Genomic DNA, 57,671 nt, shown 5'->3' with positions numbered 1-57,671 from the left:
GGTGCAGGACTGCGCCGTCATCGGTGTGCCAGATGAGCAATGGGGCGAGGGCGTGAAGGCCGTGGTCGAGTTGAGCGCCGGGCATACCGTCACTGCTGAGGAGTTGATCGAGCTGTGCAAGACCCGGCTCGGTTCGGTCAAGTCGCCGAAAACCGTGGATTTCATTGATGCATTGCCACGCAGCCCGGTCGGCAAAGTACTGAAAAAAGATCTGCGTGCCCATTACTGGCAAAACGTTGAGCGGCGTATCTGAGGGAAATGATCTGATGGAACCTATTTACATCGCCGGCATTGCCATGACCGAGTTCGGTCGCCACTTGGACCGAAGCCTTCAGGATCTGGCGCTGGAGGCCTTGCAAGGCGCACTCGCCGATTCCGGTGCCCTGCGCGCCGATATCGGTGCGGTGTTCTACGCCGGGATCACCAACGGTCATCTGCAAGGGCAACTGTCGATTCCCGGGCAGGTGCTGTGCAGCAAGATCGGCCTCGAAGGGGTGCCGGTGTACAACGTCGAAAACGCCTGCGCCTCGGGCAGTACCGCGGTTCATCTGGCAGTGCAGAGCTTGCGCTCGGGGGCTACCGACGTAGCCCTGGCGTTGGGCGCGGAGAAAATGAACGTGCCGGACAAGGCGCGGGCGCTGGCCCTGTTCGAAACCGGCTGGGACGTTTCCACCGCCGAGGAAAACTACGCGACGCTGGTGAAAATGGGCGAGGGCATCGTGGTGCCGCCGGGCTCGGAATCCGATCGTCCATACAGCAAGTTCATGGCCATCTATGCCGCCATGTGTCGCTGGCACATGAAGACCTACGGCACCACTCAGCGACAGATTGCAGCGGTGTGCGCCAAGAATCATCAACACTCGGTGCACAACCCGTATTCGCAATTTCGCAAGACCTTCACCATTGAAGAAGTGCTCGCCGCGCCGCCGATCACTTATCCGATCACGCTGCCGATGTGTGCGCCGTTATCCGACGGCGCGGCCGCCGCGATTCTCTGTACCGAGGCGGGATTGAAACGCATTGGTGCCGACCCGAAACGTTGTGTGCGGATCGCCGCCAGCGTGATCCGCAGCTTCACCCTGCGTGGGCTCGACGAGCCGCACAAGCACGTCAGCCTGTTGGCAGCGCGTGAAGCCTACGAAATCGCCGGCCTTGGCCCGCAGGACATGCACGTGGCCGAAGTGCACGACGCCTCGGCCATGGGCGAAATCATCCAGGCGGAAAACCTCGGGCTTGCGCCGCTGGGGGAGGGTGGGGTGTGTGCCGAACGCGGCGATTTCACCCTGGGTGGTCGCCTGCCGATCAATCCCTCTGGCGGCCTGGAATCCAAGGGCCATCCGCTGGGTGCGACAGGGATCGGTCAGTTGTACGAGCTGACCACCCAGTTGCGCGGGGAGGCCGGTGCACGCCAGGTACCCGGTGCGCGGCATGCCATCCAGGAAAACGGTGGCGGTCTGCAAGGTGTAGAGGAAGCAGCCGTCGCTATTCACATCCTGAGTCGATAGGAGCACATCACATGTCCATGACCTACCAATCACGAGAGCTGGAAAGCCACTTCGCCGGCGGGCATTTCCGTCGGCTGGGTGGCTGGGTCGAAACTCCGGCTGATCTGCAACCCGAGCTTGAGGGCGATGTCAGCGCGGACGTCATCGTGATCGGTGGCGGTTTCGCCGGGCTGTCCACCGCCCTGGAACTGACGGCGTTGGGGGCCAAGGTTGTGGTGCTGGAGCAGGCGTTTGCCGGTTTCGGCGCCAGCGGGCGGAATGCCGGCTATCTGGGCGGCAGCGTCGGCATTGAGTTCGAGTTATTCTTGAAACGTGTTGGCAAGGAAAAAGCGCAAAAAATCGTCAAATTCTATGACGAAGCTGTCGCCTACGTCGAAGGTCGCTTACGCGAATTGGAGATCGACTGCGACTACAACGCATCGGGCATCATCAGGGCGGGCATCCATCCGTCGCAGGAGAAAAGGCTGCGCAAAAGCATGGCCGTGGGCCACGAATTGGGTTCGCAAACCGAGTTTCTGGATCAGGCACAAATGCGCGCGCGGGGCATTCCACCGGCCTTTCTGTTTGGCTGCCTGCAACGCCACGGCGGTACGCTGGACCCTGGCAAATATGTGATGGGCCTGCGCCGCGCTGCACTTCAGGCGGGAGTGAGGCTGTATGAAAACACCAAGCTTGAGTCGTACTCCGACGGGTCGACGATCACCTGCCGGACGCCACGCGGGCAGGCGAGCGCGCCGATAGTGGTGCTGGCCACCAATGCCTATACGCCGCAACTCGGTCTTCTGCGCGACAAAGTCGTTCCATTTCGAGTGTCGGCGGTCGAAACCGAGCCATTGACACCACAGCAGTTGGCATCGCTGGGCTGGGCAGGGCGGGAAGGGTTAACCACGCCGCACCTGGTGATGGAAAGCCATCGCCTGACCGCACGCAATACGCTGCTGATGACCACTAAACGGCTGGGTTATGCCTACGGCTCGAAAACCCCGAACATTCCCGATGAGGTGACCTACCGCGCGTTGCAAGACAACCTTGGCGTGCGTTTCCCGACGTTACGCGGTGTCGGCATTCAAGCGTGCTGGAGTGGTTACGTCAGCATGGCCTACGACGCGTTGCCGGTGGTGGGCGAAACCGGGTCGCACCACAACATTCTCTATACCGCGGGTTGCTCCGGACACGGCGTCGCATCGCAGTCGCTGATCGGTCACCTGCTGGCGGAAAGAATCGGCGGTATCGAGCATCCGCTGCTCGCCGCGTTGCGGCATAAAACCCCGAAAACCCTGCCCGAACCGCTGCAGTGGTGCGCCGTGAATGTGGCGCTGGGAGGGGCACATCTGCTGGACGAATACACCAACCGCAAAGTTGCGCGCCCTCATGCCTGACGGCTGAGGCTTATAGAACCAACACGCTGAGTTTGCATGATGACGCTGACCTTGAAGTCCTGGGGCCGGTAGGCGTTCGCCTGGAGAAAGACAAACGAATGTTTGCGTTTTCGTCACCCCTTTTTTACTGCCGCACCCACGCTCGGCCACGGGCGTTCAATTCAACAATAACGTGATGTGAGGCAACGAACATGAGCACTGACGCCCCTCCTGATTTGAAGCGCAGGCAACTACTTAAACTGGCCGGTGCCACTGCCGCCGTGGGATCGATCGGTTTGAACATTGGCCTGGCCACTGCCGCCGATGCGCTGCTCAAAGACAACCCGGACGATGTGTTTGATGTGGTGATCATCGGTGCCGGCCTGGCTGGTTTGACCGCCGCTCGTGATCTGCATCTGGCGGGTTGCGAGTCGCTGCTGGTGCTTGAAGCGCGTGATCGTGTCGGTGGCCGCACGCTCAATCATGACTTGGGTTCCGGCTATATCTCCGAGGCCGGAGGCCAGTGGATCGGCCCCGGACAAACCGCCGTAGCGGACCTGGCCCGTGAGCTTGAGGTCGGCACCTTTCCCAGTTTCTATGAGGGGGAAACCGTGATCCTCGGTGGCGATGGACGTGTCGCCGTCGATTTGAAAGGCACCTTCGGTACCGACGAAAGCGTCTCGGCAAAACTCAGCGAGCTGTCGCGTGATGTGCCGTGCGGCGCGCCATGGAAATCCCCCCGACTGGCCGAACTGGACAAGCTCTCGGCAGGCGACTGGCTGGCTCAGCAAAACATCAAACCGGAAGACCGCGCAGGGTGGAATGCCAGCTTTCTCCTGACCTGCGGCGTCACACCAGCGAAGATGGGCTTTCTGCATTTTCTGTCGATGATCAATTCGGCCGGCAGCGAATACATGCGGCTCGACTCGATCAAGGACAGCGCGCAAGGGACGCGGGTCGTCGGCGGTTCACAGGTTCTCAGCAGCAAAATGGCGCAATTGCTGGGTGACAAGGTTCGCTTGTCGTGCCCGGTGCGCAAAATTGCTGACTGGAACGGCGACATCGTCAGACTGCAAACGGATCAGGGCGAGATCCGCGCCCGGCGCGTGATCATGGCGATTCATCCAGCACTGTGCCAACGCCTGCAGTACGATCCACCGCTGCCCGAAACCCGCGCCGCCCTGCAGCGAGCCTGGCCGGCGCACTCGCCGGCACGCAAGACCACAATGGTCTACCCGCGGCCTTTCTGGCGCGACAAAGGCTTGAACGGCCATATCATTCAGGTCGGTGGGCCGGTCATCTGGGCATACGACAACTCGCCGCCAAACGGCGAAATCGGTGTGATCAATGCGTTCATTTTGAATGCCGCAGCCCCCACCGACCTAGAGGCCGCGAAGCGTATGCAGACCGAAATCTATGCACGTGCCCTGGGGGACGCAGCGCTCGAGCCGGTTTCCTATCACGATCATGACTGGGCGCATGCCGACCCGTGGACCATTACGTGCGTGTCGCCGATTCCCCCCGGTTTCTGGTCGACACATGGCGAGGCACTGCGTCCGCCCTGCGGCAATCTGTTCTGGTCGGGCACCGAAACCGCTGACATCTGGGCAGGTTACATGGACGGTGCCGTGCGCGCCGGACGCCACAGCGCCTTACAGGTGCTCAACGCATTACGTAGGGTGTAGGAGGCGGCAATGAAAAAAATCATAGCGCTTGGCGTCATCGTGGTCATTGCGGTGCTATTGGCGATTTTTGGCCGCGATCTGCTCGATCTGTATCGGCTGCAGAGTTACATCACCACCTCCACTGAGGCCTACCAGGCCGAACGCGGAAACTGGCCCCATCTGACCGATGCCTGCACCGGTTGCCATGGCAGCCACGGTAACTCGATGAACTCGAGGTATCCGAGCCTGGCCGGGCAACCCGCCGCGTATCTGTCTGCCCAGTTGCGCAATTTTGCGAGCGGACAACGGCTTGCGCCCAACATGGGGCCGTTGGCGATGACCCTCAGCCCGGATGATATTGATCTACTGGCGAATTTTTATGCCCGGCAATCGGTCGTTGCCCATGCGGCTGTCAGTCCTGACGAGGGGCTGAGGGATCAGGGCAAACAACTGGTGCAAACCCGAGGCTGCACCGCCTGCCATGGTGCCCAACTGATGGGCCAAGACGCCTTCCCACGCCTGGCTGCACAAGGGCAGGACTACCTTTTGGCCCAGCTCAACGCTTTTGCCAGCGCCGAGCGCATTGAGCCCAGTGGTGCCATGCAAGCCATGGCCGCAGCGCTGTCAGCGCAGGAGCGCCAAGCGATTGCGGCTTATCTGGCCGCACTCGTTCCTCAACCCCGCTAATCCATCAAATTATCTGTCAGCTGTACCGAGGCTATCGTTATGGAACCGAGAAATATTGTGCTGTGCCTTGCCTGTTTCTTGCTGCTTGCCAATGGGCTGACCTTCGGCATCAGGTTTCTGAAGAAAAGAAACCTGCTACTGGCTCTGGAGTGGTTTGTGGTTGCCTTTTCCGCAACAAACTTCCTGGTTTTTTTCCTGACGGGATCGGAGCATGCGTACCTGATTTCATACTTTTGCGACGCGTTCTCCAGAGCCTTTGGGATTCCGCTGATTACCGCGCTCGGGCTGATGGCGGTGACGCATGCCTACAAGCCGTCTGTGGGCAAGGAACTCATGATGTTTGCCGGCGCTCTGCTGGGCACACTCGCGTTGATCTCGGCCAAGGTTCTGGTCCCGCTCCTACCGTATTTCTACGTGCTGATGTGGATGATATTTTCGGTCTACCTGGTGTATTTCGCAGTACGCCTGGCAACCGTTGGAGAGTCACTGCACGCGATCGGAGTGATGTTTGGCATGCTCGCCTCACTGACCATTGCGTGCATCTACGACTTCTACAAGATCCCCGGCGACGATAGCAATGTACTGCTGAACTTCTACGTGCTTGCACTGACGACCTGGGCTTATCTGCTGGTGCACCTGTATTACGCGTATTGCGCGCTGGAGCGCGCGAAGGGCGCAATGGCAGCTCTGCAAACGCGCTGAGGGGTAGTTGAAGTGTTCGAAGCCGCCGTTCTGGCGGCTTTTTTGCGTGATGCAGAGGAGGACGGGGGGCATCCTTGCCCGTGCAGGATCAAGGGTTCAGCTTGGCCAGATAATGCGCCACGGCCTTGATGTCTTCATCGGACAGGGTGCCCGCCATGGCATTCATGGCCTGCGTCGGATCGGTGCGTTGGCCACACTTGAAAGCGCTCAATTGATCGCTCAGATAAAGCTGCCCTTGTCCGGCGATACGCGGAGCCAGGGGGCCGCCAGAGAGTTTTTCGCCGTGGCAGGCTGCACACCCGTTGGCGGCGACCACACGCTGACCGCGCTGGTCCAGCGCATCATCCTTCGTCGGGACTTCAGTCACACCAGGTTTCTGTTCGGAAAAATAGGCGGCCAGACGTTTGATCTGCTCGTCCGTCAGATTGGCCGCCAGTGGCTCCATCTGTGCGCTGTGGCGACGTCCTTCGGCAAACGCGTGCAACTGGTTTTCGATGTACGCTGCGGTCTGCCCTGCAAGCGCTGCGTATTGAGCGTCGCGCGGTTGACCGTTAGCGCCATGGCAAAGCGCGCAGGTGTCCTGTAACTGTGGCCACGCACCGCCATTGGCCTGGTATGCAGCGTCGTGCTGATCCACGGCCTGCATGAAACGATAGCCCGCCCACAGTTCCGGTCCATACATCGCAATTGATCCGGCCAACGCTGCGCTCACGACGATGGCTCCAACCATCATAATCCGCTTCATCAGGCGTTCCTCCGAGGTTGAAGTAACGCCTGGAGCGCTTCCATTGCCGCGCGATGTCCGGCGCGGACTGCACCGTCCATTGCCCCGGCCCAGATCTGCGCAGTCTCGGTACCCGACCAGATCATGCGGCCGACCGCCGGCGTCAGATACTCGCCCCATTGCGTCCAGAAACCGGGAGGCATGGGGGAAATACAACTCAAACTCCACGGGTCGATCTTGCCCCAGTCCAGATCATGAAACTGAATCGGGTGCAGGGCTTGTTCGCCCATGGCGCTGGCGTAGATCGCCGACAAGGTGTCCTGCGCGGTTTTGGGGTCATGGGGTAATTGGCCAGTTCTGACGAAGCCGCTGAGCACACCCAGGCTGGCGTCCTCCGGCGAATTGTCAAAGGCCCAGATCAGCGGACCTTCCACTTGCACGATCTGGCCGTTGAGGCCTTGGTCGCGCCAGAACGGGCGCTCATAGACGTGCACGGTCTTGCGCATCGGTGCATGGGCCGGCCAATGCCGATGCAGCTCGGCACGCCCGGAGGGCAGGGGTGGATCGAAGACGATCTGATTGCACAGCGCCGGGCTCAGCGCGGCAATCACCTGCCGCGTGCGCATGATGCCCTGATCGGTATGCAACTCGACGACATCACGATCCCAACCGACAATCTTGCGCACTGGGCACGCCAATCGGACTTTTTCTCCGAGAGCTTGCGCCATCTTCAAGCTGAGGATTTGCGAGCCGCCTACCAAACGTGATTCCTGTGCACCCCCTTGGACACCTTCGAGCTTTTCGAGACGGCAGTCAGAGGAGTTGATCATCGCCAGGTAATGCAGGAGCCCCATGCCGGCCGGCGTGGTACCGAAGGTGAGGCTCACGGACATGTTGAAGCCGATCTTGTCGACATTGCTGATGCCTTGCCCGGCCAGCCATTGGCCAATCGAGAGTTTGTCCAGCTCACCCGCATCCTTGGCTTTCCACGGCGCTTTGCTGGGGACGCCTTCGGCGAGTTTGTTCAGTTTTGCGACGATGTCAGTATTGGAATTCGGACCATCGCTGACGTCCTCTTGGACTGTTACCTCGTCTATCAGATAGACCGCCTTGCCCTTGTAGTACGTAGGGAAGGTTGCGACATCAAGCTGTCTGGCCAGATCGGCGATTGACGTTTGACCGGGGCCGATCCATTGCCCACCGGCCTCGCAGATTACGCCATTGCCTAGGTCATGGTTAAGGGTGCGACCACCGACGCGATCGCGGGCTTCAAGCACGACAAACGACTCGCAGCCAGCGGCCTGGAGGTCTCTGGCAGACGTAAGCCCGGACAGGCCTGCGCCAATGATCACCACATCCAGTATCGAGGTGTCTAAAGGTTGGGTTTGCGCCATCGCACGCCCGGTGACACCGAGCCCTCCGGCGAGGGCCGAGCCTCCAACCGCTTGCAATAACAATCGTCGCTGTCGTGATTGCGTCGACAGTTCATCGAGATCCGCATCCATCGTCACCTCCGTCTTTTAGTTATAATCACAGATGTTATGCAAATATATGACGGAACAGGAATTCAGCAAAGTGAAATCGGCGCAATGGCGATTAACCGAGGGGGTGAGAGATAGGCGGGCGCCATCAAGCAGGATTCGCTGCGCAAATGAAGCGAATCTTCTGGATGCCTGAGGGCAGGGTAGGGTTTAGCGAGCGGGGCTGATCAGCGTGATGACCGCATCCATCAAGGCCTTGCTGCGTTTGGCTTCAAATCGCTCTGGCTCGATTGGCAACATCATCATCCAGCCGTCACTCAGCGCGCTGAGCTGATCGGCGAGCAGATCGGCAGCAATGTCCTTGCGAATGATGCCCTGGGTTTGTCCTTTGCCCAGAATGCTTGCGAGATCCTCGCGAAAGCGCGAGTAACGTTTCTGGATTACGTCGGCAAACACCGGTTCGTGCCGGGCGTGTGCAAGCATCTGAAACAGGGCCAGCCAACGCGCCGAGTCGTTGGCTTGAGTCAGGTTCAACCACTGCTCGATCATTGCCCTGATATCGACTTTTTCCTGATCGGCATCCAGCAAGTGATCGAACTCGTCAAACAGACTCTGCGCCGCCGCCGTGATCATTTCTTCTTTATTGGCAAAGTAATAGGTCACGGCGCCCGTGGTGCAGCCGGCATGGCTGGCAACTTTGCGCAGAGACGTCCCGGCATAACCCTCCTGCGCAATGACTTCGATGGCTGCAGTCAACAGTTCACCGCGTTTTTCCAGACGGTTACCTACCGGGCGGCCGCGACGTGGGGCGGGCGCTGAATCACTGTCTTTGGAGTGCTGACTATCCGTGGAAGGCGCTTGAGCATCATGCATGAGAGAAAGTGATTCCGTTGGTTGAAGGCGTTGAGCCGGCAGCGGCTGCGAACGCCATTTTGGCTTGGCACGTCGCGATCATGCAATCGTTCAGATTCGACCGCTGCCAATCACCGCGACGGCCCGAACCTCCACGCGCAAGCCCGGCATTGCCAGTTGTGAAATGCCGACAGCGGTCCAGGCTGGATAACGTTCAGGGAAGTATTCGTCCTTTACCTGTCCAAAGGCGTGCACTTCGCCCTGCAGATCGGTATGAAACGTCATCAACTCGACGACATCAGCCAGGCTTGCGCCGGCAGCTTCGAGGATGGTCCGCAAAGACTGAAACGCCAGATGGGATTGCGCCTGGATGCCTTCGGCGGGAACCATGGCCTCGTCGATACCGACCTGGCCGGACACCCAGATCATGTTGCCGACGCGTGTTGCCTGGGAAAAGTGGAAGTTGTCGTAGATTGCCTGGGTGTGACCAGGGTTGAAGGACTGACGCTGCAGGACTTGAGTGTTCATGGCAATGCTCCTTTTATATTAATTGGCGGAACGTTGGGTGGCGGAAGCCGTCTCCCGCTTTCAGGGTCGACAGCTCTTCAGTAAACAGCACGCCTTGCTGCGGGTAACCGCTCGCGCTGTTTTCTGGTAAAGGATGGAAGGTGGCGTCGTCGCCAAAGAAACGGAAAACGAAGGTGTGACGATCCGGGAAAGCTTCATCCACTGGAGCGCCACCATGCAGTGAACCCGGATGCAGCAAGACGATATCGCCAGGCTCGGTAGCCCACGAAATGATGTCGAATGATTCGGGATCGTTTTGGCGCAGCGCCTCGATATCCGGCAGGCGTGGTAATGCGTCGCCGCCATGCAGCGGTTGAGTCGGATCGTTAGGATCGCGAAACGTAGTGCCGTCGTAGCGTGGTCCTTTGTGCGAACCTCGAACGATTTCCAAAGCGTTTTTCTTCGGCACTGATTCAAAACTGATCCAGGCATTGGCCCAGTGGCTTCCGGCCCATGGTAGATAAGACGTGTCCTGATGCCAAAGCGTGCGAGACCCGCGCCCACCTGCTTTGAGAAACACCTCTTCGGCGAAGTACCACACGTTTTCCGAGCCCCAGAGCTGCGCAAACAGCTGGCCAAAGGGCAGGGAGGTTACGAGTTCTTCAAGACGGGCTTTGGCGACGGGGTTGGCATTGTCAACATGGGACTGTTGCTCAGTCCCGTCGAACATTCGGGTTGCATGAGGGCCGTGATTCTCGACTGCCCAGTCATAGGCTGCCCGGCACTCAGCCAATTGATCTTTGTTCAGAAAACCTTTGATCAGGACGGCCCCGTCTTCCAGGAACGCCTTTCGCACAGAGAGTTGCATGAGAGCTTTCTCCTCGAAAATGCCACGTGGCAATTTCGATGCTAGCAGCCCTCAAAATTAAACACAACGACAGTTATGTTAATTATGAAGAGCCATTACGATGACAGAATCCTGAAGATCTGTGCATACCAGCAACGGCGCCGTCACGATCAAAGATGAGGGTTTCAGCTGCGCAGTCCTCACTCGGTGCCAAGCATCACCTTGTCTGAGCGCACAGCCCTTATCCAGGTATCGGCTTTTTGCGTAGCTATAGAAAGCCTGGATCGCTCGTAGATGCGCCGCCGCAGTATTGAAAACGCGGCGCCTGAGTTTGAGTTGGACGTACATGAGCGGACAAGCATGGGCAACGGCGCGCGTCACCAGCTTGCCCGAGCAGCGGTAGTCGTTGACCTGAAGAGGACTCGTCATGAGCACTATGGACATGGCTCATTGGGAGAGTAGGCGTAATAACGAATTCGTCGAATCAGTGACTTACGTCGCTTATGAACATATCCGACATAATACATTATTTAACATAATATACATTATGCGAACCGTCCTATGCGGAGCTGGGGGGCTCTGGTGGTCAGATTTCGAGCCTGGCACAGGCTTCGATCACTTGGCAGCAACCCGTACCTGGATATCAGTAAAGCGTAAGTCAAACAGGCTCGCGACACCTGACGACAACTCCGTCACGGTTGGCTTATCCGAGCACGTCATGAGAATCTACACGCTCAAACTACAGCTACCGATAATTGAGGTCATGGATGAAATTCAAGTTGTCCTTCACGCGCAAGAACAAATCAGACTCAATGGAAATGGACATTTTCACACTTGAAGTCGATGCTCATGTTGAGCCAAAACGAATCGCTGATTTTGATCAAGGCACAGCTTCAGTTAGCTTTGGATACCCAGGAATCACTGAGGAATACAGTATTGTCAGTCCACCTACCCAAGATGACCTAGTAGTTTTGGAGCAGGCCGGCAAACCGATTTTCAGGCTTTGGCAGCGAGATTCGGATGATTTGAGCATTGGTGCACCGATTACGGTGAGCCAAGGCGAATTCGACCAGACTCAGGGCAGTGTTACCCGACGAACCTGGTGATACACGCGTAAATTAGATGGAGGGCCATGAATTCTGGTCCCTTCGCCTCCGTACATATTCATATGCATTATAACTAAACTAAATGACTATTTAGTTTAGTTATATCTGATCGTTATCCATCAAAGCCTAAACCGATCCACCGACTGCGATAGCTTCCCCGCCAAACTCGACAATTCATCCGTCGTCGACGCCGTCTCGCCAATCACCCGACTGTTACTTTCCGACATCCCCGCAATCCTCTCCACCTGATGAGCAATCTCATTACTGGCCAAGCTCTGTTCACTGATGGTGCGAGAAATATCATTGACCAATTCAGTAGTGCTCAACGTGGCCTGGAGGATCTCGCGAATGGCGCGTTCCACTTCGGCAGTCACCGCCATGCCCTTGTCCACTTGGGCAACACCCTCCTCCATGCTGATCACCGCTTCACGGGTGTTTTGCTGGATACTGCCGACCATGCTGGCGATTTCCTGAGTGGAGGCGCTGGTGCGTCCGGCCAGGCTGCGCACTTCGTCGGCCACGACTGCAAAGCCGCGCCCTTGTTCACCGGCGCGGGCGGCTTCGATGGCGGCGTTCAGGGCCAGCAGGTTGGTCTGGTCGGCAATCCCTTTGATCACCTGGATAATGCTGTAGATCGCCTCGGACTCCTTGTCCAGCGTGCGGATCACTTGCGCCGACTGTTGGGCAGAACGGGCGATGCCGTCCATGTCGCTGACCACCTGGTGGATAACCCGGCCGCCGTCCTTGGCCAGGGTTTCAGCCTGACTGGCCATGTCCAGGGCACGTTGGGCGTGACGGGTGATTTCTTCGATACTGGCGGTCATTTCGCTCGCGGCGGCGGCCATGGTGCTGGCGGCGACGCTTTGTTGCTGGCTGCTGCCTGCCACTTCATGGCAACCCTGGCTGAGGCGCTCGCTCATGCCATTCACGCCATGGGCATTGCTGCGAACCACTTCGATCATGCCGCGCAAATCCCGCTGCATCGTCGCCAGGCTGCGAATCAGTGCACTGGCTTCGTCCTGGTTCTTGGGTTCGGCAATCGGCTCGCTCAGGTTGCCATGGGCAATGCTCTGGGCAATACGGCTGGCGGTGCGCAACGGCCCCATGATGCTCAGGGTCACCCAACGTCCTTGTGCCAGCAGCAACAGCAGGCTCGCCCCCAATACAATAATCAAGGTCCAGTTAGCGTTACTGATGGTTTGACGGGTACCAGTGCTGGTGAGTTGGGTATTGTTTTCGATCAGTTCGCTCAACGCCGCCATTTGTTCTTCCAACTGGCTGAACGCGGCATTGAAGGTCTGCAGTTCCCCTCGTGCGGCCTCTGGATTCTCCAGGGCCAGCGCGACGATGCGCTCGCCGGCACTGATGTAGGTGTCCAGGCTGGGTTTGATTTTTTCCAGGCTGGCCTTGATCGAGGCGTCCAACGGCAGCTTGAGATTGTCCGCCAGCACCTCGCGAAAGTGCTCGGCATGCTCCTTGATCGAGCTGTTGACCTCGGCCGGCGTACTGGTGCTTTTGCTCAGCCCGACCAACATCGCCGACAGTACATCCGCACGCAGGGCGTCGTGCATCATGTCGGCTTCCATGTGGTTGCGCAGTACCGTCATGCTGACGTCGTTGTCCTGTACCGCATCGGCCATCCGCGTATTGCCCAGGTAGCCAGCCAGGCTCATGATCAAAGCCGTGAGCAACCCGGTCGCAATCAACAGCACCAAGCGTAATTTGATCGTCATAGTGGTACCCCGTGCCAGGAACGCCGGTTGGGAACCCAACCGTTTCAATGTCGCTGCTAGCTGTATCGGCAGCTGTTGCTTGTTAGTGAAGCCTAAGTTTGCGGATCTGCGCGGTTCCCTTAAGCTGACCGTCCGTTGCTCTACCTGGATCTGCCAAATGCCTCAACGTATCGCCCGTCTCGCCCTGTTGCTGGGCTTGATCACCGCCGTCGGCCCGTTTGCAATCGACATCTACCTGCCGGCGCTGCCCACCCTGGGCGCCAGCCTCCAGGCCTCGCCGGCGGCCGTGCAGATGAGTTTGACGGTGTTCTTTATGATTATCGGCGTGTGCCAGTTGTTCTACGGCCCCCTCAGCGATGTGTTCGGGCGTAAACCGCCGATTTATGCGGGCCTGGTGATCTTTGCCATTGGCAGTGTCGGCTGCGCGCTGGCACCGACCATCGAAGTGTTGATTGGCTTTCGTGCGGTGCAGGCGTTCGGTGCCTGTGCGGGGATGGTGATTCCACGGGCGATTGTCCGTGACCTGTACACCGGCCATGAAGCGGCGCGTCTGATGGCTTTGTTGATGCTGGTGATGAGTGTTTCGCCGATCCTCGCGCCACTGGCCGGTAGCGTGGTGATTTCGATCTGGAGCTGGCGCGAAGTGTTTGCCGTGTTGGCGGTGGTGGCCGTTCTGTGTCTGGTGATGACCGCAGTACAACTGCCAGAAACCCACCCGGCCGAGCGCCGCCTGGGCAAGACACTGGGCCAGGCGTTCGGCAGTTATGGCGCCCTCCTCCGCGACCCGGTCTTTACGGGCTTGTCGGTGGTGTGCGGGTTTGGTCTGGCCACCTTCTTCGTGTTCATCGGCAGCGCGCCCTTCGTGTACATCGAGTTTTTTGGCCTGACACCGACCCAGTTCAGCCTGTGCTTTGCGCTCAACGCGGCCTCGTTTTTCGCCATGAGCCAATTGACCGCCCGCCTCAGCGCCCGCTTTGGCCTGGCGCCGTTGATTCGCTGGTCGGTGGTGGGCGTGGCGGCGGTCATGAGCTTGCTGGCGGGCACCACACTGTGGGGTGACAGCCTGGGCTTGATGATGGGGCTGTTGTTTATCGGTTTCGGCTTTCTTGGCCTGCTATTGCCGGCGGCCGGGGTACTGTCGCTGGAGGATCATGGTGCGGTGGCAGGTTCTGCGTCTGCACTGCTGGGTGCGATCCAGATGGTCACAGCGGCTGTGGCGATGACCTTGGTGGGTATCTTTGCCGACCATACACCGGCGCCGATGTTGATCGGTATTGCGCTGTGTGCGCTTGCCGCGATGCTGACCACCTTGTGGACGTTGCGGCGCTTACCGGCTCACTTGACCTCAAGCGTCCCGCCTTCCTCTTGAGCACAGGAGCAGGCAGATTCAACATTCTGGTTGCCTGTGAGGCCCTCTTCGCAGGCAACCCAGCTCCCACATTTGAATCGTGGCGTATCCACAAGCCTACAAATCAAATCGGTCCACCGCCCGCCGGCGCTCATTGTCGTCACGCACGTCATAGCTGGCAGTGGTCTGGATGTTGGTGTGATGCGCCAGTTTCTGCGCAATCGACAAATCATGCTCCTCGATCACCCGGGTGATAAACGAACGACGGAAATCATGGGGCATGATCTTGACCCCCACTTGATCGCCGCGCTGGCGCGCGATGTAGTAAATCGCATGCTTGGTGATCCGCTCTCGGGTGATATGGCTGCCTCGCCGGATGCGGTTGAACAGGAAGCTGTCGTCCTGCTCGCCTTCCTTGAGGTGCTCGCGACGAAACGCCAGCCAGGCTTGCAGCTTGGCAAACGCCCAGTCCGGCGCGTACTTGACCAACTCTTTGTTGCCCTTGCCGATCACGCGCAAGCTGCGCTCGTCAAAGTTGACCTGTGCCAAGTCCAGGTTCACCGACTCCGACTTGCGCATGCCCGAGCCATATAACAGGCCGATCACCGCTGCATCCCGCAGGCCCTGGGGCCGAGGGTCGGCGGCGCAGACGTCGAGCATCTCGCGGATCAAGGTGCGACGCAGGTTGCGGCCCTGGCTCAGGCGCGTGCCAGGTGTGGCCTTGACCGAGCGCATCTTCAACAGGTGGTCCTGGCTGATCAAGCTCATGCGCCACGCTTCATTCATGACCCCGCGCACCGCATTCACATACAGCGACGAAGTGTTCGGCGCTAAGCCGTCCTCGCGCAAGGCAGCCACCAGTGCGATGACGTGTTCAGGCTGCAGCAGGTGCCAGTCAATCTCTTCGAGGTTGAGGTCTTCGAAACCCAAGCGGTCGGCGGCATCCTGCAGCACGTAGCGCATGGTCAGTTGGCTGGAAGGCGCCAGGCGGGTGAGATATAGGGTCAGTGGGTTGCAAATGGACTCGGTCAAGGTAGATCAGCCTTTGGATTAAATACACCGACCAACTATTTGATTAGTCGATGTATTTAGTGGATTGGCGAAGGCCGAGTCTAACCCAGGACCGGCCCTGGCACAAAATCACGGGGCCGATTCGTCGTCTTCGCTGGCTGGCTGGGGTTGGGCCTGGGATTGGCTCCAGTCAGCGTCCTGTTGCTGCATCAGCGCGAACCACTGCTGGCGCATAAAAGCGAGGTAACTGTCCGGCGCCTTGGCAAAGTCCTTCTCGTCGCCATAGCAGCCTGGCAGGGGCAGTTCGGTGCCCTGCTCCTTGTATTGGCTGACCAGCGCTTGCTGCGCCGCGACGCTGCAGTCGGTGGGCAGGGGCATGCCGCGCAAGGCACCAGCGTCCTCGTCCCACCAACTGGCGCCCACGCGGTCAAGGCCACGCAGACGATACTTCTCGGACTTGCCGGCATGCATGATCAACTTGAATTCGTTGGGGCTGACATCACTGGTGCAGGCCCGCGAATAACCGACCGTGGCCTGGGTATTGCCGTCGCCCAGCAGGTCGGTGACCTTGGTGGCAGCCCGGTCAAAGCGCAGCCCTGCGTCGAATTCGCAGTGCTGTACATCGTCGTACAGCATCCACACGCGCTTGGGGCGCTCGCCACCCAGCACGTATTGCGCCGCGTAGACAAAGGCCGATTGGGTACCATCGTCATCGCGCTCACCGACTTGCTCGGCGAGTACCAGCAGGTTTTTGCCTTGGCGGTCATCCCAGGTATAAGCCGCGACCTGCTTGCCGCGCACTTCCACCCCGTCCGGCACCTGGTCCAGTGGGGTCAGCGCGACGCCTTGATCGGCCCGCACGCTGGTGACACAGGCCACCGTCATCAACAATCCCATCAGCGCTGGCCGCAACTGGCCGCGTAAAAGCTGCACGCTATTCATCCGAGTACCCTGGCAAGAGAGGGCTTACTTTACCGGCACTTGAGCGCTAATGCAGAGAAGATTGTTGAAGGGCGAGCATTGGGCTGATCGCCTCGCTCAGATTGAACCAAGCGTCTTGTACGAAGCTCCGATGTCGCCCTGTGAGACCTACATGTAACGCCTTGATTACTTAGCTGAACCCTAGCTGTCTGCCTGTCAAATAAACGAGTTTTTCATCCGCCTTTCATATTCGTTGCACATTTTTGCGCTTAACCTTGTAGGCAACACTTGAGAGCAATCCGTGGATTATCGACTAACCTATTGAAAACGCATCATCTTTAGCCCCGTTTTGTAACCTGCGGGCTGTAGTTTTGCCCAATGAACGCTGCCGTTTTCACGCTTGAAGTCGCTTTAGCCCGAGGTCATGAATCTTTGAAACCCTACCCTATTCATTGCGTGTCGATCGTTATCCCGGTCTACAACGAACAAGAAAGCCTGCCTGAGTTGCTGCGTCGCACCACGGCAGCCTGCAAGCATCTGGCCTACGAATACGAAATCATCCTGGTGGATGACGGTAGCCGCGACAACTCGGCCCAACTGCTCGAAGACGCCGCCGCGGAAGACGGCAGCAATGTGGTAGCGGTGATCCTTAACCGCAACTACGGCCAGCACGCGGCGATCATGGCCGGCTTTGAACAGTGCCGTGGCGAAGTGGTGATCACCCTTGACGCCGACCTGCAGAACCCGCCGGAAGAGATCCCGCGCCTGGTCGAGCAAGCTGCCCTGGGCTACGACGTGGTTGCCACCGTGCGGAATAACCGCCAGGACTCGGCCTTCCGCCGCTGGCCGTCGCGCTTGATCAACCTCGCCGTGCAACGTTCTACCGGCGTGGCCATGACCGACTACGGCTGCATGTTGCGTGCCTACCGCCGCACCATCGTCGACGCCATGCTCGCCTGCCGTGAGCGCAGCACGTTCATTCCTATCCTGGCCAACGGCTTCGCCCGCCACACCACGGAAATCCTGGTGCACCACGCCGAACGTGAGCACGGCGAATCCAAATACAGCACCATGCGCCTGATCAGCCTGATGTTCGACCTGCTGACCTGCATGACCACCACGCCCTTGCGCCTGCTGTCCATCGTCGGTTTCAGCCTGGCGGCGCTGGGCGTGCTGTTTGCCTTTGCCCTGATCGTCATGCGCCTGGCCTTCGGCGCCGACTGGGCCGGTGATGGCCTGTTCGTGCTGTTTGCGGTGTTGTTTGTGTTCACCGGTGGCCAGTTCATCGGCATGGGCCTGCTGGGCGAATACCTGGGCCGCATGTACAGCGATGTACGTGCCCGCCCACGCTTCTTTATTGAAAAAGTGCTGCGCAACCAACCGGCAGCACCGGCTCCAGTCGTCGTGGTCGACGGCCTGGTGTCTTCCCATACTTCTACTTCTTCTTCGGATCAGGTCCAGTCATGAGTTCAAAAGCTGTTGTATTCGCCTACCACGATATTGGCTGCGCAGGCATTGAAGCGCTGCTCAGCGCCGGTTACGACATTGCCGCCGTGTTCACCCATGCCGATGACCCCAAGGAAAACAACTTCTACGGTTCCGTCGCCCAACTTTGCGCCCGCAATGGCATCCCGGTACATGCACCGGAAGACGCCAACCACCCGCTGTGGATCGAACGCATCGCCAAGCTGAACCCGGAGTACATCTTCTCGTTCTACTACCGCAACCTGCTGAGCGAGCCGCTGTTGGCCACCGCCCGCAAAGGCGCGTTCAACCTGCACGGTTCGTTGCTGCCTAAATACCGTGGCCGCGCCCCGGCCAACTGGGTGCTGGTCAACGGCGAAACCGAAACCGGCGTGACCCTGCATCGCATGGTCAAGCGTGCCGATGCCGGCGCCATCCTGGCCCAGCAAAAAGTCACCATCGAGCGCAGCGATACCGGCCTGAGCCTGCACGCCAAGCTGCGTGAGGCGGCCACTGCCCTGTTGCGCGATGCTCTGCCACAGCTGGCCCAGGGCAAGCTGAGCGAAACCGCCCAGGACGAGAGCAAAGCCACCTACTTCGGTCGTCGCACCGCCGCCGATGGCAAGCTGGACTGGAAAAAACCTGCCGAGCAACTGTTCAACCTGGTACGCGCAGTGACCCAGCCGTACCCCGGCGCCTTCTGCGCCGTGGGCGAGCACAAGCTGATCGTGTGGCAAGCCGACGTGGTCAAGGGCAACGAAGGTTTGGCGCCTGGCCGTGTAATCAGCGTCAACCCGCTGCGCATTGCCTGCGGTGAAGATTCCCTGGTGGTCAAGTTCGGCCAGCGCAACGAAAACGGCCTGTACCTGGCCGGCCCGTCCCTGGCCGATGAACTGGGCCTGGTAGACGGTTCCGTGCTGCGCGGCGCCGAGTCGGGCCGCAAGCCGCGCCGTACCCGTGTGCTGATCCTGGGCGTGAACGGTTTTATCGGTAACCACCTGTCCGAGCGCCTGCTGCGTGACGACCGCTACGAAGTCTATGGCCTGGACATCGGCTCCGACGCCATCGAGCGCCTGCGCAGCCACCCGAACTTCCATTACGTGGAAGGCGACATCAGCATCCACACCGAGTGGATCGAGTACCACATCAAGAAATGCGACGTGGTGCTGCCGCTGGTGGCCATCGCCACGCCGATCGAATACACCCGTAACCCGCTGCGCGTGTTCGAACTGGACTTCGAAGAAAACCTCAAGCTGGTGCGCTACTGCGTCAAGTACAACAAGCGCGTGATTTTCCCGTCGACCTCCGAAGTCTATGGCATGTGCCAAGACCAGTATTTCGACGAAGACACCTCCAACCTGGTGGTGGGCCCGGTCAACAAGCAACGCTGGATCTACTCCGTCTCCAAGCAACTGCTGGACCGCGTGATCTGGGCCTACGGCGACAAGGGCCTGAAGTTCACCCTGTTCCGTCCATTCAACTGGATGGGCCCGCGCCTGGACCGCCTGGACTCGGCGCGTATCGGCAGCTCCCGCGCCATTACCCAGCTGATCCTGAACCTGGTGGAAGGCACGCCGATCCGTCTGTTCGACGGTGGTGAGCAGAAGCGTTGCTTCACCGACATTGCCGACGGCATCGAAGCCCTGGCGCGCATCATTGATAACGACAATGGCGTCTGCGACGGCCAGATCATCAACATCGGCAACCCCGAAAACGAAGCCAGCATTCGCCAGTTGGGCGAAGAACTGCTGCGTCAGTTCGAGGCTCACCCACTGCGCCACAATTTCCCGCCGTTCGCCGGTTTCCGCGACGTCGAGAGCAAGACGTTCTACGGCACAGGTTACCAGGACGTGGCGCACCGCAAGCCGAGCATCGAAAACGCCAAGCGCCTGCTGAACTGGGAGCCGAGCGTGCAGATGAGCGAAACCATCGGCAACACGCTCGATTTCTTCTTGCGTGAAGCCATGCTTGAAATTGCGGATAAAAAGTAATGCAGGCAGGTCTTCGCATCGACGTCGACACCTACCGCGGCACCCGTGAAGGTGTGCCACGGTTGCTCGACTCCCTGGCCGAAGCTGGGGTCAAAGCGACGTTCTTCTTCAGTGTCGGGCCGGACAACATGGGGCGCCACTTGTGGCGCCTGATCCGCCCGCAGTTTTTGTGGAAGATGCTGCGTTCCAACGCTGCCGGCCTGTATGGCTGGGATATTTTGCTGGCCGGCACCGCCTGGCCAGGCAAGCCGATTGGCCGCGACCTGGGGCATTTGATGCGCCAGGCCAAGGCCGCCGGGCATGAAGTCGGCCTGCACGCCTGGGACCACCATGGCTGGCAGGCCAACACCGGGCGTTGGAGCGAGGCACAGCTGGTCGAGCAGATTCGGCGCGGCGTAGACACCTTGAGCGACATCCTCGGCGAGCGCGTCGACTGTTCAGCGGCCGCCGGCTGGCGTGCCGATGAGCGCGTGGTGCAAGCCAAGCAAGGCTTCAACTTTCGCTACAACAGCGATTGCCGGGGCACCAGCCTGTTTCGACCAACCTTGGCCGATGGCAGTGCGGGCACCCCACAAATTCCGGTAGACCTGCCGACCTTCGACGAAGTCGTCGGGCCGGTGGTGGCTGCCAACGATTTCAACCGTTTCATTCTCGACAGGTTCAGCGCGTCGAAGCTGAACGTCTATACGATCCACGCAGAAGTAGAAGGGATTCTGATGGCCAATGATTTTCGCCAGTTGCTCGCCCAGGCAGGGCAGCGCGGCATTGATTTCAAACCCTTGGGCGAACTGTTGCCCACGGATGTGACCACCCTGCCCCAGCAACAGCTGGTACGCGGCGCCTTGAGCGGCCGCGAGGGCTGGCTTGGAGTACAGCAGGCATGATCCGCCGCTGGGCCTTGCCCCTGCTCCTGCTCGCGTTTGCGGTGTTCTACCTGCTGCCGTTGGCCACCCATGGCCTGTGGATTCCCGATGAAACCCGCTATGCACAAATCAGCCAGGAAATGCTGATGACCGGCAAGTGGGCCTCGCCGCACTTCATGGGGATTCGCTACTTTGAAAAACCTGCGGCCGGCTACTGGATGATCGCGCTGGGCCAGGCGATCTTCGGCCAGAACCTGTTCGGCGTACGGTTTGCCTCGGCGTTGAGCACCGGCTTGAGCATTCTGCTGGTGTATCTGGTCTCTCGCCGGTTGTGGAATGATCCGCAAAAAAGCCTGGTCAGCACGTTGCTCTACATGAGTTTCGTCAGCGTGGCTGCGCTGGGCGGCTATGCCAACCTGGACCCGCAGTTCACTTTTTGGGTCAACCTGACCGGCGTGGCCTTGTGGTTCTGCTTCGACAGCACCACGCGGCGTGCGCGCTTGTGGTCCTGGGCCTTGCTGGGCCTGGCGTGCGGCATGGGCTTCATGACCAAGGGCTTCCTGGCCTGGTTGCTGCCGGTGCTGGTCGCCCTGCCCTACGCCGTCTGGCAAAAACGTTTTGGCGAGTTGTGCAAATTTGGCCCTGTTGCCGTGGTGGTGGCGATTGCGGTCAGCGTGCCGTGGGCCCTGGCTGTGCACCTGCAAGAGCCGGACTACTGGCATTTCTTTTTCTGGCACGAGCACATCCAACGCTTTGCCGGTGAAGACGCCCAGCACGCCGAACCTTTCTGGTATTACTTGCCGCTGCTGGTAGGGTTCGCACTGCCGTGGGTTGCGCTATTGCCGTCCGCGTTCAAGCAGGCCTGGCTGCAACGGCGTGTGCCGAAAACCGCGTTCCTGCTACTGTGGCTGTTGATGCCCCTGGCCTTTTTCAGCTTGGCCAAAGGCAAGCTGCCCTCCTACATTATGCCGTGCATGCTCCCCCTGGCCTTGCTGATGGGCTCGGCCCTGAGCGACAAACTGGCTCAAGGCCACGGCCGCGTTCTGCGCATCAATGGCTGGTTGAACCTGGTGATCGGCGTGCTGGTCTTGCTGGCCCTCAGCTGGTTCCAGTTGAAGAAGCCGGTATACGAACCGGGAGAAGAAACCCTCAGCCTGGTGCTGGTGTTCATCTTTTTGTTCGGTTGGATCATGGTCAATCTGCTGCAAGCGGCGCGCCCTTTGGCATTGTGGGCCGCGCCGCTGATCGGCAGTGGATTGCTGGTGCTGCTGGTGCCTGCGGCGTTGCCTCATTCGGTGGTTTACAACAAGACCCCGGACCAGTTCATCATTGATCACATCGACGAATTGCAACCCAGCGTTGCCCTGCTGAGCAACGACCTGGGCGCCGCCTCGGCGCTGTCCTGGCGCCTCAAGCGTCCCGATATCACGCTGTACAACACCTCGGGTGAGGTCAAGTACGGCCTGGCTTACGAGGATACGGCCCCGCGTCTGGTCGACCGTAACCGCATCCAGGCGTGGATGGCCGAAACCCGGCGTACCGGCGCGGTGGGCGTGGTGATGCGCGTCAATAGCACCGGCGAAAAAGAAGAACTCGCACTGCTGCCCACTGACGGCAAGCGTTATGCGCAAGGCAAGATCGTGATCCTGATTTTCCCGCAGGTCACGCCATGATCACCCTGCTGCTACTGCTCACGGCCTGCCTGCTGACCTGCATGGGCCAGGTCTCGCAAAAATTCGCCGTGGAAAGCTGGCGCGGCGTGCCAGACGGCTGGGCACTGAAACTGCGCTCGCCGTGGTTGTGGTCGGCGCTGGTGTGCCTGGGCCTGGGCTTGCTGGTTTGGCTGCTGGTGTTGCAGCGCCTGGAAGTCGGCATTGCCTACCCCATGCTCAGCCTGAATTTTGTGCTGGTCACGCTGATGGCGCGCTTTGTGTTTCACGAACCCATTGATGGCCGTCACTGGCTGGGCGTGGGGCTGGTGATTGCCGGCGTGGTCTTGCTGGGGCGCCAGGTATGAGTCGCGTGCGGGGTTTCGCCCTGGCTTTGGGCAGTGTCGGCCTGGTGAGTGGTGCCCAACTGGGCATGCGCTGGAGCATGACGCGCCTGCCGCTTCCCACCCAATGGCTGGCGGCCTTCACGGATAACAGCATCGAACTGGGCGCCCTGGGCGCGGTGATCCTGGCGATCATCGCCTATGCGCTGTCGATGCTGTGCTGGCTCGGCGCACTGAAGCACTTACCCCTGGGCCGCGCCTATTCGCTGCTCAGTATCAGCTACGCGCTGGTGTATTTGCTGGCCGCCTGCCTGCCGGTGTTCAACGAAGATTTTTCGCTTTCAAAAACCCTGGGGGTGGCCTTGGTCATCCTCGGCGTACTGGTTATCAACTCTCGTCGTGCTAGCACCTCAAGTCCCAGGAATACCCCATGAAAATCAGTGTATTTGGTAGTGGTTACGTTGGTCTGGTCCAGGCCACTGTATTAGCCGAAGTCGGTCACGATGTCATTTGCATGGACGTTGACAAGCACAAGGTCGAATCGCTGCAGAAGGGGCATGTGACCATCTTCGAGCCGGGCCTGGCAGCCATGGTCAAGGACAACCTGGAAAGCGGGCGCCTGCGCTTTACCCACGACGAAAAACTCGCCGTCGAGCACGGTGAAGTGTTGTTTATTGCCGTGGGCACGCCGTCGGATGAAGACGGCTCGGCCGACCTGAAATACGTGCTGTCGGTGGGTGATGCGGTAGCCCGCCATCGCGTGGCGCCGGTGATCCTGGTGGAAAAATCCACTGTACCGGTCGGCACTGGCGACACATTGCGCGACCACATCCTCAATAACCTGCGCGCCGCCGGCCGTGAGCTGCAGTTCGATATCGTCTCCAACCCGGAATTCCTCAAGGAAGGCTCCGCCGTTGCCGACTGCCGCCGCCCGGACCGGATCATCATCGGCTGCGAGCGTGAAGAGGTGCGCGACGTGATGCGCGACCTGTACGCACCGTTCAACCGCAACCACGACCGCATCATCTTCATGGACCTGCGCAGCGCAGAACTGACCAAGTACGCCGCCAACTGCATGCTGGCCACCAAGATCAGCTTCATCAACCAGATCGCCGAGTTGGCTGAACACCTGGGTGCCGACATTGAGTCGGTGCGCCTGGGCATCGGTGCCGACTCACGCATCGGCTACCACTTTATCTACCCTGGCTGCGGTTATGGCGGCTCGTGCTTCCCCAAAGACATGCGCGCCCTGATCCACAGCGCCAAGCAGGCCAACTGCTCCAGCGACCTGCTCGAAGCCGTGGAAGCCATCAACCAGCGCCAGAAGAGCAAGCTGTTCGAGCGCATCAACGCGTTCTTCCAGGGCAACCTCAAGGGCAAGACGTTTGCCCTGTGGGGCCTGGCCTTCAAGCCCAACACCGATGACATGCGTGACGCCCCCAGCCGCGTGCTGATGGAAGCCCTGTGGGCTGCCGGCGCCAATGTGCGCGCCTTTGACCCTGAAGCCATGCAGGAAACCCAACGCATCTACGGCGATGACCCGCGCCTGATGCTGATGGGCACCCCGGAATCCACCTTGGGCGGCGCCGATGCGTTGATCGTGTGCACTGAATGGCAGCAATTCAAGGCGCCGGACTTTGACCTGATTCACCAGCGCCTGAAAACCCCGGTGATCTTCGACGGCCGCAACCTGTACGACGGCGAGCGCCTGACGCGCAAAGGCTTCAAGTACTTCCCCATCGGCCGCGGCGACTCCTGCGAGTTACCGATCCCCCAGCAAAACTGGGTGGAACAGGTCAAGGACGCTTGCTAAGTGAACATCGCCTTACCGTCCGGGCAGCGCGCAACGATCCGTCGCCAGTCCCTGGGGCTTGGGCTCTTGGCGCTGCTGCTGTTTATCGTCGGCAACTGGCACCAGGCGATCATCGGCTTTGATTCGCGCTTTGTGCTGTTTGCCCAGGAAATGCTGCGCCATGGCCCGAGTTTCTTTCCCACCACCTATGGTCAGCCGTATGCCGATTACCTGGCGACATCGACCCTGTTGACGTGGCTGCTGTCGGTACCCTTGGGCCAGGTCACCAGCCTGACGGCGTGGCTGCCCACGGCGGTCGCTTCGGCGCTGATCGTGGTGCTGGTCTATCGCCTCACGGCGCCCTACTCGCCACGTTGGGGCCTGCTGAGTATTGCGATGCTGCTGCTCAGCAGTACGTTCATCAGCGAAACCCGTGCAGTCTCCCTCGACCAGATGCTCGCCGCCGTGGCGTTGGCGGTGTTCTACCTAGGCTATGCCCATGATCATTTCGCTGCCGCCAAGCGCCTGCATTGGGTGTTTTTGCTGTTGCTGCTGGGGTTTGCCATCCGTGGCCCGATCGGCCTGGTGATCCCTACGGGCGTGTTGTGCAGCTATTACCTGATCAACCGCCAGTGGCGCCAGCTGTTCAGCTTCGGCCTGCTGGCACTGGCGCTGCTGGCGGCGTGCGTCGGTCTGTTGCTGCTGCTGGCCAAGCTCAGCGGCGGCGAAGACTTCATGCATGACGTGATTCGCATGCAGTTCCTGGGGCGAATGGATGGCAGCGAAGGCTCCGGCGGCGTCCTGTATTACTTCACCAGCTCCCTGGGCAACTACGCCCTGGCCTATCCACTGGCATTGTTAGTGCTGCTGGCGGTGCTGATGGACGGTCGACGCGCACCGGCCCCGGCCTTGAAGCTGGTGCTCTACTGCGCGGCAGCGGCTGTGCTGGTGATGCTGGGCCTGTCGGTACCTCAAGCCAAGAAAGCGCGCTACATCCTGCCGATGCTGCCGATGGCCGCGATCATTGCCGCGTACCCCTTCGCGGTCACGCAAGGGCGACAGTTTGCGTGGCTACGCGCCTTGATGCTGGGCATCTGGACGCTGTTGCCAACGCTGTTGGCCATTGGCTTGATGGTGGCGCGGCGGCGCTACCCGGAACCGCTGGCCGACCTTGAGCTGATCTTCGTCGTGCTCGGCACGCTACAGGTGCTGGCCCTGCTGGCATTGCTCCGCTCGCGGCTGCGCACCTACGGCCCCGCCTTGGCCGCCGTGCTCGCCCTCTGGACCACCTACATCATGGTGGTTGAACCCCTGGAACGTCAGGTGTACGACACCCGCACCTTCAGCCTTGCCGTCAAGGCGCACGTTCAGCAGCAACCGGCGCCGCTGGTGTTGCATGCACTGGGCAAAGACGCGAAAGCTATCAAGTTCATGGTCAACTTCGATTGCGACAAGGTGCCGCTGTTTACCCAACTGCCTGCCGAATTGAAACCGGTCCAGGCGCCGGCATGGTTGGTCATGAGCCAGGCTGACTTCCAGGCACTGGACGATCCGCGCCTGCGCTCAATCACGCCGACGCTCACCGCAGCGTTCGACAAAAATCCGTATGTGTTGCTGCACTTGGCAAAAGCCACGACGCCTTGAGTGCTTTGCCCGCTGCACTGTAAGAAAGAACGCCCACTCCTCCACGAGTGGGCGACTTTCATCATAGGTACCAAGAAAACACCTACATTTGTTTGCGTAATGGCTGGTGCACTTTCCCTTCCGGTGCTCGGAGCCCAACTGTAGACTCGCTGCCACGTGCACTTACTATCTACCACCCGACCGCCAGGACTGCCCTGAAACGCTTGGGCCAGGGCACTTCATGACAACAAGGACGTTGTAGGCTGCCCGCGCGCGATGGCTTACTTCATCGAGAGGACAATGCCGTGCGAGAAAACCTGTTAACCCTCCCTTTACCCAGGCTGGATCGCTTGATGGCGTTGCGTGACGCACTGGTGGCGTTGAAGGGGCCGCTGGCCGACGATCCAAGGCTGCGCGAAGACCTGCAAGCGCGTCTGTTCAATGAAGAAACCCATAGTCGCGTGCTGGGCAAGATCAATCCGGCTACACCCGCAGACTCCGGGCCGATTACCTACGGCGAGGCCTTTTAGCTGCATTTATTTTGCATTTAACCCTCATTAATATGCATTGGCGCCGCGTTATCAAGCACTGCACACTGCACAGGTTCCTTCCCCCAAATGTTGGAACCTTCAAAGGGCTGTTCCGGGAAACCAGGCAGGCCTTTTTTTTCGCCCGCTGTTTATGGACCGTCTCTCAATGCTCGCTCGCTGGTTACCCGCTGCAATCAACACCCGTCCCGCCGAATGGAGCCGTGCAGCCATCGGCATGGCCCTGGGCACGATGTTCAGTGTCTGGGCCTGTGCCCAGGTGTTCGGCATGGAGGTGGCCCTGCACCTGCTCGGCCCTCTGGGCGCATCGGCCGTACTGTTGTTTGCCGTGTCGTCGGGGGCGCTGGCCCAACCCTGGTCAATCATGGGCAGTTACCTGTGTGCAGGCATCGTCGCGTTGTTGGTCGCCCGCGTCTTGGGGCGCACCTTGGGCAGCGCCTGCCTGGCGGCGGGCATGACCGTGATTCTCATCTGCTGGCTGCGCTGCCTGCACCCACCGGCCGGCGGCCTGGCCATGACCCTGGTGCTGGCCGATCCGGCATCGGTCAACCTCGGCTGGTACGAGCTTGCGCCGGTGATGCTCGGCGCCGGCGCCCTGCTCGCCTGCGCGCTGGCCTATAACAATGCCACGCGCACGCGTTATCCCAAGGGCCTTGCCGAGCCAGCCCCGGTTATCCCGGGCACTGCCAATGCCGTGAGCGAGCCGAGCATCACGGCAGCCGACCTCAAGCTCGCGTTGGCCGAGATGGAGCAGTTCTACGATGTCGAACCGACAGAGTTGGAGCAACTGATCCACGCCGCCGAGGGCCATGCCCGACGTCGCAGTATCGGTGAGGTACTGGCCAGCCGGGTGGTTTGACCGGCACTGCATAAATGCAACAACGACCTGCAGGATTCCGGGTTGTACTGGGCAAATTTGCACTGGTACGATCACGAGAGAGTTCACCCGCGAACATCTTGATAAAGACAATAAAAGCAGGGAGTTAGAGATGACTGCTCAGGTTTCATCCCAAGCAAGCCGCGCCGAGGTCCAGCAGGACGCTGTCCTGGCAAGCGTGCGCAACCATATCGGCCACCTCACCCTCAATCGTCCCGCTGGCTTGAACGCCATCACCCTGGACATGGTCCGCCAGTTAACCGCGCATTTGCAGGCCTGGGCCGACGACGCCGAGGTCTACGCCGTGGTACTGCGCGGCGCCGGTGAGAAAGCCTTTTGCGCCGGCGGCGACATCCGCTCGCTGTACGACAGCTTCAAGCAAGGCGACACCCTGCACCAGGACTTCTTCGTCGAGGAATATGCCCTCGACCTGGCCATTCACCACTACCGCAAACCCGTACTGGCGTTGATGGACGGCTTCGTCCTCGGCGGTGGCATGGGCCTGGTGCAAGGTGCGGACCTGCGGGTAGTCACCGAACGCAGCCGCCTGGCGATGCCGGAAGTGGCCATCGGCTACTTCCCGGATGTCGGCGGCAGCTATTTCCTCTCACGCATTCCGGGTGAGTTGGGTACTTACCTTGGGGTGACTGGCGTGCAGATCCGTGCGGCCGATGCCTTGTACTGCGGGTTGGCAGACTGGTACATCGACAGCGCCAAGTGGGTTGAGCTGGATCAGAAACTCGACGGCCTGCAATGGCACGACTCGCCGCTCAAGGACCTGCAAGGCGCACTCGCCAAGCTCGCCGTGCAGCAATTGCCCGACGCCCCCTTGGCGGCCTTGCGCCCGGCCATTGACCACTTTTTCGGGTTGCCGGACGTGCCCAGCATCGTCGAGCAACTGCAACAAGTCACCGTGGCCGATAGCCATGACTGGGCGCTGACCACCGCCAACCTCATGCAGACCCGCTCGCCCCTGGCCATGGCCGTGACCCTGGAGATGCTGCGCCGTGGCCGCCACTTGCCACTGGAACAGTGCTTTGCCCTCGAACTGCATCTGGATCGCCAATGGTTCGAGCGCGGCGACCTGATCGAAGGGGTTCGCGCACTGATCATCGACAAGGACAAGACTCCGAAGTGGAACCCGCCCACCCTCCATGCGCTGGATGCCAGCCATGTGGACAGCTTCTTCCGCGACTTCGTGCAGATTGGGAAATAAGCCATGCAAGATCTTGAATACACTGAAGAACAAGTGATGATCCGCGACATGGCGCGGGATTTTGCCCGAGGCCAAATCGCCCCCCATGCCCAAGCCTGGGAAAAAGCCGGCTGGATCGACGACGCCCTGGTGGCGAAGATGGGCGAGCTGGGCCTGCTAGGCATGGTCGTCCCGGAAGAATGGGGTGGCACCTATGTCGATTACGTCGCCTATGCCCTGGCCGTGGAGGAAATATCCGCCGGTGACGCTGCGACGGGCGCGTTGATGAGCATCCATAATTCAGTGGGTTGCGGGCCGATCCTCAACTACGGCACAACCGAACAGAAACACACCTGGCTGGCCGAACTCGCCAGTGGCCAGGCCATCGGTTGCTTCTGCCTGACCGAACCCCAGGCCGGTTCCGAAGCCCATAACCTGCGCACCCGTGCCGAGCTGCGTGATGGCCAATGGGTCATCAATGGCGCCAAGCAGTTTGTCAGCAACGGCAAGCGGGCCAAGTTGGCCATCGTGTTCGCCGTGACCGATCCAGACTTGGGCAAGAAAGGCATTTCGGCGTTTCTGGTGCCCACCGATACCCCAGGTTTCGTGGTCGACCGCACCGAGCACAAGATGGGCATTCGTGCGTCAGACACCTGCGCCGTTACCCTCAACCAATGCAAGGTTCCCGAAGCCAATCTGTTGGGTGAGCGCGGGAAGGGGCTGGCCATCGCCCTCTCCAACCTGGAAGGCGGCCGCATTGGTATCGCCGCCCAGGCCCTGGGCATCGCCCGCGCCGCGTTTGAAGCCGCGTTGGCCTACGCCCGTGATCGGGTGCAGTTCGACAAGGCAATCATCGAACACCAGAGCGTGGCCAACCTGCTGGCCGACATGCAAACCCAGCTCAACGCTGCGCGCCTGCTGATCCTTCACGCCGCACGCCTGCGCACTGCCGGCAAACCGTGCTTGTCCGAAGCCTCCCAGGCCAAGCTGTTCGCCTCGGAAATGGCTGAGCGGGTCTGCTCCAAGGCGATGCAGATCCATGGTGGGTATGGGTATCTGGAGGATTACCCGGTGGAGCGTTACTACCGGGATGCACGGATCACGCAGATTTATGAAGGAACCAGCGAGATTCAGCGGATGGTGATTGCCAGGGAGTTGAAAAACTACCAGCTCTAACGGACATGACACCATCGCCTTCTGTAGGAGCGAGCTTGCTCGCGAAAAACGTCAACGATAACGCGTGCTTGCTGACTGACCGCGGCGTCTGTGAGCTTCTCGCGAGCAAGCTCGCTCCTACAAAAATGCCTTGACCGTCTGGCATTATGGCTTGCCTGCGATGCAGACACCTCGGTCCATCAGCTAACCGAGGCGATGCCATCGCAGGCAAGCCAGCTCCCACCTTTGCTCTGCGGGGTTTGGCAGGGTTATTTATCCTTGAATTCCGGCGCCCGCTTGGCCACGAATGCGGCCATGCCTTCCTTCTGATCCTGGGTCGCGAACGCCGCATGAAACACCCGGCGCTCAAAGCGCACGCCTTCGGACAGGCTGACTTCAAACGCACGGTTCACGCTTTCCTTGACCATCATGCTGATCGGTACGGATTTACCAGCGATCAGGGTGGCCACTTTCAGCGCTTCTTCCAGCAACTCATCGGCGGGCACAATACGCGCGACAATCCCGCAGCGCTCGGCCTCTACCGCGTCAATAAAACGCCCGGTCAGGCACATTTCCATGGCCTTGGCCTTGCCCACTGCACGGGTCAGGCGCTGGGTGCCGCCCATGCCCGGCAGCACGCCCAGATTGATTTCCGGCTGACCGAATTTGGCGGTGTCGCCGGCAAGGATAAAGTCACACATCAGGGCCAGTTCGCAGCCGCCGCCCAGGGCGAAGCCATTCACGGCGGCGATGATCGGCTTGCGGCGATTGGCCACGCGATCGCTGTCGCTGAACAAGTCGTCCATATAGATCTGCGGGTAGGTCAGCTCGGCCATTTCCTTGATGTCGGCACCGGCCGCGAAGGCTTTTTTCGAGCCAGTCAGCACGATGCAGCCAATTTCAGGGTTGGCTTCCAGGCTGTCCAGCGCCTGGTTCAGCTCACTGACCAGTTGTGCATTCAAGGCGTTCAGTGCGCTGGGACGGTTGAGCGTGATCAGCCCGACACGGCCCTGGACGTCAAGCAGGATGGTTTCGTAACTCATGTATCGGCTCCTTAAAGATTGCGTGAGATGACCATGCGTTGAATATCGCTGGTGCCTTCGTAAATCTGGCAGACCCGCACGTCGCGGTAGATCCGCTCAAGGGGGAAGTCGTTCAGGTAACCGTAACCGCCCAAGGTTTGCAAGGCGGCCGAGCAGACTTTCTCGGCCATTTCGGACGCAAACAGCTTGGCCATGGACGCTTCCACCAGCGCCGGCTTGCCACTGTCACGCAGGGCGGCGGCGTAATGCACCATCTGCCGGGCGACGGCGATCTGGGTGGCCATGTCGGCCAGGCGAAAGGCCACGGCCTGGTGTTCGATCAACGGCTTGCCAAAGCTTTCACGCTCACGGGCATAGTCGCGGGCCGCTTCGAAGGCGGCGCGGGCCATGCCCACCGACTGGGAGGCGATGCCCACGCGGCCACCTTCCAGGTTGGCCAAGGCGATTTTGTAGCCCTCGCCCTCCTCGCCCAGACGGTTGGCCACCGGTACTTTCACGTCTTCAAACAGGATCTGACAAGTGTCCGAGGCATGCTGCCCCAGCTTGTCTTCCACCCGTGCCACGGTATAACCGGGCGAATCGGTGGGCACAATAAACGCGCTGATTCCACGCTTGCCTGCGGCGGGGTCGGTGACCGCAAACACAATCACGATCCCGGCGTTTTGCCCGGAGGTGATGAACTGTTTGCAGCCGTTGAGTACATAGTGGTCGCCTTCAAGGCGCGCACGGGTTTTCAGGCTGCTGGCGTCGGAGCCGGCCTGGGGTTCGGTCAGCGCGAAGGCACCGAGCATGGCGCCGCTGGCCAGGGGCGTGAGGAACTGCTCTTTCTGCTGGTCATTGCCAAATTTGAGGATCGGCACGCAACCCACCGAGTTGTGCACGCTCATGATCGTGGAGCAGGCACCGTCGCCCGCGGCGATTTCTTCCAGGGCCATGGCGTAGGCCAGGTAGCCGGTGTCGCAACCGCCCCACTGTTCCGGGACCAGCATGCCGAAAAATCCCAGTTCGGCCATTTCCCCAATGGCCTCCTTGGGAAAACGATGCTCGCGGTCCCACTCGGCGGCGAAGGGTTTCAAACGTTCCTGGGCAAATTGCCGGGCGGCGTCGCTGATCTGCAGTTGTTCGTCATTGGGCAACATAGGTCATCCTCAATACAGGCATTCAACGGCCATGGCCGTGGCTTCACCGCCGCCAATGCAGATAGCGGCGACGCCACGCTTGAGGCCCTTCTGGCGCAGGGCCGCGAGCAACGTCACCAGGATGCGTGCGCCGGAGGCACCAATGGGGTGGCCCAATGCACAGGCGCCACCATGCACGTTGACCTTGTCGTGGGGAATCTCCAGCTTGCTCATGGTCACCAGGCTGACCACGGCGAAGGCCTCGTTGATTTCGAACAGGTCGACCTCGTCGAGGCCCCAGCCGGTCTTGCTCATCAGTTTGCGAATCGCCCCCACCGGCGCCACCGGAAACAGCCCAGGCTCATCGGCAAACGCGGCGTGCCCGTGGATCACTGCCAACGGCTTGAGGCCGCGCTTGAGCGCCTCGGACTCACGCATCAGCAACAACGCCGCGGCGCCATCGGAGATCGAGCTGGAGTTGGCTGCCGTCACTGTACCGCCGTCACGGAACGCCGGTTTAAGGCTGGCAATCTTGTCCAGCCTGGCTTTCGGCGGTTGCTCATCGTGAAGGATGGTTTTTTGTTCCTTGCCCACGGTGACCTGCACCGGGACGATTTCACTGGCAAAGCTGCCGTGGGTGATGGCCTCTTGTGCGCGGGTCAGGGAAGCGATGGCAAACGCGTCCTGGGCTTCCCGGGTAAAACCATTGTGCTCGGCGCAGTCCTCGGCAAAGGTGCCCATCAGGCGCCCCTTGTCGTAAGCATCTTCGAGGCCGTCGAGGAACATATGGTCCAGCACCTTGCCGTGGCCCATGCGGTAGCCGCTGCGCGCACGATCCAGCAGGTACGGGGCGTTGGACATGCTTTCCATGCCGCCTGCGATCACCACATCCACGCTGCCAGCGCGCAGCGAGTCGTGGGCCAGAATCGTCGCTTCCATACCGGAACCGCACATTTTGTTGAGGGTGGTGCAGCGCGTGCCCTTGTCCAACCCGGCGCCCAGGGCAGCCTGGCGGGCAGGCGCCTGTCCAAGCCCGGCGGGCAGCACACAGCCAAACAGCACTTCGTCAACAGCATCGGTGGCGATACCGGCACGCTCGACCGCCGCACGAATGGCGGCTGCGCCCAGCTGCGGTGCGGTCAGGCTTTTGAGGTCGCCCTGGAAACCGCCCATGGGCGTGCGCACGGCGCTGACAATAACAATAGGGTCGTTCATGGCAATTGCTCCTTATTTGGCGGCCATGCGCAAGGCACCGTCGAGACGGATCACCTCGCCATTGAGCATGCTGTTTTCAATGATGTGGCGTACCAGCGCGGCATATTCAGCGGGTTTGCCCAAGCGTGGCGGGAACGGCACGCCGGCAGCCAGGGAGTTGCGGACTTCGTCGGTCATGCCGGCCATCATCGGGGTTTCGAAAATGCCCGGTGCAATGGTCATCACGCGGATACCAAAGCGCGCCAGTTCCCGTGCGGCAGGCAAGGTGAGGCTGGCGATCGCGCCCTTGGAGGCGGCGTACGCAGCCTGGCCGATCTGCCCATCGAATGCCGCCACCGAGGCGGTATTGATGATAACGCCGCGCTCGCCGTCGGCATTCGCCTCGGTTTCAGCGATAGCCGCAGCGGCCAGGCGCAACAGGTTGAAGCTGCCGACCAGGTTGACGTTGATCACCTGGGCAAAGCTTGCCAGGCCGTGCGGGCCATTCTTGCCGAGGATCTTCTCGCCGCGCACCACACCCGCGCAGTTGACCAGGCCATGCAAGCCACCAAAGGCCTCGACCGCTGCCTTCACCGCCGCTTCTGCAGCGGCTTCCTGGCTGATGTCTGCTACGGCACTGCGGGCGTTGTCGCCCAGTTGCTCGGCCTTGGCGGCCACGGCGTCAGCGTTCAAGTCCACCAGCATCACCTTGGCACCTGCGGCGACCAGCATTTCAGCCGTGGCCGCGCCGAGGCCCGACGCGCCGCCGCTGACCAGGAATACCTTGTTTTCAATCTGCATCGTTGTTTCCTTTTAAAGGGATCACGCCACGGCCGCCTGGGCCTTGGCTATTTCCTGATTGCGCAAAATAAAGCGTTGCAGCTTGCCGCTCGGGGTCTTGGGCAAGTCGCTGACAAATTCGATTTCCCGCGGGTACGCATGGGCGGCCAGGCGCTGACGCACATGCAGGCGCAACTCTTCAGCCAGCTCCGGGGTGGCACGGTATTGCTCACTGATCACCACAAAGGCTTTGACCAGCTCGGTGCGCTCCGGGCAAGGCTTGCCGACCACGGCAGCCTCGACCACCGCAGGGTGTTCCACCAACGCGCTTTCCACATCGAAGGGCCCCACGCGGTAGCCGGATGTAGTGATCACGTCGTCGCTGCGCCCGACAAAGCTGATGCTGCCGTCCGGGTTCAGCTCCACGGTGTCGCCGCTGAGGTAGTACTTGCCGACGAACGCGTTGGTTTTCACGCCGTCGTACCCGGCAAACCAGCACATAGGCGATTGCTCGCGGTCGATGGCAAGGATGCCGGGTTGGCCGGCTGGCAGCTCCTGATGGTTGTCATCCAGCACCACGATGCGATGCCCTGGCGAGGCAAAACCCGCCGAGCCGACATGCACCGGATGCGCCAAACCATGGTGATTGCACAGCACCATGCCCAGCTCGGTCTGGCCGTAATGGTCGTGGATGGTCACGCCCAGGTTGTCGGCGAACCAGCGGATCACCTCCGGGTTCAATGGCTCGCCGGCGCTGCTGACGATGCGCAGCTTGCCCTTGATCGAACGGGCGAACTGTTCGCCACCGGCAATCAACAGCCGATACGCCGTGGGCGAACCGGTCAGGTTGGTGATCGCGTATTTATTGATGACCCGGCAGGTGCTTTCCAAAGTGAACGGGCCATCGTAGAAGGTAATCGGGTGCCCCATGGACAACGGCCCGGTCACGCCGAAATAGATGCCATAGGCCCACCCAGGGTCGGCAACGTTCCAGAACGCGTCCTCGGGGCGCAAGTCCACGGCGTCGCGCATATAGCCCTGGAACGCGACGATGGCCTTGAGCGGTACCGACAGCGCCTTGGACGGGCCGGTGGTGCCGGAGGTGAACATCAGCAGGAACGGCTCCTCTGCGCCCAGCAGCACCGGCTCGCAGTGAGAAGAGTAATTGGGCAGTTCGGCCCAGAAGCTGTAGTCGCCCCGCACGATACCTTCGCCTTTGGCCCCGGCGACTGTGACGATGGTCGGGCAGTCGGCGACCTCCGCCAGCTTGGGACGGTTCACTGCATCGGTGACTACCAGCGCTGCGCCAGAGCTGTTCAAGCGATGTTCAATCGCCTTGGGTCCGAACGCGGTAAACAGCGGCTGATAGACCGCGCCGATGCGCCACGTTGCCAGCACGACCACCAACAATTCGGCAGTGCGAGGCAACAGGCCCGCCACTTTGTCACCGCGCTTGACGCCCTGGGCCAGCAGGAAGTTGGCGAAACGTGCGGCCTGCTCCTGCAGTTCGGTAAAGGTAGAGGTGGCGCTGCGCCCGTCCTTGCCTTCCCAGAACAACGCGATGCGCCCCGGCAGCGCGTGACGGTCACAGCATTCAACACAGGCATTGAGCGCCTGCAGATTGCCGGCCAGTGCGGCGTCGGCGGTATGCTGGTAATCAAACTCGGTAGTGGCAGCCAAATACTCACGCATCGCTTCCTATCCTTCTGTGTTTTTATTTTCAGGACGTTTACAACTCGATAAACCGCTGAAATAGTCGCTCCAGAGCGGCGCAGCGGCAATGGTCAAAGCCTTCAACTTGGCTGACTGGTTTGGCCAGTCCGTAGTGAACACGGGGGCTTTTTCGCTTTTCTGTGGGAGCGGGCTTGCCCGCGAAGGCGGTGGGTCAGTCACCCCGACTGTCACTGCACCACCGCTTTCGCAGGCAAGCCTGCTCCCACAGGGTTATGTACTGCCGGTTCACACGTTAGTCATTGAGTTGACTGATCAGACGGTCGATCCAAGTGATTGGACGCGATGCATAGCAGCTTCTAATCTGACAGCCTGCTCCGCCACAGAAGCCCTCCATGATCGTTCGCCCTAAACCCAACGTCCTGGGTATCCTGTTCTCCCTCAAAGGCTCCATTGCCAAGCGCATTGCCTGGCGCAGCCTGCTGGTCACGCTGTTGGCCTCGGTCATCGTGCTGGTGGAAACCCTGCACCCCGCCTATTTTTCCAAGGTCAACGCTACGCCCTTCACCTTGTTGGGCCTGTCACTGTCGATCTTCATGAGTTTTCGCAACAACGCCTGCTACGACCGTTGGTGGGAGGGCCGCAAGCAACTGGGGCAAATGGTCATTGACGTGCGCTCGCTGATTCGCGAGACCCAGGTGCTGGGGGACACCGCCGAGCGTGCTGGCCTGCTGCGCGGCCTGTGCGGTTTTGCCCATGGCTTGGTCGCGCATTTGCGCCATGAAGATCAAGCCCGGGCGATACACCCGTGGATCAGCGTGCCAGCGAGCCACCCCAACCTGCCGGACAGCGTGCTGCAAGCAGTCGGTGCGCGCTTTTCGGTCCTGGCACAACAGGGCGTGATCAGCGAATGGCGCTACACCCAACTGGAAGCCCGGCTGGTCAGCCTGAGCCAGGTGCAGGCGGCATGCGAGCGCATCAAGACCACACCACTGCCCTTTCCCTACACCCTGCTGTTGCACCGCACCATCTACCTGTTCTGCATCTTGCTGCCATTCGCCATGGCCGAGCCTCTTGGCTGGTTGACGCCAGTGTTCACCGCGATTGTCAGCTACACCTTCTTTGGCCTGGATGCGATTGGCGATGAATTGGAAGACCCCTTCGGCTTCGACGAAAACGACTTGCCGTGTGACGCTATCCTGCGGACATTGGAGCGCGAGATCCTCTCCGCCTTGGGTGAAGTCAACCTGCCGCCAGCGTTGGAGCCAGCGGACTACGTGCTGACCTGACGCGGGTTTGACACTCGCCTCGCACTGACCGAAGCTTGGAACTTTGCTGCCCAAGCTTTCGGACGCCTGCATGTCAAAGTCTCGCCGTTACTCCATCATCGGCCTGTGCGCCCTGTTGCTGATCGTACTGATCACCTGGTTTTTCTCCCGTACCCCGGCAGTGGCCGTCCCCCCGGCCATCGCCCATGGCTATTCCAAGGCCTTGAAGCAGGCGCATAATGGCGAGCCGGGCGCCGCACGTGTGTTGTACCAACAGCTCGGCCGGCCGGACCTGTTGCCCGAGCGCCGCGCCGCCTTGCACGCCGAGCTGCCCAATTACCCCAGCCCCCAGGCGCTGAAACTGGCCGATAAAGACCTCGCCGATAAGTCGGCGCTGGTGCGCGAAGCCGCGATTCACAGCATCGTCGGCTTGGTGCCCACTGGCCAGCGCACCTTACTGCTCGGCCCGGTGCTGGACGATCCGGAACAATCGGTGCGCTTTGCGGCCGCCAACGCCTTGCTCGGCCTGTCGCCCGATACCCTGGGTTTGTACTTTGGCCCACTGCAGCAGGTGCTCGACGAATTCGTGACAACGCTGAAGGCCCAGCCCGAAACGGCTGAAGGCTGGATTCAATTGGCGCGCCTGTACATCCACAGCGCCCTGCTGCCGGAGGCGCAAAACGCCCTGGAGCAGGCAATGCGCTTGCAGCCGGACAACCTGCAAGCGGTGGTATCGCAAATCGAACTGCTGGACAAACAAGGAAAGACTGACGAGTCGCGTCAACTGCTGGCCCGACAATTGGCTGCGCACCCCGAATCGGCCTACCTGCAACATGCTCTGGGCATGTGGCTGCTGCACCATGGCGAGCGGCCCTACGCCCTGCTCGGCCTGTCCAAGGCGGTGGAGCTTGCGCCGGACAACCCGGATTATCGCTACGACCTGGCCACGACCCTGCACGCCCAGGACGAAGTAGAGGCGGCCCAGCGCCAGTTGGAAGAAATCGTCCAGCGTCACCCCGCCAACCGCAAAGCCCGCGTGCTGCTGGTCACCTACTGGAAAGAGACCGGCCAGTTGCAGAACGTCCAGGTGCTGCTCGCTCAACTGGAGCAACAGAACCCGGATGATCCGGCGCTACAGCAGGGCCTGTAGGAGCGAGCTTGCTCGCGAAGATCGTTAACGATAACGCGGACTGCCTGGTTCACCGTGGCGCCCTTCAGATCTTCGCGAGCAAGCTCGCTCCTACACGGCTGCATTTCTTACAAAACGTTGAACCGCTACGTGCCACTACGGTCAAGTGAATATGGCGCGTCCCATTCGGCGTGCCCCTCTACTTGTACGTGACCTGAGGGCACTTCTTGAGTACATCCAAACAGCTGTTGAGTGAAAAGGCGGCCACCGGCGTCGAAGGTCTTGATGACATTCTTGCCGGGGGGCTATCGCGAAGCCACGTGTTTTTGCTCGAAGGCGAACCCGGCACCGGTAAAACCACCGTGGCCCTGCATTTTCTGCGGGCCGGTGCGCAGAACGGCGAACGTTGCTTATATATCACCCTGTCCGAAACCGAGCACGAACTGCGCCAGGGTGCCAAATCCCACGGCTGGGACTTGGATGAGCATATTCATATCTTCGAGCTGACCCCACCGGAAAGCCTGCTCAACGCCGATCACCAGCAAAGTCTGCTGTATTCCTCCGACCTGGAACTGGGTGAAGCCACCCGCCAGATCTTTGAAGTGGTAGAACGGGTCAAGCCGACCCGCGTGGTGGTCGACAGCCTGTCTGAGATCCGCCTTCTGGCGCAAAGCTCCTTGCGCTATCGCCGGCAGATCCTGGCGATCAAGCACTACTTCGTACGCTATGACGCCACCGTACTGCTGCTGGACGACCTGACCACCGAGTCCCTGGATAAAACCGTGCACAGCGTGGCCCACGGCGTGATTCGCCTGGAAGAACTGACCCCCACCTACGGTGCCGAGCGTCGGCGTATCCGCGTAGTGAAATACCGTGGCCAGAAATACCGTGGCGGCTTTCATGATTTCACCATCATGGGCGACGGCATTCACGTGTTCCCGCGCCTGGTAGCGGCCGAGCATCGCGGTGGTTATAACCGTCAAACGTTGAGCAGTGGCATCGAGGAGTTGGACTCTTTGCTCGGCGGTGGTATCGAGACCGGCTCCAGCAGCCTGATTCTCGGCCCGGCGGGCACCGGCAAGTCGCTGATCTCGATGATCTTCGCCGCCGCCGCCGTGGCGCGAGGCGAAAAGGCTGCGCTGTTTATCTTCGATGAAGAACTGGGCCTGCTGTTCGAGCGCATGAAAAACATGGGCATTGATCTCGCCGCGCTACGGGACACCGGCAACCTGCTGATCGAACAGGTAGACGCCGCTGAACTCTCCCCCGGCGAATTTTCGCACCGGGTTCGTCGCTGCGTGGATGAGCGCGGCATCAAGACGGTGGTCATCGACAGTATCAACGGCTACCAGGCCGCAATGCCTGAAGAAAACGCGTTGATCCTCCATATGCATGAGCTGTTGCTGTACCTCAACCGCCGCGGTGCCGCGACCTTCATGACGGTGGCCCAGCACGGCCTGGTGGGCGATATGCAGACCCCGGTCGACATCACCTACCTGGCTGACACCGTGATCCTGCTGCGTTACTTCGAGGCTCTGGGCAAAGTTCGCCGGGCCATTTCGATCATCAAGAAAAGGACTGGCTCCCATGAGTCGACTATCCGCGAATATCGCATCGGCAGCCGTGGCATGACCGTGGGTGTTCCCCTGGATAACTTCCAGGGTGTGCTGCGCGGCATTCCAACCTATATGGGCGCCGGCTCCCCTCTGCTCAAGGATGAGGGCTAGTGCCGGCCCTCTCCCCCATCTCCGAGCGCGCCATCGTGCTGGCGCCCATGGGCCGCGATGGTTCATTGGCGCTGATGATGCTTAACGAAGCCGGCTACAGCGGGATCGTCGCCAGCAACCTGGGGCAAGTGTGCGAAGAACTGGCGCAAGGCGCCGGCCTGCTCATCATTGCCGCCGAGGCGCTGCGTGGCGTAGACCTTGAACCACTGCTCGAGCAATTGCACCAGCAGCCGGCGTGGTCCGACCTGCCGATCGTGCTGATGACCCATCATGGCGGCAAAGAGCAGAACGGCTCCACCCGGCTCAGTGGCTTGCTGGGCAACGTGACGTTTCTGGAGCGGCCTTTCCACCCCATTACCCTGATCAGCCTGGTGAGCGCCGCGCTGCGCGGTCGGCGTCGCCAATACGAAGCACGGGACCGGTTGATTGACTTGAGCGAGAGTGAACTGCGGCTGCAGCGCACCCTGGAAACGCTTGAACAGCAAGTGGAAGAACGCACGGCTCAACTGCGCCATAACGAAGAGGCTTTGCGCCAGTCGCAGAAAATGGAAGCCGTCGGCCAGTTGACCGGCGGTATCGCCCATGACTTCAACAATATGCTCACGGGCATTATCGGCAGCCTGGAACTGCTGCGCAGGCGGGTATCCCGAGGCAAGCTGGATGACCTGGACAGCCTGATCGACCTGGGTGTGACCTCCGCCAATCGCGCGGCCAGCCTCACACACCGGTTGCTGGCGTTTTCGCGCCGACAATCGCTTGACTCCAAGCCCGTGCAGATCAATCAACTGGTGGCAGCCATGGGCGAGTTGCTGCAACGCAGCATCAACGAAAGCATCAGCCTGGACATGCGTCTGAGCGATGCCCTGTGGACCGCCGAAGCCGACCCGAACCAGCTCGAAAGCGCCTTGCTCAACCTGGTGATCAACGCGCGCGACGCCATGCCCACGGGTGGCACGCTGACCGTGGAGACCACCAATCGCCACCTCGACAGTGTCTTTACCGCCGCCTACGGCACCTTGACCCCGGGCGACTACGTAGAGCTGAGTGTCAGCGACAACGGTTGCGGCATACCGCAACATCTGATGGGCCGCGTGTTCGATCCGTTTTTTACCACCAAACCCATCGGCCAAGGCACCGGTCTTGGGTTGTCGATGATCTACGGCTTCGCTCGTCAGTCTCGTGGGCATGTGACCATCCACAGCGAAGTCAACCAAGGCACGACGGTCAGCCTGTTTCTGCCGCGCTTCATCGGTGAGCCCCAGGCACAGGCGCCGCTCAACCCGACACTGCTGCCGTTTGCCAATGCTGGGGAAACGGTGTTGATTGTCGAGGATGACCCCGCGGTTCGGGTGCTGGTCAGCGCTGTGCTCAAAGAACTGGGGTATGGGTTTATCGAGGCTGGGGATGCGAATACGGCGGTGCCGATTATTGAATCCGAACAGCGCATTGACCTGATGATCAGCGATGTCGGCCTACCCGGTATGAACGGCCGGCAACTGGCGGAAATCGGCCGGCAGATTCGTCCTCAACTCAAGGTATTGTTCATCACCGGCTATGCCGAGCATGCCGCCGTGCGAGGGGGATTCCTGGATCCGGGCATGCAGTTGATCACCAAGCCGTTTACCTTCGATTTATTGACCGCCAAGGTCCGAGAAATGATCAGGGCCTGAGGCGGTCACGCCACCTAAAAAGAAGAGCGTCGAGATGCGCAGAGTCTCAAGTTGTGCGGTATTACGCCAATAACCGCTGGATATGCTCCTGCAGCGTATCCAGATCGAACGGCTTTGCCAGGATCGGCGCATTGCGCGTGATGGGGCTGTGGCAGTCCAGAATTTCCTGCGGGTACCCGCTGATAAAGATCACCTTCAGCTCCGGACGCAATTTGATTGCCGGCTCGGCAATTTGCACGCCCGAGATCCCACCCGGCAGGCGGTAATCGGTCACCATCAAGTCCAGGTGCGGTTTGGTCGCAAGGATTTCGAAGGCCTGCTCCCCGTCGATCGCCTTCAAGACCCGGTAGCCCAAGCCTGCCAGGTACTCGCCCAGCACAAACATAATGGATTCGTCGTCCTCGACGATCAGTACGACATCTTGTGCATCTTCACTCATGGGAAGCCTTTGTCCGGTCAATTGCTGCAGTTACGACCATGGGGTCACGCAGAGGTTGCGTCGGGGTGACGATTGATTTCACTCGGCCACTTCCAAAGGCAGGCATACCCGGAACAGGGCGCCCTCACCTATCTGACTCTCGACCTCAATCGTGCCGCCATGGGCCGCCACGATCTGCTCGGAAATAAACAGGCCCAGGCCCAGGCCGGCTGCGGAATGGTTGGCCGAAACCCGTTCGAACTGTTGGAAAATACGCTTCTGGTTCTCCTCGCTGATACCAATGCCATGGTCGCGTACCTCTACCCGCGCTTCGCCATGCTCGGTATACACCCGCACCTGCACCGGGCTCTTGGCTCCGTAGCGCAGGGCGTTGGTCAGCAGGTTGGTGATCACCTGCTCGATACGGAACTCATCCCAGCAGCCTTGCACCGGGCTTTCGGCCTGCAATTGCATGGACGACTCGGCGGCTGCCACTTGCGGCGCGAAGTTATCCACCAGGTTGCGTACCAGTTGCGCCAGGTCGATGCGTGCCGGGCGAATCGACAGCTTGCCGGTACGGATACGCGACACGTCGAGCATGTCCTCGATCAGGCGGATCAAGCTCTGGATCTGGCGCTCATCGCGGTCAACCATGGCGCGCATCTTGTCCAGGGTAAACGCCGCGGCGTTGTCCCGGGCCAGGTGCATCTTGCGCAGTTGGGTCTCCAGAATCAGCCCGTTGAGGGGCGTACGCACTTCGTGGGCGACAATCGACATGAAGTCGTCACGCATGCGCACCGCCTGTTCCAGCTCGGCCTGGGTGGCCTGCAGGCGCGTGAGCAACAGCTCCTGCTCACGGCGGCTGCGCTCCAGTTCTTCAACTTGCAGCTTCATCGCCTTGCTCTGCCGATACAGGTCGACGAACACATTGACCTTGCTCTTGACCGCATGGATATCCAGCGGCTTGTGCAGGAAGTCCACCGCGCCGCTTTCATATCCCTTGAAGGCGTAGTTGAGTTCGCGGCCAGCGGCGCTGACGAACACGATGGGGATGTTCTTGGTCTTTTCGGTGCCGCGCATCAGTTCGGCCAGTTCGAAACCGTTCATGCCAGGCATCTGCACGTCGAGGATCGCCATGGCGAATTCATGTTCCAGCAACAGGGACAACGCCTCGTCGGCACTCAATGCCTTGAAGACCTGGCGATCCTCACGCTTGATCAGCGCCTCGAGGGCCAGCAGGTTTTCCGGCAGATCGTCGACGATCAGCAGTTTGGCCTGGACAGTACTTAACATGGGAAGGGTTCCAGGGAAGCCAGCAATGAGCCGATTCGGCTCAAGGAAAGAATATGGTCAGGTGTGTGCAAGGCCAGGGCCGCCAGGGGCATGACGGCAATGCGTGCCTCTTGTGGGTCCTGCACGATGGTAATGCCACCCGATTGCTTGACGTGGGCCAGCCCGCTTGCGCCGTCCTGGTTGGCGCCAGTCAACAAAATGGCGAGCAGGCGAGGCCCATACACATCGGCCGCCGAGGAAAACAGGTAGTCGATGGCGGGTCTGGAATGGTGCACCCGGTCTTCCTGGCTCAGGGACAGGCTGCGGTCCTGCTCTACCGAGAGGTGATAACCGGGCCCGGCAAAGTACAAGGTGCCCGCCTCCAGCGCTTCTTTGTCCCTGGCCTCCTTGACCGGGATGTTCAGGCGCCGGGCAAAGACTTCTGCCAGTTGGCTGCGGCGCTCGTCCGGCAGGTGCAGCACGGCAATGATCGGCAGCGCGAAGGTGCTCGGCAACTGGCCGAAAATACTCAGCAACGCCTCAACGCCGCCGGCGGAAGCGCCGACGACGATGGCTTCGATCCCCGAAATCGGGGTGTCTGGCGCGTCGCTCATGATTTTCGGTAAATCCGTTCCTGCTTGACCAAGGGCTCGAATTGCTTGCTGTAGGCGGAAAAATCCAGGGTTTCCTTGCTGCCCAGCACCAAAAAGCCGCGATGACACAGCGACTCATGAAACAAGCCAAACGCTCGATCTTGCAATTTTTTATTGAAATAAATCAATACGTTACGACATGAAATTAATTGAGTTTCTGAGAATACGCTGTCGGTCGCAAGGCTGTGGTCGGCAAAGGTCACGTTCTCGCGCAATGTCTTGTCGAAGATCGCGTAATCGTAAGCCGCTGTGTAGTAGTCGGCAAATGACCGTTGCCCGCCGGCCTGCTGATAATTGGCGGTGTAGGCGCGCACGTTCTCCAGGGAAAAGATGCCCTGCTTGGCTTTGTCCAGCGACGCGGGGTTGATGTCCGTGGCGTAGATGATGGTGCGTTCCAGCAAGCCTTCTTCACGAAGCAGGATGGCCATGGAGTACACCTCCTCGCCCGTGCTGCAGCCGGCAATCCAGATCTTGATCGACGGGTAGGTCTTGAGCAGCGGCACGACTTCCTGGCGAATCGCGAGGAAGTGCGACGGGTCGCGAAACATCTCGCTCACCGGAATGGTCAAGAATTGCAGCAACTGCATGAACGCGGCCGGGTCGTGCAACACGCGCTCTTGCAGTGCGGAAATGGTCGCGCAGTCGAACTGACGCAAGGCATGGGCCACACGGCGTTTGACCGACGCGCCCGAGTAGTCGCGAAAGTCATAGCTGTACTTGAGGTAAATCGCCTCGATCAACAGGCGCAGCTCAATATCGCTGCTCTTATCCAAGAAACACTGCTCCACTTAAATGCGTTCCATCTTCGGTAGCCATACGCGAATCAGTGAGAACAGGCGGTCCAGGTCAATCGGCTTGGCCAGGTAATCGTTTGAGCCTGCTGCCAGGCAACGTTCCTGATCGTCCTTCATGGCCTTGGCCGTCACGGCAATGATTGGCAGTTTTTTCCAGCGTGGGTCCTGGCGGATCAAGGCGGTGGCCTCGTAACCGTCCATCTCCGGCATCATCACGTCCATCAGCACCAGGTCGATATCGTCCACTTCATTGAGCTTGTCGATGGCTTCCTGGCCGTTACGCCCGATCACCACCACAGCGCCTTTGTGCTCCAGGGCGCTGGTCAGGGCGAAGATATTGCGTACGTCATCGTCCACCAGCAGGATCTTGCGCCCCTCGAAGACCTTATCGCGGCTGCGGGCAGTCTTGAGCATCTTCTGGCGGTCATGGGACAACTGGGATTCGACTTTGTGCAGAAACAGCGTGACTTCATCCAGCAGACGCTCAGGCGAGCGCGCCCCCTTGATGATGATCGAGCGTGAATACTTGCGCAGTTCGGCCTCTTCATCCCGGGTCAGGTTACGCCCGGTATAGACGATTACTGGCGGGAACGAGCAGATGTCCTCGGTGGCCATACGCTTGAGCAGCTCGTTGCCGAGCATGTCCGGCAGCTTGAGGTCGATGATCATGCAGTCGTAGATAGTGGTGCGCAGCAGGTCGAGGGCCTCCTGGGCGAAGCCTACGGCGGTGATCTCGATGTCATCGTCGCCGATCAGGCGGGCAATGCTGTCGCGCTGCAGGTCGTCGTCTTCCACCAGCAGGATGCGCTTGACCTTCTGGGTCAACTTGGCTTCCAGGCGCGCAAACACGTCCTTGAGCTCTTCGCGGGTAGTGGGCTTGACGGCATAACCGATGGCGCCCATGTGCATGGCGGCTTCGACGCGGTCTTCCACGGAAATCACATGCACGGGGATATGGCGCGTGTTGGCGTGTTCCTTGAGGCGTTGCAGCACGGTCAGCCCGGAATGGTCTGGCAGGCGCATGTCCAGCAGGATCGCGTCGGGGATGTACTGCTCGGCAAGGCTATAGCCCTCGTCGGCACCGTGGGCTACCAGGCAGTGGTAACCCAGTTCGTGAGCGAGGTCGAACAGGATTCGCGCAAAATTCGGCTCGTCTTCCACCACCAGGATGCAGCGGGTGCTGAACGGTGCTTTTTCTCGGTCGTCGGCAAAGCGTGGGATCAGCTTGGCGTCGGCCACCGGCAATGGCGACACCTTGACGGGCGCCGGTGCCGGCGCGACCACCACTTGACGCGGTGGCTCGATCGGCGCTGCGTCCTCGTCGCGTTCGACATACTGTTCAGGCAGTACAAGCGTGAAAATACTGCCTTTGCCCGGTTCGCTGGTCACACTGATATAGCCGCCCAGCAAGGTGGCCAGGTCACGGGAAATCGACAAGCCCAGGCCAGTACCGCCGTAACGGCGATTGGTGGTTCCGTCGGCCTGGCGGAAGGCTTCGAAGATGCTTTCCTGCTGATCCGGGGCGATACCTATGCCGGAATCGCGCACGGTAAAGGCAATGCCCTCCCCCGGCGCGCGTGACACCGACAGGCTGACCTCGCCCTGTTCGGTGAACTTGATGGCGTTGGACAACAGGTTCTTGAGGATCTGCTCCAGGCGTTGGCGATCAGTAAACAGCAGGGTTGGCGAGCCTTGCTGCACGTCCACCTGGAAGCCCAGTTTGCGGTCCATTGCCAGCGGCTCGAACATGCCGCGCAGGCCATCCACCAGGCGTTCGACGCTAGCGTTTTCCGGGCGCACTTCCAGCTTGCCGGCTTCGACCTTGGAAATATCCAGGATGTCGTTGATCAGGTTGAGCAAGTCATTGCCGGCTGAATAGATCGATTCGGCAAACTTGACCTGCTCGGCGCTGAGGTTTTCCTGGGGGTTATCTGCCAGCAGTTTGGCCAGGATCAGCGAGCTGTTCAGCGGTGTGCGCAGCTCGTGAGACATGTTGGCCAGGAATTCGGACTTGTACTTGCTGGAACGCTGCAGCTCATCGGCGCGGTCTTCCAGCTCCAGTTGGGCCTGGTTCAGCTCGATGTTCTTGCGGTCCATGGCGTCGCGCTGTTCGGCCAGGGTCTGGGTCTGTTCGGCGAGTTGCTCGTTGGTCTGCTCCAGCTCAGCCTGCTGGGTTTCCAGGTGGGCCTGGGACTCCTTGAGGATGCGCGACTGTTCTTCCAGCTCTTCGTTGGCGGTCTTGAGCTCTTCCTGCTGTACTTGCAGTTCTTCGTTGAGCTGCTGGGTCTCGGCCAGCACTTCCTGCAAGCGCTGGCGATAGCGCGCGGCTTCGATGGAGGTGCCGATATTGCCGGCGATCAGTTCCAGCAGTTCGATATCACGCTCATCCAGCGGGCGCAGGAAACCCAGCTCGACCACGCCATTGACACGGTCATCATCGCTGGTTGGCACCACCAATACGCTGCGGGCGGCCCCTTCACCGAGGCCGGAACTGACCTTGAAGTAATCCACCGGCACATCGTCCAGGCGAATCAGGCGATCGCGCTGGGCGGCCTGCCCGACGATGCCTTCGTCGCTGTAGATCGACTGTTCCTGTTGTTCCTGCTCGCGGGAGAAGCCATACGTGGCCACACGCTTGAGGCCGCCGTGTTCTTCGCGCACGTACAGCGCCGCGACGGCCGAGCCCATGTACTGGGCGAAGAACTGCAGGATATTGCGTCCCAGCATGTTCAGGGTCAGTTGGCCCAGCACTTGCTCGGCCAGCTCGGTCTGGCCATTGCGCAGCCAGGCGGTTTGCTCCAGGCGCCGTGCAATCTTCTGTTGTGACGCGAGGTTTGCGCTGTAACTCTTTGAAAGTGAAATTAAATTCTTCCTGCCGATGTAGGCCAGAAAACCACTCAGCCCCAGTACAAACGCCAGGTACAACGTGACACTGATCACCGTCGTGCGGGTAACCTCTGCGTTACGGGTGATACGGAACTGTTGTTCCATCGCCACCGCGTCCTCATATTCCTTGCGAATTTCATCGGTGAGCCGCTTGCCCCGGCCCGCCTTGACCGCGCCCCGGTAATCACCGCTGTTGCGCTGCAGCTCAATCATCGACTGTGCGTAGTTGTTCCATTCGGTTTGCAAGGTTTCCAAGCGCTTGAGTCGGTCGACCTGCTGCGGGTTGTCGGCCACAAGATCCTGCAAATTGCGCAGGTCGGCAATGATCCGCGGCTTGGCCACTTCGTACGGATCAAGGAAGTGCTCGTCACCGGTGATCAGGAACCCGCGCATACCCGTTTCCAGGTCAACCGTCAGTTTGGACGTCTCATTGAGGTTGTTAATGACGCGGTCGGTGTGCTCCACCCACTGGATCACCGAGAGCAAATAGGTAATCAGGCAGACGAAAAACACCGCGCTGAGCACGCCCACGCCCAAGGGCAGGGCCACGTTACGGCTCAGCAAGGTACGAAAGCTTTTTTCATCGACGGACGACGCGGGTGTCATGGGCATGCCTTGGCCAAATGCGGGAAAACCGCAAGTTTGCCCGAATAACGTCGCTCAACGCTATGTTTGTGCGTTGATTGGCAGCGGATGCGGTCTAGCTCATGGCGCCTGCACCTTGGTGAGTCAGCACGCAAGCGGACGGGACTTTTTGCGCCGCTAAGGTCACAATGCCAGCAATTGCTTCGGAACTTGCTGGCATTGTTATTACTCACAATCTAGTTGCCTTTAAGCCCAGCGCTCTCACTGTTCAGGAAAGTCCACTATGTCTCACACCTCCACCATCCTTGTAGTCGAAGACGACGCCATCGTGCGCATGCTGATCGTCGATGTCCTCGAAGAGTTGGAGTTCACGGTGCTCGAAGCCGCGGATGCTGGGGAAGCACTGGCGCTAGTGCAAAATACCGACAAGATCATCGACCTGATGATGACCGACGTTGGCCTGCCCGACATGGACGGCAAACAACTGGCGAACAAAGTCCGCGAACTGCGCGCGACCCTGCCTATCCTGTTTGCCAGCGGCTATGCCGAAAACATTGATGTACCCGAGGGTATGGAGGTGATTGGCAAGCCGTTTTCGATCGATCAGTTGCGTGACAAAGTCAAATCCATGCTCTAACGCCCCTTCCCCATGGTCCTTTGCAGAGATTAACGTGACGACCGGCCAATAAAACAGGAAACTCAGCGCCTTCACGCCACGCTCTCAGATAGCACTCAGGAAGGACGCAACAACATGATTGGAAAACCGACGCGCCTGCTGTTGGCGAGCCTCTCGATACTCATGAGCTCCGGCGCCTGGGCTGACTTCACCGCAAGCCCCAGCGAAGCCAGGGCCATTGCCAAGGAAGCCTACTTGTACGGCTTCCCGGTGGTGCAGATGTACAAGACGCTCTACACCCAGGCCGTTGATAAAGGCGGTGCCCACTTCAAGGCGCCGTTCAACCGTATCGAAAACAGCGCCCAGGTGCTCACCCCCAAGGACAACGCAGTTACCACCCCGAACGTCGACACGCCCTACTCGTTCGTGTGGATGGACTTGCGCAAAGAGCCGCTGGTGCTGACCCTGCCCAAGATTGAAGACAACCGCTATTACTCGGTGCAGTTGATCGACCTCTATACGCAAAATTTCGCCTACCTGGGCACCCGCAGTACCGGCAATAACGGCGGCCACTACATGATCGCCGGGCCAGACTGGAAAGGTCAGCAGCCGGTGGACATCGACCGTGTGGTCTACAGCGAAAGCAACATCGCCTACGCCCTTTACCGCACTCAACTGTTTGACGACAAAGACCTGAGCAAGGTCAAGCAGATCCAGAGCGGCTACAAGGTGCAGGCGCTGAGCAGTTATGTGAAGCAACCCGCCCCCGCCAACGTGCCGAAGATCCAATGGCCCAAGCCGATGGCGACGATGACCGAAGGCCCGCAGCTGTTTCGCTACCTGAACTTCATGCTGGCCTTCGCCGCGCCCCAGGACAATGAAAAAGACCTGCTGGCGCGCTTTGCCAGGATCGGTATTGCGCCGGGCGCGCCGTTCAAAGTCAACCAGTTGACCGCCGAGCAGCGCAAGGCTCTGGAAGACGGCATCGCCGATGGCCGCGCAGAATTCGCCGCGTTCAAGAAGGCCAAGGTCGACACCCACCAAGTAACCGGCGCAGACCTGTACGGCAGCCGCGATCACCTGCAAAACAACTACCTGTACCGCTACGCCGGTGCCGAGCTGGGGATGTTCGGCAACTCCAGTGATGAAGCCGCGCACTTGAGCTACGTCATTGACAGCGAGGGCAAGCCGGCCAATGGTGCACGCCACAGCTACACCGTGCATTTTGCCAAGGATCAGTTGCCGCCGGCTGATGCGTTCTGGTCGCTGACGATGTATGACGCAAAGACCAAATTGCTGGTGCCGAATCACAAGAAGCGCTACCTGATCAACTCGCAGATGCTGCCCACCCTCAAGCTCGATGCCGATGGTGGCTTGACCCTGGCGCTGCAGCACCACGAACCTCCCAAGGCTGAGCAGAGCAACTGGTTGCCGGCCCCACCCGGCCCGTTTTACGCGGTCTTGCGCATTTACCTGCCCAAGCCTGAAGTTGGCAGCGGCCAGTGGAAGCTACCAGCGTTGACGCCGCTTAAATAAGCTCGGCGAATAAAAAAAGCGCGACGGGCGATGACCCGCCGCGCTTTTTTTTTGACTCAGTGTTTTTTCAGTTTCACGTAGGACTGGTGCAGGTCTGACGCCCAACCGTCGATGACGCTTTTTACATCGTCGGCCTTCATCACTTGGGAGTCATTAGCCAGCGGCTTGCCGGTGCCTTTGCGCACCACTTGGGCCAGCACTTTATGAGTGGCGCCATCGATGAACTGCGCCTCGGTGCCCAGGGTGGTTTCCTGGTCGCGAATGCCGGTGCCCGTGCTCACTGCCGCAGCCACCAGGGCGACGGGAATAAACTCATATGGCTTGAGACTCTCGGTCTTGCTGCTCACGGCGGTAATCGCCGCTCTCACAACAATTACCCCTGGGCCTGGGGCATTGGCCACGGGCAGTGACTGACCCAGCTCGCGCTTGAGCGCCTGGTTGTAATAGTCATTGATGCCCCGCAACGTGCTCTCGGGAATTCGGGAAGTGGCCTGGGGCTTGGGGTAAAACTGGGTAGGCTCGATGTAGACCGCGGTGTAGCGGCTCAGGTCCAGCTGTGGATCAACCCAGCGCATCACCTCAGCCCCCGACGGTGACTTGGCTTCCTTGAGCTGGCTGTAGTTGGAAAGGAACCCTGAATATTCATTCGGTTGCACCACTTTGCTGGCGCAACCAACCAAACCGAGCGAGGCGACGCACACTGTGCCGATTATTAGCCTTAGCTTCATTAGTGAACTCCCTGGCGACCATCATCGTAAGAATGAGCTATAGGTATAGCCAATACTTGGGCAGCACACCTGATTTCGCTCGGCGCCAGCCAGTACATGCGTTAAACATTCAGGTCAGAAGCGGAAATCGGAATCCGCGATTCGCCCATATATGTTCACCATGAAGTCTTCTTTTTTGTCGCCATCGAAATCGAAACGCAAAAAGGTGAGATTATGGCTGCGATAATATTCGTGGGTGAAGGTGAGTCGAGGGTGGGCTGCGCGCAGGGCTGAAATATCCAATTTATCCTTGCCGCTGACGAAATCCATTATTACGGTGTTTGCGAAGCTGGCAGATGAGTCGTTCGCGCCGATAACGAAGGTATTTTTACCCGGCCCGCCTGTCAGCCGGTTAAAACCCGAGTTCGCCTTGACATAAAGAATGTCATCGCCCTCGCCGCCCTCCAGTTCGTTACCGACGTCATTGCCAATTAAAATGTCATTGCCCGCACCGCCAATAGCCCGTTCGATGGTGACGCCATTGGCGATCGAAACGTTGCCTAGGCCTCCCCCAACATTAGAGAAGCTGCCCGATTTCAAGTTGAGAACCTGATCTTGCCTGAAGGCGGAGAAATCGAAGGTGTCATTACCATCGGCGTCCCACACGCAAAACACCGGCAAGTCGTCGCTCGACTGCAGTTTGAATACGTCACGATCAGCATTGGAGTTAAAGCCATACGTCGTATCCCCGGTCCGCGTTTGGAGGTTCGCACCAAATTTATCTTGCGTGACTGCAATATCATCCATCATCAGCGCACTTGAATACTGAGTCTTATCACCATGGAACTTATTAAAGCGATGGTCTGAGCGGGTTTCCAGAAAAGGACTCCTTACCGTGTAAGCCGACGTATTTTCCGCGTAGTTGCTTCTCGATACTGCAGACGCTGGGTCAGGAAGACCTAATTTAAAGGCCACAGCCTTTGCAATGATGTGACGCCCAAAACTATTGGGTTTTACCAGCTCATCGGCATGGCGCTGGTTCAGCGATACCTGCACCTTGCCGGGCTCGTCATCGGACACGGGCGTATACCAGGGGGCCTGCCACTTGAAGCTACCGCCATCAACCTTGATCTGCATATGATGGGATTGTGCATTGACAGACTCTTTGAACCGAATATTTGCAGTATCGCTGAAATTATTCAGGGTCTCACGGATCACGCCTTTTTGTGCTTCTGTGAACTGGCTGGTCGTGCCCCCCGTTTCGGGACGATTGGCGAACTCATACGTCACCTCCGCAGGGTCCCCGGAACCCAGTGAACCGGCAAATCCGGCTGCACCTTTTGACCCTTTTAATACTTGGTCCATGGACAATGAAACTTGGCGATGTTTAATCTTATCGCCGCGGTCGTCAGCATGAGCAATTTCAACGACAGTCCTGTGTGCAACGCTGGTGGCGCATGCTCTTGCCAACGCAATGTTCGGATCAATATTCATGAGGTAGTCCTATGGGAACTTGGCATTTGTCTACTCGCCTGACGGCAGGCCGGCGACCTGCGTATCAGTGGTATTCCTACGCAAAACAGTTCCAAAAACTCACCTGGCAGCCGACGCCTATCTACCTCATGCTCCGCGACCCAGCGGTGGGAGCGTGGCCTCGGCCCTGGGCGCATCGAACGAAGGATGCTCTGATAGAAGGCGCTGCCACTGCATCCGAAACCAGGGCGTGAATGGCGCTCGGGGCTCTGCAAGCTGGGCCGTTATTTCGGCGCGGGTCAGCCACTTGATATCGCTGACTTCCTCTGGGACGGGCGAGACCTCAGCGTCAGATTGAGCAACCAGCACATGACAGAGTTCATGCTCGGCGCCGATCGAGCCAAACAAAGCATGATACTCAAAGTAATAGAGAGCTCGACACGAAGCCCAGACGCCTAGCTCTTCACGCAGACGACGAGAGGCGGCATCCAGAATAGTCTCTCCAGGTGCCGGATGACTGCAGCAGGCATTCGACCAGAAACCTGCCCAGAGCATTTTATCCGCCGCCCGACGCTGAAGCAGATGACGCCCACGGCTGTCAATCAAGTGCACTGAAAAAGCGCGATGAAGCTGCCCAGCTCCCAGGTGAGCATCGCGTTTATCGCACACGCCAATCTGTACATCCTGTGCGTCGACTAACACTACCTCGTGGATCATGCTGGATCTCCTTTTGTGCAATGAGGCGCGCACGCCACACAGTATCGAGCTAAAGAATTTGTCCCCAGGCACTGACCAAGGTCAACGCGGCGTCGGTGAACGCTGGATCGGCACGCAGCATGACCATGGCATCCAGCTCTGCCTGGGTGAGTAACCCAAGTTCCAACAATGCAGGCCCTGCCTGCGCGGTGGTTGCCGCCCAGAAGGCATCTGCCGGGCTGTTGTCGCCGATTCGGCCTTCGAGGGTGCGATGCCCCACGTTGACAAGCCCCCGGTCACGTAGCCGATCAGGCAGTCGATCGGCCCAGAACATGTCAGACCCGATGGACTGCTCCAACAGTGTGATTCCGGCCTGGGCTACTTTGCGCAACAACGGGTTCGTCGTTCTGAGGCTCGGTTGCAGGCTCACATCTTCGATCACCAACCAGCCTCCGGGACGTAACCAAGTGGCGGCTCGCGTCACTATCTCCTCGCGGTCAGTGAGGTGGCACAGCAACGCCCGGGCGTGCACCACGTCAAACGATGCGGCAGGAAAATCATCGGTCGTGACATTGTGGGTCATCACCTTGATGCCGGGGATATCGACCAGGAAGCGGGTATCGATATCCGTGGCGGTAACCGTTGCGTCGGGATATCGCTGGCTCAACCAGCCGGCGAGCGATCCGGCACCGGCGCCCAGATCAAGGATGGCGGGCGCGTCCGGCAGATCCAATCGTTCAAAAACCTTATGGCTTAACGGGTCAAAGGCGCGCTCCAGGGTTTGCAACCTCGCCAATTGGCCTGCGTGTTGGTCCGCGAGATAGCTGCGGGTGTAGCCGGGTTGCTCGGTGGAAACAGATGTGGTCAAAGCACGACCTCCAATTGATCAGGGCAGCGATTGAGAAACCCGCGCTCTTCGGGCTTGAACCCCGGAGCCCAGCGCAGGTTGGGAAAGGTCTGCAGCAGCATGCGCGCACCGATCGTGATCTCCATCCGGGCGAGCATGGAGCCCAGGCAGAAGTGGCGCCCCGCTCCGAAAGCGAAATGGCTGGTCGCCTGTTCGGCGCGCAACATATTGAAGGTGTCCGGGTCGCTGAACCGGGCCGGATCACGGTTGGCTGAACCGATCAGGCAGGCCAGGGTTGCGCCACCCGGAATTGTTCCCGAGGGCAGTTGCAGCGGTTCAGTCGCCTCCCGCAGCACAAGTTGCAATGGCGGGTTGCGTCGCAGGGTTTCAGTGAGGGCGTTGTCCATCAGTGCTGGATCAGCGATCACCGCCTCTTTCACGCCAGGTTCGCTCAACAGGTTGACAATCAGATTCGCCAGGGCGCCGTGACTGGTCTCGCTGCCTGCCGTCATCAGGATCGCGCAATAGGACCGTACAAAGGACTCGGACAACGGCTGGTCGTCAATGCGTGCCGCCAGGAGTTGTGAAATCAAGTCGTCCTTGGGTTCTATACGCCGAGCGTCGATGTAGGGCTGGATAAAGTGGTAAAAACTGTCTCGGTTGGATAACCCGCCAGTCAACAGTGCTGGGTCCTGACGATAGTTGCCCATGTACGCGAAGCCGATGGCACACCAACGCTTGAGCCGCTCCACCTCCTCTCGTGTGTGTGCCGGGAGGCCCAATGCATGAGCCATCACTCGCACCGGCAGCGCAGCGGTGAAATCGGCAATCAGGTCGACCTGAGGCCGGCCCTGCATACGCGCCAGCAAGTCTGCGGTCACTGCGGTGACAGACGCTTCGAGCGCCACCAGCGCCTTGCTGCGAAACGACGGGGTGAGCAATGCTCGGTGCTGGGCGTGTTCGCAGCCGTCCATGGTCACAATGGTGTGCCCCAGCAGCGGCCCAATCTGCCAGGTGTAGTTGCGATTGCTTGCCCCTGGGTGGGTCAGCGCGGCTTTGACATCCACATAGCGACTGACCAGCCACACATCGGTGGGCTCGTCGTACGCGATCGGAAGTGTGGTGCGTAAACGCTCATACAAGGGGTACGGGTCGATTTCGAACTGGCGGGACTTGAGGGTCGGCGGAGTCAGCGCCAGGTCCACTTGTCGGCTGTGCTGTACCGCGCAGCCATCGGCCTGTAGGTGATAGCGCGAAACGCTGCGATGCCAGTCCCCCGCCGCCCGGACAACCTGACGCAACCGGTCCGGATCGGTCGCAGCGCACGGCGGGTAATGGGCATGCTCGGTAGCGGCTGCCGTGAATTGAGCAACTGCCGTGTTGATCATCTGATGGGCTGCTTCTATCGCGCCAGGCCAGTCCAGGCCGGCGGTGTGCGCGAGTATTGACACCAGATTGAAGCGCTCGCCACACACCACATCTTTGGCAACCGAGTGGATATCGTTCGTCCACGCAATGATATCGGCAGCGTGCTTACGCAACCTGCTCCATGTTTCCACCTGCGCAGGATGCTCGTGCGGGTCCAGGGCTTCGGCACCATCGATCAGATCAAAAAAGAACAGGGCGCCGAAGGAATCCCGGCGCAACGGCAGATACTCAGCCAGGGCGAGCGCCGTATCGGTTTCTCGCATGCGTACCTGCGCCGCCTGCGCGCGCAGATGCTGGATTAAGTGCCCCGCCAGCCTCTGCCGCCAAGGCCCGCTGCCCCAACGCTGGGTCTCGGGCCACAAGTCATCGACCAGAACAGCCAGCATCGGGTCCTCGAACCGGTCGCGTTCACCTGACGGCACAGCATCGCCGCTGTCGGTCAACGCCTGCACGGCGGCGATGAAATGCTCCAGCGCGCCGTTTTCCGCCCAGGGTCCGTCATCAATACGGTCATCCAGCGTAAGCGCCCACAGGTACCAGCACACCAGAGTCTGCGCTCGGTGCGTGGGCGCCCGCCCGCACAATGCTATTCCCAGGTCGAGCAGTGCCGTGGTGGTCAACCGATGCGCGCCACGCCTGCCGATCAAACCGTATCGCTGCGCCCAAGCAAGCGCATGCGCACGCAGCCGTTCAGTGTCGGCACGCGGCGGTGCAACGGCGAAAGGTAGCTGGATATCGGGAATCGTGAGCGGCGCCGGTGACGAATGACTGTTGTGGCGGGTATCGGTGTCGCCTTCACAGTGTTGCGGTGCCATGAAACGCTCCTCTGGAATCAAACTTTCAGTAGGGCTGACCTTATTTGAAATCAAAAACTCTGGATGTGAGAGGTATCCGAAGGTCACTCGGCAATGGCGGTCTTTCGGCGTAGGGGAAAACGGAGCGTCGCCATCATGAGCGCTCAGGGGCTGCTCGGTCGTTCGTGCTGATTAGATATGGGGTTTTCAGCAAAATATACTGTCATTTCTCACAGGTATGGACGAGTCGCTCAGCACCGGACGATGACCGATCACCCACGTTGCTTGAACTGCTCCGGTGAATGGGTCGGCAACTGCGTATGACTCATCAGCCTCGAGTGGGTAAGGTGAAGGCTCATCCTTTTTCAGGAGCACCCTATGCGCACCATCGGCCTTATCGGCGGCATGAGCTGGGAGTCCAGCGCCGAGTATTACCGCCTTATAAACCAGCGCGTGCGCGACCGTCTTGGCCCGCTGCGCTCGGCGCAAGTGTTGATGTACAGCGTAGATTTCGGCCCGGTGGAACAGGCTCAGCATGCCGGGCGTTGGGACGATGCCGCGCTGATCCTGGAAGATGCCGCACGGCGCTTGCAGGCCGGGGGCGCTGATTGTGTGGTGCTGTGTACCAACACCATGCACTTGGTGGCACCGCGTATTGAGGCGGCGGTATCGATCCCCTTCCTGCATATTGCTGATGCCACGGCGGCGGCGGCTCTGGAGGCCGGGACCCTGACGGTAGGCTTGCTGGGTACCGCATTCACCATGGAGCAGGACTTCCTCAAGTCCCGCCTTGCCGCCCAGGGGCTTACCGTGCTGGTGCCAGACGCGGATGAACGCCAGGAGGTGCACCGAATCATCTATGAAGAACTGTGCGTGGGCATCATCAGTGACGCGTCACGCCAGGTGTATCAGCGGGTGATCCAGGCACTCGCTGCACAAGGCGCCCAGGCGATCATCCTCGGCTGTACGGAAATCTGCTTGCTGATCCAGCCCGAACACAGCGCCCTGCCGCTGCTGGACACCACCGCGTTGCATGCGCAGGCCGCAGTGGGGTTTGCCTTAGAGGCTTAGGTGTCTACACAACTTTGTGGTCCTTGCCTGAACGGGTATGTACTCGGTCTGATCCAACATCCTGGCGGGCGGTCAGACCGCTTTCGCGGGCAAGCCCGCTCCCACAGGGGATCTGTACCAGACGCTGATTCTGTGGGTAATGCATGACCCGTGTGGGAGCTGGCTTGCCTGCGATAGCGGTGGTTCAGTTGTAGATTCAGTGACTGACACTCCGCCTTCGCGCGCTTGCCCTAATGCCAGTCAGTTAAGAGCTAGAGCAGACAACCAGTGACTTGTGGCGAGGGAGCTTGCTCCCGCTGGACTGCGTAGCAGTCCCATTTTTGGGGCCGCTTCGCGCCCCAGCGGGAG

The 57,671-nt window shown here is 59.9% G+C and carries 50 protein-coding genes and 1 pseudogene (1 of these 51 running past the window's edge); 27 read left to right on the top strand and 24 right to left on the bottom strand.

The features are described from left to right. The 6 genes from ACP7CZ_RS24240 to ACP7CZ_RS24215 all read left to right on the top strand — a co-directional run. Positions 1–253 carry the 3' end of an AMP-binding protein gene (locus tag ACP7CZ_RS24240; RefSeq protein ID WP_054896437.1) on the top strand. 1,307 nt of this gene lie to the left of the window's left edge, so only the last 253 of its 1,560 coding nucleotides appear in the window; its start codon lies off the left edge, out of view; it ends in the stop codon at positions 251–253. Between the two features lie 13 nt (positions 254–266). Continuing rightward, entirely contained in the window at positions 267–1,505 is a 1,239-nt protein-coding gene (locus ACP7CZ_RS24235; RefSeq protein WP_054896438.1) for a thiolase family protein, read from the top strand. Positions 1,506–1,516: 11 nt separating this feature from the next. Continuing rightward, positions 1,517–2,884, top strand: coding sequence for an NAD(P)/FAD-dependent oxidoreductase (locus tag ACP7CZ_RS24230; RefSeq protein ID WP_054896439.1), 1,368 nt, complete (start codon positions 1,517–1,519; stop codon positions 2,882–2,884). 191 nt (positions 2,885–3,075) lie between these two features. Beyond that, positions 3,076–4,548: a flavin monoamine oxidase family protein gene (locus ACP7CZ_RS24225; protein WP_054896440.1), complete on the top strand. Its 1,473-nt coding sequence runs from the start codon at positions 3,076–3,078 to the stop codon at positions 4,546–4,548. Between the two features lie 9 nt (positions 4,549–4,557). Beyond that, positions 4,558–5,214, top strand: coding sequence for a c-type cytochrome (locus ACP7CZ_RS24220; RefSeq protein WP_089041693.1), 657 nt, complete (start codon positions 4,558–4,560; stop codon positions 5,212–5,214). Positions 5,215–5,253: 39 nt separating this feature from the next. After that, a complete protein-coding gene (locus ACP7CZ_RS24215; RefSeq protein WP_236454252.1) occupies positions 5,254–5,916 on the top strand; it encodes a hypothetical protein in 663 nt (220 codons plus the stop codon). A gap of 88 nt (positions 5,917–6,004) precedes the next feature. Here ACP7CZ_RS24215 and ACP7CZ_RS24210 read toward each other — a convergent pair whose 3' ends face one another. The 5 genes from ACP7CZ_RS24210 to ACP7CZ_RS24190 all read right to left on the bottom strand — a co-directional run bounded on the left by ACP7CZ_RS24210 (position 6,005) and on the right by ACP7CZ_RS24190 (position 10,348). Further along, complete coding sequence (locus ACP7CZ_RS24210; protein WP_054896443.1) at positions 6,005–6,661, bottom strand: c-type cytochrome; 657 nt, start codon at positions 6,659–6,661, stop codon at positions 6,005–6,007. Continuing rightward, the gene (locus ACP7CZ_RS24205) at positions 6,661–8,145 is read right to left on the bottom strand and encodes a flavin monoamine oxidase family protein (RefSeq protein ID WP_054918971.1); all 1,485 of its coding nucleotides are present in this window, start codon (positions 8,143–8,145) and stop codon (positions 6,661–6,663) included. The genes ACP7CZ_RS24210 and ACP7CZ_RS24205 overlap by 1 nt, the downstream gene beginning before the upstream one ends. Positions 8,146–8,331: 186 nt before the next feature. Then, positions 8,332–8,994, bottom strand: a complete 663-nt coding sequence (locus ACP7CZ_RS24200) for a TetR/AcrR family transcriptional regulator (protein WP_054896445.1) — start codon at positions 8,992–8,994, stop codon at positions 8,332–8,334. Positions 8,995–9,084: 90 nt separating this feature from the next. Further along, entirely contained in the window at positions 9,085–9,501 is a 417-nt protein-coding gene (locus tag ACP7CZ_RS24195) for a RidA family protein (protein WP_054896446.1), read from the bottom strand. 13 nt (positions 9,502–9,514) lie between these two features. Beyond that, positions 9,515–10,348 carry a phytanoyl-CoA dioxygenase family protein gene (locus ACP7CZ_RS24190; RefSeq protein WP_054896447.1) on the bottom strand — a complete coding sequence of 278 codons (834 nt, stop codon included), beginning with the start codon at positions 10,346–10,348 and terminating at the stop codon, positions 9,515–9,517. Between the two features lie 746 nt (positions 10,349–11,094). On the opposite strand from ACP7CZ_RS24190, the gene ACP7CZ_RS24185 reads away from it, so the two are divergent. After that, positions 11,095–11,433 carry a hypothetical protein gene (locus tag ACP7CZ_RS24185; RefSeq protein WP_294165527.1) on the top strand — a complete coding sequence of 113 codons (339 nt, stop codon included), beginning with the start codon at positions 11,095–11,097 and terminating at the stop codon, positions 11,431–11,433. A 119-nt stretch (positions 11,434–11,552) separates the two neighbouring features. Here the strand turns inward: ACP7CZ_RS24185 and ACP7CZ_RS24180 are convergent, their stop codons facing one another. Further along, complete coding sequence (locus ACP7CZ_RS24180) at positions 11,553–12,278, bottom strand: methyl-accepting chemotaxis protein (protein ID WP_370712708.1); 726 nt, start codon at positions 12,276–12,278, stop codon at positions 11,553–11,555. A gap of 132 nt (positions 12,279–12,410) precedes the next feature. Beyond that, positions 12,411–13,166 (bottom strand): annotated as a pseudogene (locus ACP7CZ_RS24175) (MCP four helix bundle domain-containing protein); the annotation flags it as partial. 157 nt (positions 13,167–13,323) lie between these two features. On the opposite strand from ACP7CZ_RS24175, the gene ACP7CZ_RS24170 reads away from it, so the two are divergent. Next, positions 13,324–14,535, top strand: a complete 1,212-nt coding sequence (locus ACP7CZ_RS24170; RefSeq protein ID WP_054896498.1) for a multidrug effflux MFS transporter — start codon at positions 13,324–13,326, stop codon at positions 14,533–14,535. Between the two features lie 96 nt (positions 14,536–14,631). Here the strand turns inward: ACP7CZ_RS24170 and ACP7CZ_RS24165 are convergent, their stop codons facing one another. Both ACP7CZ_RS24165 and ACP7CZ_RS24160 read right to left on the bottom strand, forming a co-directional pair. Then, entirely contained in the window at positions 14,632–15,546 is a 915-nt protein-coding gene (locus ACP7CZ_RS24165; RefSeq protein ID WP_034127441.1) for a site-specific integrase, read from the bottom strand. 108 nt (positions 15,547–15,654) lie between these two features. Continuing rightward, the gene (locus ACP7CZ_RS24160; protein WP_294165523.1) at positions 15,655–16,467 is read right to left on the bottom strand and encodes a M949_RS01915 family surface polysaccharide biosynthesis protein; all 813 of its coding nucleotides are present in this window, start codon (positions 16,465–16,467) and stop codon (positions 15,655–15,657) included. 411 nt (positions 16,468–16,878) lie between these two features. Between ACP7CZ_RS24160 and arnC the strand changes: the two genes are divergently transcribed. The 12 genes from arnC (at position 16,879) to ACP7CZ_RS24100 (ending at position 29,968) form a co-directional block, all read left to right on the top strand. Further along, positions 16,879–17,913, top strand: coding sequence for an undecaprenyl-phosphate 4-deoxy-4-formamido-L-arabinose transferase (arnC, locus tag ACP7CZ_RS24155; RefSeq protein ID WP_054896500.1), 1,035 nt, complete (start codon positions 16,879–16,881; stop codon positions 17,911–17,913). Further along, a complete protein-coding gene (gene arnA / locus ACP7CZ_RS24150; protein WP_294165518.1) occupies positions 17,910–19,901 on the top strand; it encodes a bifunctional UDP-4-amino-4-deoxy-L-arabinose formyltransferase/UDP-glucuronic acid oxidase ArnA in 1,992 nt (663 codons plus the stop codon). Before arnC ends, arnA begins: the two co-directional genes overlap by 4 nt. After that, positions 19,901–20,785 carry a 4-deoxy-4-formamido-L-arabinose-phosphoundecaprenol deformylase gene (gene arnD, locus ACP7CZ_RS24145; RefSeq protein WP_054896502.1) on the top strand — a complete coding sequence of 295 codons (885 nt, stop codon included), beginning with the start codon at positions 19,901–19,903 and terminating at the stop codon, positions 20,783–20,785. Before arnA ends, arnD begins: the two co-directional genes overlap by 1 nt. Further along, the gene (arnT, locus tag ACP7CZ_RS24140; protein ID WP_294165515.1) at positions 20,782–22,437 is read left to right on the top strand and encodes a lipid IV(A) 4-amino-4-deoxy-L-arabinosyltransferase; all 1,656 of its coding nucleotides are present in this window, start codon (positions 20,782–20,784) and stop codon (positions 22,435–22,437) included. The genes arnD and arnT overlap by 4 nt, the downstream gene beginning before the upstream one ends. Then, a complete protein-coding gene (gene arnE / locus ACP7CZ_RS24135; RefSeq protein ID WP_032897302.1) occupies positions 22,434–22,781 on the top strand; it encodes a 4-amino-4-deoxy-L-arabinose-phosphoundecaprenol flippase subunit ArnE in 348 nt (115 codons plus the stop codon). The genes arnT and arnE overlap by 4 nt, the downstream gene beginning before the upstream one ends. Then, the gene (gene arnF, locus ACP7CZ_RS24130; protein WP_294165513.1) at positions 22,778–23,191 is read left to right on the top strand and encodes a 4-amino-4-deoxy-L-arabinose-phosphoundecaprenol flippase subunit ArnF; all 414 of its coding nucleotides are present in this window, start codon (positions 22,778–22,780) and stop codon (positions 23,189–23,191) included. Before arnE ends, arnF begins: the two co-directional genes overlap by 4 nt. Beyond that, positions 23,188–24,570, top strand: a complete 1,383-nt coding sequence (locus tag ACP7CZ_RS24125; protein ID WP_034127447.1) for a UDP-glucose dehydrogenase family protein — start codon at positions 23,188–23,190, stop codon at positions 24,568–24,570. Before arnF ends, ACP7CZ_RS24125 begins: the two co-directional genes overlap by 4 nt. Further along, the gene (locus ACP7CZ_RS24120; RefSeq protein WP_236454237.1) at positions 24,571–26,193 is read left to right on the top strand and encodes an ArnT family glycosyltransferase; all 1,623 of its coding nucleotides are present in this window, start codon (positions 24,571–24,573) and stop codon (positions 26,191–26,193) included. 320 nt (positions 26,194–26,513) lie between these two features. Continuing rightward, on the top strand, positions 26,514–26,702 hold the full coding sequence (locus tag ACP7CZ_RS24115) for a type VI secretion system contractile sheath small subunit (protein WP_254989728.1): 189 nt from the start codon (positions 26,514–26,516) through the stop codon (positions 26,700–26,702). Between the two features lie 166 nt (positions 26,703–26,868). After that, entirely contained in the window at positions 26,869–27,579 is a 711-nt protein-coding gene (locus tag ACP7CZ_RS24110; protein WP_057975912.1) for an HPP family protein, read from the top strand. 130 nt (positions 27,580–27,709) lie between these two features. Then, a complete protein-coding gene (locus tag ACP7CZ_RS24105; protein WP_236454234.1) occupies positions 27,710–28,813 on the top strand; it encodes an enoyl-CoA hydratase/isomerase family protein in 1,104 nt (367 codons plus the stop codon). Positions 28,814–28,816: 3 nt separating this feature from the next. After that, on the top strand, positions 28,817–29,968 hold the full coding sequence (locus ACP7CZ_RS24100; RefSeq protein WP_294165499.1) for an acyl-CoA dehydrogenase family protein: 1,152 nt from the start codon (positions 28,817–28,819) through the stop codon (positions 29,966–29,968). Positions 29,969–30,216: 248 nt separating this feature from the next. Here ACP7CZ_RS24100 and ACP7CZ_RS24095 read toward each other — a convergent pair whose 3' ends face one another. Genes ACP7CZ_RS24095 through ACP7CZ_RS24075 form a run of 5 tightly spaced genes read right to left on the bottom strand, consistent with a single transcriptional unit; the run spans position 30,217 to position 35,774 of the window. Beyond that, positions 30,217–30,990 carry an enoyl-CoA hydratase gene (locus tag ACP7CZ_RS24095; RefSeq protein WP_034127452.1) on the bottom strand — a complete coding sequence of 258 codons (774 nt, stop codon included), beginning with the start codon at positions 30,988–30,990 and terminating at the stop codon, positions 30,217–30,219. Between the two features lie 11 nt (positions 30,991–31,001). Then, the gene (locus ACP7CZ_RS24090) at positions 31,002–32,129 is read right to left on the bottom strand and encodes an acyl-CoA dehydrogenase (protein WP_034127453.1); all 1,128 of its coding nucleotides are present in this window, start codon (positions 32,127–32,129) and stop codon (positions 31,002–31,004) included. 9 nt (positions 32,130–32,138) lie between these two features. After that, positions 32,139–33,323 carry an acetyl-CoA C-acyltransferase gene (locus ACP7CZ_RS24085; protein ID WP_054896512.1) on the bottom strand — a complete coding sequence of 395 codons (1,185 nt, stop codon included), beginning with the start codon at positions 33,321–33,323 and terminating at the stop codon, positions 32,139–32,141. A 12-nt stretch (positions 33,324–33,335) separates the two neighbouring features. Continuing rightward, a complete protein-coding gene (locus ACP7CZ_RS24080; RefSeq protein ID WP_054896513.1) occupies positions 33,336–34,103 on the bottom strand; it encodes an SDR family NAD(P)-dependent oxidoreductase in 768 nt (255 codons plus the stop codon). A 21-nt stretch (positions 34,104–34,124) separates the two neighbouring features. Further along, the gene (locus ACP7CZ_RS24075) at positions 34,125–35,774 is read right to left on the bottom strand and encodes an AMP-binding protein (protein WP_197900558.1); all 1,650 of its coding nucleotides are present in this window, start codon (positions 35,772–35,774) and stop codon (positions 34,125–34,127) included. Between the two features lie 374 nt (positions 35,775–36,148). Here ACP7CZ_RS24075 and ACP7CZ_RS24070 point away from each other — a divergent pair, with 374 nt between their 5' ends. The 4 genes from ACP7CZ_RS24070 to ACP7CZ_RS24055 all read left to right on the top strand — a co-directional run bounded on the left by ACP7CZ_RS24070 (position 36,149) and on the right by ACP7CZ_RS24055 (position 41,547). Next, the gene (locus ACP7CZ_RS24070) at positions 36,149–37,042 is read left to right on the top strand and encodes a bestrophin family protein (RefSeq protein ID WP_054919016.1); all 894 of its coding nucleotides are present in this window, start codon (positions 36,149–36,151) and stop codon (positions 37,040–37,042) included. Between the two features lie 70 nt (positions 37,043–37,112). Then, positions 37,113–38,171 (top strand): tetratricopeptide repeat protein, encoded by a 1,059-nt coding sequence (locus ACP7CZ_RS24065; protein ID WP_198791286.1) that lies wholly within the window; start codon positions 37,113–37,115, stop codon positions 38,169–38,171. A 206-nt stretch (positions 38,172–38,377) separates the two neighbouring features. After that, entirely contained in the window at positions 38,378–39,877 is a 1,500-nt protein-coding gene (locus tag ACP7CZ_RS24060) for an ATPase domain-containing protein (protein ID WP_034127457.1), read from the top strand. Next, positions 39,877–41,547 carry an ATP-binding protein gene (locus tag ACP7CZ_RS24055; RefSeq protein WP_034127458.1) on the top strand — a complete coding sequence of 557 codons (1,671 nt, stop codon included), beginning with the start codon at positions 39,877–39,879 and terminating at the stop codon, positions 41,545–41,547. Before ACP7CZ_RS24060 ends, ACP7CZ_RS24055 begins: the two co-directional genes overlap by 1 nt. Before the next feature lie 61 nt (positions 41,548–41,608). Here the strand turns inward: ACP7CZ_RS24055 and ACP7CZ_RS24050 are convergent, their stop codons facing one another. The 5 genes from ACP7CZ_RS24050 to ACP7CZ_RS24030 form a co-directional block, all read right to left on the bottom strand. Continuing rightward, entirely contained in the window at positions 41,609–41,986 is a 378-nt protein-coding gene (locus ACP7CZ_RS24050; RefSeq protein WP_032897270.1) for a response regulator, read from the bottom strand. A 78-nt stretch (positions 41,987–42,064) separates the two neighbouring features. Then, entirely contained in the window at positions 42,065–43,258 is a 1,194-nt protein-coding gene (locus ACP7CZ_RS24045) for a hybrid sensor histidine kinase/response regulator (RefSeq protein ID WP_034127459.1), read from the bottom strand. Further along, a complete protein-coding gene (locus ACP7CZ_RS24040) occupies positions 43,252–43,851 on the bottom strand; it encodes a chemotaxis protein CheB (protein WP_054896518.1) in 600 nt (199 codons plus the stop codon). The genes ACP7CZ_RS24045 and ACP7CZ_RS24040 overlap by 7 nt, the downstream gene beginning before the upstream one ends. Further along, positions 43,848–44,678, bottom strand: coding sequence for a CheR family methyltransferase (locus tag ACP7CZ_RS24035; protein ID WP_019817062.1), 831 nt, complete (start codon positions 44,676–44,678; stop codon positions 43,848–43,850). The genes ACP7CZ_RS24040 and ACP7CZ_RS24035 overlap by 4 nt, the downstream gene beginning before the upstream one ends. Next, positions 44,679–48,176, bottom strand: coding sequence for a response regulator (locus ACP7CZ_RS24030; RefSeq protein WP_054919026.1), 3,498 nt, complete (start codon positions 48,174–48,176; stop codon positions 44,679–44,681). Positions 48,177–48,438: 262 nt separating this feature from the next. Between ACP7CZ_RS24030 and ACP7CZ_RS24025 the strand changes: the two genes are divergently transcribed. Together ACP7CZ_RS24025 and ACP7CZ_RS24020 are read left to right on the top strand one after the other, a co-directional pair. Next, positions 48,439–48,792: a response regulator gene (locus ACP7CZ_RS24025; RefSeq protein ID WP_054896520.1), complete on the top strand. Its 354-nt coding sequence runs from the start codon at positions 48,439–48,441 to the stop codon at positions 48,790–48,792. A 114-nt stretch (positions 48,793–48,906) separates the two neighbouring features. Beyond that, positions 48,907–50,307, top strand: coding sequence for a DUF1254 domain-containing protein (locus ACP7CZ_RS24020; RefSeq protein ID WP_054896521.1), 1,401 nt, complete (start codon positions 48,907–48,909; stop codon positions 50,305–50,307). A 56-nt stretch (positions 50,308–50,363) separates the two neighbouring features. On the opposite strand, the gene ACP7CZ_RS24015 is transcribed toward ACP7CZ_RS24020, so the two are convergent. The 5 genes from ACP7CZ_RS24015 to ACP7CZ_RS23995 all read right to left on the bottom strand — a co-directional run bounded on the left by ACP7CZ_RS24015 (position 50,364) and on the right by ACP7CZ_RS23995 (position 56,273). After that, positions 50,364–51,035 (bottom strand): DUF3313 domain-containing protein, encoded by a 672-nt coding sequence (locus tag ACP7CZ_RS24015; RefSeq protein WP_054896522.1) that lies wholly within the window; start codon positions 51,033–51,035, stop codon positions 50,364–50,366. Between the two features lie 114 nt (positions 51,036–51,149). After that, entirely contained in the window at positions 51,150–52,508 is a 1,359-nt protein-coding gene (locus ACP7CZ_RS24010) for a M10 family metallopeptidase C-terminal domain-containing protein (RefSeq protein ID WP_054896523.1), read from the bottom strand. Between the two features lie 126 nt (positions 52,509–52,634). Next, entirely contained in the window at positions 52,635–53,204 is a 570-nt protein-coding gene (gene idi / locus ACP7CZ_RS24005; RefSeq protein WP_054896524.1) for an isopentenyl-diphosphate Delta-isomerase, read from the bottom strand. Positions 53,205–53,253: 49 nt separating this feature from the next. Beyond that, complete coding sequence (locus ACP7CZ_RS24000; RefSeq protein WP_054896525.1) at positions 53,254–54,051, bottom strand: class I SAM-dependent methyltransferase; 798 nt, start codon at positions 54,049–54,051, stop codon at positions 53,254–53,256. After that, positions 54,048–56,273, bottom strand: coding sequence for a cytochrome P450 (locus tag ACP7CZ_RS23995; RefSeq protein ID WP_072446612.1), 2,226 nt, complete (start codon positions 56,271–56,273; stop codon positions 54,048–54,050). Before ACP7CZ_RS23995 ends, ACP7CZ_RS24000 begins: the two co-directional genes overlap by 4 nt. Positions 56,274–56,630: 357 nt before the next feature. On the opposite strand from ACP7CZ_RS23995, the gene ACP7CZ_RS23990 reads away from it, so the two are divergent. Continuing rightward, a complete protein-coding gene (locus ACP7CZ_RS23990; RefSeq protein ID WP_054896527.1) occupies positions 56,631–57,323 on the top strand; it encodes an aspartate/glutamate racemase family protein in 693 nt (230 codons plus the stop codon). Positions 57,324–57,671 lie beyond the last annotated feature (348 nt).

The organism is Pseudomonas sp. DWP2-2 (assembly GCF_049897065.1).
In the GTDB taxonomy this organism is placed as follows: Bacteria; Pseudomonadota; Gammaproteobacteria; order Pseudomonadales; family Pseudomonadaceae; genus Aquipseudomonas; species Aquipseudomonas paracarnis.
The sequence above is the reverse complement of the archived record's forward strand: the minus strand, read 5'-3'. Positions and strand labels throughout refer to the sequence as shown.

Excerpts from the sequence above, each read along its gene's own strand:
- ACP7CZ_RS24020 (WP_054896521.1), top strand. The coding sequence starts at position 48,907 with ATGATTGGAAAACCGACGCGCCTGCTGTTGGCGAGCCTCTCGATACTC.
- ACP7CZ_RS24025 (WP_054896520.1), top strand. The coding sequence starts at position 48,439 with ATGTCTCACACCTCCACCATCCTTGTAGTCGAAGACGACGCCATCGTG.
- ACP7CZ_RS24050 (WP_032897270.1), bottom strand. The coding sequence starts at position 41,986 with ATGAGTGAAGATGCACAAGATGTCGTACTGATCGTCGAGGACGACGAA.
- arnT (WP_294165515.1), top strand. The coding sequence starts at position 20,782 with ATGATCCGCCGCTGGGCCTTGCCCCTGCTCCTGCTCGCGTTTGCGGTG.
- ACP7CZ_RS24235 (WP_054896438.1), top strand. The coding sequence starts at position 267 with ATGGAACCTATTTACATCGCCGGCATTGCCATGACCGAGTTCGGTCGC.
- arnD (WP_054896502.1), top strand. The coding sequence starts at position 19,901 with ATGCAGGCAGGTCTTCGCATCGACGTCGACACCTACCGCGGCACCCGT.
- idi (WP_054896524.1), bottom strand. The coding sequence starts at position 53,204 with ATGATCCACGAGGTAGTGTTAGTCGACGCACAGGATGTACAGATTGGC.
- ACP7CZ_RS24040 (WP_054896518.1), bottom strand. The coding sequence starts at position 43,851 with ATGAGCGACGCGCCAGACACCCCGATTTCGGGGATCGAAGCCATCGTC.
- ACP7CZ_RS24085 (WP_054896512.1), bottom strand. The coding sequence starts at position 33,323 with ATGAACGACCCTATTGTTATTGTCAGCGCCGTGCGCACGCCCATGGGC.
- ACP7CZ_RS24090 (WP_034127453.1), bottom strand. The coding sequence starts at position 32,129 with ATGTTGCCCAATGACGAACAACTGCAGATCAGCGACGCCGCCCGGCAA.
- ACP7CZ_RS24180 (WP_370712708.1), bottom strand. The coding sequence starts at position 12,278 with ATGGCCGCCGCCGCGAGCGAAATGACCGCCAGTATCGAAGAAATCACC.
- ACP7CZ_RS24215 (WP_236454252.1), top strand. The coding sequence starts at position 5,254 with ATGGAACCGAGAAATATTGTGCTGTGCCTTGCCTGTTTCTTGCTGCTT.
- ACP7CZ_RS24195 (WP_054896446.1), bottom strand. The coding sequence starts at position 9,501 with ATGAACACTCAAGTCCTGCAGCGTCAGTCCTTCAACCCTGGTCACACC.
- ACP7CZ_RS24095 (WP_034127452.1), bottom strand. The coding sequence starts at position 30,990 with ATGAGTTACGAAACCATCCTGCTTGACGTCCAGGGCCGTGTCGGGCTG.
- ACP7CZ_RS24075 (WP_197900558.1), bottom strand. The coding sequence starts at position 35,774 with ATGCGTGAGTATTTGGCTGCCACTACCGAGTTTGATTACCAGCATACC.
- arnA (WP_294165518.1), top strand. The coding sequence starts at position 17,910 with ATGAGTTCAAAAGCTGTTGTATTCGCCTACCACGATATTGGCTGCGCA.
- ACP7CZ_RS24010 (WP_054896523.1), bottom strand. The coding sequence starts at position 52,508 with ATGAATATTGATCCGAACATTGCGTTGGCAAGAGCATGCGCCACCAGC.
- ACP7CZ_RS24200 (WP_054896445.1), bottom strand. The coding sequence starts at position 8,994 with ATGCATGATGCTCAAGCGCCTTCCACGGATAGTCAGCACTCCAAAGAC.
- ACP7CZ_RS24125 (WP_034127447.1), top strand. The coding sequence starts at position 23,188 with ATGAAAATCAGTGTATTTGGTAGTGGTTACGTTGGTCTGGTCCAGGCC.
- arnE (WP_032897302.1), top strand. The coding sequence starts at position 22,434 with ATGATCACCCTGCTGCTACTGCTCACGGCCTGCCTGCTGACCTGCATG.
- arnF (WP_294165513.1), top strand. The coding sequence starts at position 22,778 with ATGAGTCGCGTGCGGGGTTTCGCCCTGGCTTTGGGCAGTGTCGGCCTG.
- ACP7CZ_RS23995 (WP_072446612.1), bottom strand. The coding sequence starts at position 56,273 with ATGGCACCGCAACACTGTGAAGGCGACACCGATACCCGCCACAACAGT.
- ACP7CZ_RS24100 (WP_294165499.1), top strand. The coding sequence starts at position 28,817 with ATGCAAGATCTTGAATACACTGAAGAACAAGTGATGATCCGCGACATG.
- ACP7CZ_RS24065 (WP_198791286.1), top strand. The coding sequence starts at position 37,113 with ATGTCAAAGTCTCGCCGTTACTCCATCATCGGCCTGTGCGCCCTGTTG.
- ACP7CZ_RS24105 (WP_236454234.1), top strand. The coding sequence starts at position 27,710 with ATGACTGCTCAGGTTTCATCCCAAGCAAGCCGCGCCGAGGTCCAGCAG.
- ACP7CZ_RS24070 (WP_054919016.1), top strand. The coding sequence starts at position 36,149 with ATGATCGTTCGCCCTAAACCCAACGTCCTGGGTATCCTGTTCTCCCTC.
- ACP7CZ_RS24185 (WP_294165527.1), top strand. The coding sequence starts at position 11,095 with ATGAAATTCAAGTTGTCCTTCACGCGCAAGAACAAATCAGACTCAATG.
- ACP7CZ_RS24030 (WP_054919026.1), bottom strand. The coding sequence starts at position 48,176 with ATGACACCCGCGTCGTCCGTCGATGAAAAAAGCTTTCGTACCTTGCTG.
- ACP7CZ_RS24225 (WP_054896440.1), top strand. The coding sequence starts at position 3,076 with ATGAGCACTGACGCCCCTCCTGATTTGAAGCGCAGGCAACTACTTAAA.
- ACP7CZ_RS24205 (WP_054918971.1), bottom strand. The coding sequence starts at position 8,145 with ATGGATGCGGATCTCGATGAACTGTCGACGCAATCACGACAGCGACGA.
- ACP7CZ_RS24080 (WP_054896513.1), bottom strand. The coding sequence starts at position 34,103 with ATGCAGATTGAAAACAAGGTATTCCTGGTCAGCGGCGGCGCGTCGGGC.
- ACP7CZ_RS24210 (WP_054896443.1), bottom strand. The coding sequence starts at position 6,661 with ATGAAGCGGATTATGATGGTTGGAGCCATCGTCGTGAGCGCAGCGTTG.
- ACP7CZ_RS24220 (WP_089041693.1), top strand. The coding sequence starts at position 4,558 with ATGAAAAAAATCATAGCGCTTGGCGTCATCGTGGTCATTGCGGTGCTA.
- ACP7CZ_RS24110 (WP_057975912.1), top strand. The coding sequence starts at position 26,869 with ATGCTCGCTCGCTGGTTACCCGCTGCAATCAACACCCGTCCCGCCGAA.
- ACP7CZ_RS24045 (WP_034127459.1), bottom strand. The coding sequence starts at position 43,258 with ATGTTAAGTACTGTCCAGGCCAAACTGCTGATCGTCGACGATCTGCCG.
- ACP7CZ_RS24015 (WP_054896522.1), bottom strand. The coding sequence starts at position 51,035 with ATGAAGCTAAGGCTAATAATCGGCACAGTGTGCGTCGCCTCGCTCGGT.
- ACP7CZ_RS24230 (WP_054896439.1), top strand. The coding sequence starts at position 1,517 with ATGTCCATGACCTACCAATCACGAGAGCTGGAAAGCCACTTCGCCGGC.
- ACP7CZ_RS24160 (WP_294165523.1), bottom strand. The coding sequence starts at position 16,467 with ATGAATAGCGTGCAGCTTTTACGCGGCCAGTTGCGGCCAGCGCTGATG.
- ACP7CZ_RS24170 (WP_054896498.1), top strand. The coding sequence starts at position 13,324 with ATGCCTCAACGTATCGCCCGTCTCGCCCTGTTGCTGGGCTTGATCACC.
- ACP7CZ_RS23990 (WP_054896527.1), top strand. The coding sequence starts at position 56,631 with ATGCGCACCATCGGCCTTATCGGCGGCATGAGCTGGGAGTCCAGCGCC.
- ACP7CZ_RS24190 (WP_054896447.1), bottom strand. The coding sequence starts at position 10,348 with ATGCAACTCTCTGTGCGAAAGGCGTTCCTGGAAGACGGGGCCGTCCTG.